Source organism: Flavobacterium sp. NLM, from assembly GCF_002210235.1.
GTDB classification, from domain to species: domain Bacteria; phylum Bacteroidota; class Bacteroidia; order Flavobacteriales; family Flavobacteriaceae; genus Flavobacterium; species Flavobacterium panici.
The window spans coordinates 230,687-288,357 of record NZ_LIAC01000005.1 but is presented as its reverse complement, the minus strand read 5'-3'; the positions used below and the strand labels follow the sequence as shown (position 1 = coordinate 288,357).

The following is a 57,671-nucleotide window of genomic DNA, read 5'->3' as shown; positions in this document are numbered from 1 at the left end:
ATTTAAAACACTAAAATTGCCCACTAAATAAGAATTGAAAGCATTGTTTTTTGAGCTTTTGTCTCTTGTCGTATCACTTGTAAAAAGCGTAATATTATTGCCGAATCTTTTTGAGATTAAGGTATTTTTCTTGATGTTATAAACAATTAACTCTTTTTGATCTGCGGTTTCTTGTTTGGTATAAATAAAAGAAACCTGCAATAAAATTATAGATGTGAATACAATGACAAGTTTATTATAAGTGGGTTTCTTTGAACAGATTATTGCACTGATTATTACTAAATAAAGCGTAACCAAATAATAAAAATTAAAACTGATATCCTGAATAACAAAAGATTCAAAAGATGCGACATAATGGATCATTTGGTTTAAAATGAAAATGCTTTTTTCAAAAATGTAAACCAAAATTTCGGGCGGACTTTTGAACATTGCAAAAAGCATCACAATAATTCCGGCTATCATGATGAAAGATAAAACAGGAAGAATTATAATATTGGTAACAAAAAACAATCCCGGAAATTGATGAAAATAATAAAGGCATAAAGGTAAAGTTCCAATTTGTGCAGCAAATGAAACCGTTAAGGAATCCCAGATATAAATTGCGATTTTGTTTTTTGGCGACCAGATTTTCTTTAATATCGGCTGAAGCCAAACTATAAAATACAACGCTAAATAACTTAATTGAAAACCAACATCAAATAAGAAATAAGGCTCAAAAAGTAAGATCAATAAAATGGAAACTAATAACGTATGATAAATGTTTCCACTTCTGCGAAGATGATTTCCAATGGCTACAAAAGAAAACATGACAACCGAACGCAAAACGGAAGGAGATAATCCAGATATAACAGCAAAACCCGCAAGCGAAATTAAAATCGAAACCAATTTAATTGCCGAACCTTTTCGGGTATTGGGAACTGGTTTTAAAATAAACATGATAAAAAGCATTATAAAGCCTACATGCAGCCCTGAAACTGAAAGAACATGCGTTGCTCCCGAATATTGATAATCTTTTATAATATCGGCTGAAATTTCCTGCTGCTGTCCCAAAATAAGAGCTAGGGCCACATTCATTTCATCTTTACTAAAATGAGCGCTTTCCAGATTTTTTAAAATAGTAGCGTGGAGTCGGCCGGAGTAATACCAAATATCTTTTTTGATGGTTTGGCTAATTTTGATTTCTGATTTTTTGCAATAAACCTGTGCATAAATCTGTTTGTCGGCTAAGTATTTGGCATAATCAAATTGATTCGGATTTTTACTCGAAGCTGTTTTTTGTAAAGTAGTTTTGACTTTGATTGTATTTCCAATTATTAAGGAATTTTGAGTGCTGTCTTTTTGAATATTGACAATAATTTTCCCTGAATAAGTTTTATTTTCAATCGTATTTATAAGCCCAATGTAGCGATCATTGTAATCGTTGCTTTTGAGTTTTTCACGTAATGTAAAAGTTATAAATTGAGGTTCTTCAAAAGCTGTTTTAGAATGTGTGTAATTCGATTTATCAAAAGTATCAGTATGGATAAGCAAAACGCAGATTCCTGTGCAGAACGAAATAAGAGCACTACTGATTCCGAAAAATAAATTTGTCTTTTTGTTTTTCTTCGAAAGAAAAAAACTAATACAAAATAAAGCAGAACAAATTCCAAGAGAAATAAATGAAACTTGAATGGAAGGCAGGCGATAATAAGAAACTAAAATGCCAAAAAGAAAGCTAATTGTAATTTTAGCTAAAGGAAAATCTAATACTTTCATGGCTTAAAAGTATTAAAAATTTGTAAGAAAATAGATATATTTTATTTATTCGATTACCCGGTTTACTTGTTCGAATGAATTTTTATAATACGCTTCTTTTGTAGAAGAAATGATTACGCCTTTTGAAGTAGAAGAATGTATAAATTTAATTTCATCTGAATTTACTTCTGTAATAAGACCAACATGATTGATCTGCTTACTTTTATTCGTTTTAAAGAAAATCAAATCGCCTTTTTTGGCATCGTTTAATGGAATTACTTTTCCGACTTTTGCCTGTTCAAAAGAACTTCTCGGCAATTTTATATTTTCAGATTCGAAAGTGGTGTAAACCAAACCTGAACAATCAAAACCACTTTTTGTAGTTCCGCCCGCTTTGTATTTAACGCCAATATTATCTGTCGCAGTTTCAATTAAATTTTTTACAATAGATCTGTTTTCTTTTTTCGGTTCGTTTTTGCTCACGGCAGTCGAAGTCGATTTACAAGAAACCAATACGATTGATAAAAGAAGGAAAACGAGTATTTTTTTCAAAACAAAAATGTTTAAGATTTTAAATCTGCAACAATAAGTTTAGCTGTTTTTTTGCTTGCGCCAACTCCGCCTAGTTTTTGCTCTAAAATATCATAGTTTTTTAGCAGTTTTTCGCGGTGAGAAGGTTCAAGTAATTTGTTCAGTTCTTCCTTGATTCTTTTTGTGTTGCATTCACTTTGAATCAGTTCCGTTACAACTTCCTGATCCATAATTAAATTGACAAGCGAAATATATTTTAAAGTAATAATTCGTTTTGCAATTTGGTATGAAATTGCACTTCCTTTATAACAAACCACTTCGGGAACTTTAAAAAGAGCCGTTTCTAAAGTTGCAGTTCCAGAGGTAACCAATGCCGCAGTTGAAGAACGCAATAAATCATAGGTTTTATTCGAAACAAAGGCGATGTTTTTGTTTTTAATAAACTGCTGGTAAAACTCATAATCCTGACTTGGTGCGCCGGCAATAACAAATTCATAATCCTGAAAATCATCTACAACACTCAGCATAACACTCAGCATTTTGGTAATTTCCTGTTTACGGCTTCCCGGTAAAACAGCAATAATTGGTTTTTCTCCCAATTTATATTCTTCTCTAAAAGCAGTTTCATTAAAAGCAGGCTGATTTTGAATCGCATCAATTAAAGGATGCCCAACAAAATCTACAGGAAAATGATGTTTGTCTTCGTAAAAACTTTTTTCAAAAGGCAAAATCACAAACATTCTGTCAACGTCTTGTTTTATGGCGTTAATTCTGTTTTCTTTCCAGGCCCAAATTTGAGGAGAAATATAATAATGTGTTTTGTAATTCAGTTCTTTAGCCCATTTTGCAATACGCATATTAAAGCCCGGATAATCAATAAAAATTAAAACATCGGGTTTGAATTCAGAGATATCTTTTTTGCAGAATTTGATGTTGTTTAAAATAGTTTTTAAGTTAAAAATTACTTCAACAAACCCCATAAAAGCCAATTCGCGATAATGTTTTACCAATGTTCCGCCGGCTTTTTGCATTAAATCACCGCCCCAAAATCTAATGTCAGCCTGAGGATCTTCCTCATATAATGCTTTCATTAAATTTGAACCGTGTAAATCTCCAGAAGCTTCGCCAGCTATTATGTAATATTTCATATCAACGAATTTTTATTGCAGCACAAAGATAGGATTTAAATAATTATGGTCGAAATTGCTAAAACAATCACGGCTAAAATCACGCCGCGAGCCATCATTTCTTTGTTTCTTTTTAAGAGAATTAAAAAAACAGGAAGATCTAAAACAGCCCCAATTGTAATTACTTTTCCTAAATATCCCATTTCTCTAATAGTTTTAATTCCGGCTGGAAGATCAAACTTTGTAAAAAATTTGATAAACAAATAACTTCCAAGAAGTGAAGTAAAAATTCCAACAATAAATCCGATTACAAGTTCTTTTTTATCCATTTAATTTCCAAGTATTAAGTTGCTGCATTGTATGATGTGCGGTTAAGTCAAACTGAACAGGAACTACCGAAATATATCCGTTTTCAAGCGCCCATTCATCTGTATCTTCGCCATTGTCTTCATTCGTAAATTTGCCTGTTAACCAGTAATAATCTTTACCGTAAGGCGTTTGTCTTTTGTCGAATTTCTGGGCGTAATACGCTTTCGCCTGACGGCAGATTTTTATTCCTTTAATTTCTTTTTCGCTCAATTTCGGAAAGTTTACATTTAAAACCACGCCGGGAGGAAGTTTATTTTTTAAGGTCTCCAACGCTATTTTTTTCACGAATGCTTTAGCAGGTTCAAAATCGGCATTCCAGTCAAAATCCAAAAGAGAAAAACCAATTGCCTGAATCCCCTCAATTCCGGCTTCGACAGCAGCGCTCATGGTTCCCGAATAAATCACATTTATAGAAGAATTTGATCCGTGATTAATTCCCGAAACACACAAGTCCGGTTTTCGTTTTAAAATTTCATTAACAGCAAGTTTTACACAGTCTACAGGCGTTCCGGAACAGCTGTATTCTGTAATCGAATCTCCATCTTTAGAAATTTTATCCAGAAATAAAGTATTATTTATCGTAATTGCGTGTCCCATTGCGCTCTGAGGCTTGTCTGGAGCGACTACAATTACATCGCCAATAGTTTCCATAACGCTTATTAAAGCTCTTATTCCGGGAGCCAGAATTCCGTCGTCATTCGTAACTAATATTAAAGGTTTTTCGTCTTTCATACTTCATTTTCCATTTTTGATTTATCAAAATAAAAGCTTGTTAAGGCAAATGTAGTAACAGATTTTGGTAGAATACTAACAAATAAATAAAAATTGTAAACTAAATTCCAGAAGACTTTTAAGCATCAAACATTTTTATATCTTTAACAAAAAATTATACTGATCTTGGCATGTTGGCATAGTTTTTACCGTAACTTAGATTAAAAAATTTGATGAATGCTATTATTAAGTTTATGAAAAGAAATTATAAAATACTTATAGCCGTATTATGCTTGTCTTTAACCCTGTTTGCTTTTAAAATAAATGCTGACAAGAATGATGATCCGGACCCAAATAAAGACAAGACATTATTAGAATTACTGGCTTTTGTTATTGAAAAAGGACACTACAGTCCGGCTGAAATAAATGACGAATTTTCAAAAGGTATTTTTAAAGATTACATCGAGGCATTAGACCCTTCGAAGCGATTTTTCCTGCAGTCTGATATTGATGAATTTAAACAATATGAGTTAATGCTGGACGATCAGTTTTTGAATAAAGATTTGACATTTTTCAACTTGACTTATACAAGGCTGATGAAGAGAATGGAAGAAAGCAAAAAACGTTACAAAACGATTTTAGCACAGCCATTTAACTACACAACAGATGAGACTTTTAATGCAGATTATGAGAAACTTCCGTATGCAAAAAACTTAACGGAAATCAATGAAAGATGGAGAAAACAAATTAAATTATCTACACTTTCATCTCTTGTAACAAAGCAAAAAATTGAAGAAGAGAAAAAGAAAAAAGATCCTTCTTATCAGGAAAAATCTTTTGATGCTTTAGAAAAAGATACACGCGAAAGTTCATTAAAATCTTTAGATGATAATTTTAGCGTAATTAAAGATTTGAATAAAGATTACTGGTTTTCAGTGTATTTGAATTCAATCATGGCTCGTTTTGACCCTCATACAAGTTATTTTGCCCCAGAAGAAAAAGATCGTTTTGATGTAAATATCAGCGGAAAATTAGAAGGAATTGGTGCAAGATTAACGAAGAAAAATGATTTTACTCAAATCGACGAATTAATTTCTGGCGGACCAGCTTGGAAAGGAAAACAACTTGAAGCGGGAGATTTAATCCTGAAAGTAGCTCAAGGAAACGAAGAACCTGTTGATGTGGTTGGAATGCGTCTTGATGATGTTGTGAAAAAAATCAAAGGTCATAAAGGAACTGAAGTTAAACTTACCGTTAAAAAAGTTGACGGAAGTATTAAAGTAATTTCAATTATCAGAGATGTTGTTGAAATTGAAGAAACTTACGCAAAATCAAGTATTGTTGAGAAAAACGGATTGAAATACGGCGTTATTTATCTGCCGAAATTTTATATCGATTTTGAAAACAAAGACGGTCGTGATGCCGGAAAAGATATTGCTCTTGAGGTAGAAAGACTGAAAAAAGAAAACATAAACGGAATCGTTCTTGACGTTCGTGATGACGGTGGAGGATCTCTTTCTACAGTTGTTGATATCGCAGGTTTATTTATTGAAGAAGGACCAATTGTTCAGGTAAAATCTGCTGGTAAAAAGAAAGAAGTTTTATACGATAAAGATAAAAAAATAGAGTGGGACGGACCATTAGTAATTATGGTGAACAGTTTCTCTGCTTCAGCTTCTGAAATTTTAGCAGCTGCAATTCAGGATTACAAACGTGGTGTTATCATCGGAAGTAAACAAACTTACGGTAAAGGAACAGTACAAAATGTATTGGATTTGAATCAATTTGTTCGTAATGCAAATTATGGAGATTTAGGAGCTTTGAAAATTACAGGTCAAAAATTCTACAGAATTAACGGAGGTTCAACTCAGTTAGAAGGTGTTCATAGTGACGTGGTTATGCCAGATCGTTATGCTTACTTAAAAATGGGAGAACGTGATATTGACAATGCAATGCCATGGGATAAAATTGACCCGGCAGATTACAGCACTTGGACTTCTAACGAAAACTTTACAAAAGCAATCGAGAAAAGTAGAAACAGAATTTTACAAAATCCTCAATTTAAATTAATTGAAGATAATGCAAAATGGATCGATGTTAAGAATAAAGAAAATATATACAGCCTGAACATTAATAGTTTTAAACAAACTCAGGAACAAGTTGAAAATGAAGGAAAAAAATACAAACCAATTTCTGATTATAAAAACAGTTTAGTGTTTAAATCATTGCCTTATGAAGAGGTTGAAATGAACAACGATGCTACATTAAAAGAAAAAAGAGAAGCTTGGCACCAGGCATTATCTAAAGATGTTTATGTTGAAGAAGCATTAAATGTTTTAGATGATTTACAATCTAAATCTTTAGTAAAAGCGGGCGTTTCTCCTAAAATGAAAAAAGATAAATTGGTAAAATCTTAAAGATTTTAAATGTTTAAATTGTTATTAAAAAACGCTTCTTAAAGTAATTTATGAAGCGTTTTTTAGTTTATAAGAAAAATAATATTTATGAAAAGTATTTTAGTCTGCGGGTTGATTGGTTTAGCATTGCTTTCCTGTAAAAAGGAAAATGAAACTGTTGTTGAAACAGAAATAGCAAAAACAGAAAATTCATTTGTTTCTGACCAAACTAATACGGGTTCTTTATATTCGATTGCTTATCAGCCAACTTCAACTACAAATCAAATTGTACAACATAAATATTATACACTTTCTTATAATGAAAAGTTTGAACAGGCCGAATGGGTGGCGTATGAATTAAAGAAAGAATATCTAAAAAACGGAAATTACAAACGTCCGTATTTTATTGAAGATCCAAAAGTAACAACGGGTTCTGCAGACTGGAGAAATTATAAAAAATCGGGTTATGATAAAGGACATCTTTGCCCAGCCGGCGATATGGAATTTAGCGAAGATGCTTATAATGACACTTTTTATACTTCGAATATTTCGCCGCAAAGACATGATTTTAACAGCGGAATCTGGAATAGAATTGAACAGAAAACACGTTATTGGGCAGGAAAATACAATGACATTTATGTAGTTACTGGCGGAATCCTGAAAGATTCAGATAAAAAAATAGGAACAGAGAAAGTTTCTGTTCCTAAATATTTTTATAAAATTGTTTTAGCTAAATCAGGAAAGGAACATAAAGCAATCGCTTTTTTGGTTCCAAATGAAGACAGCGATAAACCAATTTATGATTTCGTAGTTCCTATCGAAACTCTGGAAAAAATGACTGGAATTGATTTCTTCCCGAATTTAAAAAACTTAAAAAGCAGTAAGGACTTTTAAATCTGCAATTGTTTCGGTTGGGTTTTCGGCTTTAAAAACAAAACTTCCGGCAACTAAAACATCGGCTCCGGCTTCTACTAATTGTTTGGCATTTTTGTTGGTTACACCGCCGTCAATTTCGATAAGCGTTGATGCGTTTTTGTGTGTAATTAAAGCTTTTAGTTTTTTTACTTTATCATAAGTATTTTCAATAAACGACTGTCCGCCAAAACCTGGATTCACACTCATTACACAAACTAAATCAATATCATTAATAACATCTTCTAACAAGTCAATATTAGTATGCGGATTGATGGCAACTCCCGCTTTCATTCCTTCGGCTTTAATAGCTTGTAATGTTCTGTGTAAATGTGTACAAGCTTCATAATGTACCGTTAAACCGTTAGCGCCTAAATCAGCAAAAGTTTTAATATAACGATCCGGATCAATAATCATTAAATGTACATCAATATATTTTTTTGCATGTTTAGAAATAGCTTCTAAAACAGGCATTCCAAAAGAAATATTCGGAACAAAAACTCCATCCATAATATCAATATGAAACCAATCGGCCTGACTGATGTTAATCATTTCGATATCACGCTGCAGGTTCGCAAAATCGGCAGCAAGAACAGAAGGAGCAATAAGAGTATTTTTCATTTTGTAGTAGTGTGTTTTTTTACAAAGATAAAATTTTTTAACCGTAATCCCGACAGCTATCCGGGTCAAGGATTTATGTAAAATTCTTATAGGTTTAAGATGTTTATGTTTTGCTAAATTTATTTTTAATAGATTAAGATTTTGTCATTATTTTAATTAAAATAATAAGAAAGAAATATAGTAAATCTAAAAAAGGAAATAAATAATTCGTATGGGTTTTTTTGTAAATTGCGGCAAATAATCCTACTTGATGAAAATAACTCTACTTTCAATTATTACCTTTTTTTTGTCTGCCAATATGCTCTTTAGTCAAAAGGCATTAGACCCTACAGCAGAAGATGTTCAATTAGCAAAATCACTTCGAGAAAAATATTCTAAAGATGATGTCGCCGTTTTAGAAAGCAAAGAAAACATTACGTTTGAACTTAACAAAAGCGATGCTAAAGTTGTGGTTAAAAATTCTGTGAGAGAAGTTTTAATGAACATTAATCATAGAGCTGATATTAATAAATATGAGTTTTATGACAGTGAATCGTCGATTGAAAGTTTTATTCTGAAATACAGAAATCAAAAAAATACCAGTTTTACAATAAAAGATCAGTTTTACAAAGACAACGATTTGTTCTACAATGATGCTCGTGTAAAGTATATGGACGTAGATTTTCCGGTTCAGGGATATAGCTATATCTATGAGCTTGAAAAAAAGTACAATGATATTAAGTATTTTACTTCTTTGTATTTTAATGATGAGTTTCCGGTTATCAAAAAAGAGATTACAGTTACGGTTCCAGACTGGTTAAATTTAGAATTGAAGGAATTTAATTTTGATGGAAATACTATTTCTAAAACTAAAACACGTGACGATAGAAATGGTACTACAATTTATACTTATGTAATGGAAAATGTTGATGCTTTTTATAAAGAGAAAAAAGCACCGGGAAGAAGTTACATTTATCCGCATGTTCTGGTTATAGCAAAATCATTTAAACATAGAGATAAAGAGACTATGCTTTTTAATTCGACTGCAGATTTGTATAAATGGTATAAATCATTGGTAGATTCTATGAAGGACGATACGAGTCTGCTTGCCGCTAAAGTTAAAGAGTTGACAGCTACGGCAAAAACGGATGAAGAAAAAATCAAGAATATTTATTACTGGGTTCAGGATAATATTAGATATATAGCATTTGAAGACGGAATTGCGGGTTTTAAACCAGATGAAGCGCAAAACGTTTTTGAAAAAAGATATGGGGATTGTAAAGGAATGGCAAATCTTAGTAAACAAATGCTTAAGCTTGCAGGATTTGATGCCAGACTTACCTGGATAGGAACCAAACATATTTTGTATGATTATACGACGCCTTCTCTGGCGGTTGATAATCACATGATATGTACGCTGTTTTATAAAGGCAAAACCTATTTTATTGACGGTACAGAGAAGTATAATTCTTTTGGCGAAGATGCGGAAAGAATTCAAAATAAGGAAGTAATGATTGAAGACGGAGATAAATTCATCATTAAAAAAGTTCCTGCTTCGGGCAGTGAATTAAACAAAGAAATTTATAACGCCAAGTTAGTTGTTGACAATGATAAATTGAGCGGAAGCTGTTCTAAAACTTATTCAGGAGAAAGTAAAACGGAGTTTTTAAATATTTTTAATTCTTTTGAAAATAATAAAAAAGGTGAAACTTTGGAGAAATACCTTTCTGGAAATGATAAAAATATTACAGCTAAAAATATTAAAACCTCAGATTTAAAAAACAGAGATTTAAAACTTTCTCTGAATTATGATTTAGACGTTCAAAATAAGGTTTCAAAGTTTGATAATGATATTTTTATAGACTTAGCCTACATGGATGAATATAAAAATTTTGAGTTTAAAGACAGAAAAACAAATTACGAACTAAATTATAAAACAAATTACGAGTCGAATGTAGTTTTGGCGATTCCTGATGGATATAAACTGAGTAAATTACCTGAAAGCCTAAATGTAAATGAAGAAGATTTCAGTGTTCTGATTTCGTTTAAACAAGTTGGTAAAGAGATTGTTTACAAAAAGCAATTTGTGTTTAAAAATGCCGTGGTTAAAAAAACCGATATGGCAAAATGGAATGACTTCAATAAAAACCTTAAAACAATTTATAACCAACAAATAATTTTTACAAAATCATAAAACAGTATGAATAAAACATTACTCATTTTCTTTATTACAATTTGTTTCTCTTCTTATTCGCAGGATAAAACCGAAGTAAAAGATTTCTTCTGGGGAAAATCAGATACTTTTAAAACGGTAACTAAAACTCCGGACAAATGGAAAAATGAATCGGCAGTTATTATTTATAAATATGAACATTATGACTATCATAATTCTGGAGTAAAAGTAGTGTTTACAAGTGCTTACAGACAAAGACTAAAGCTTCAGGATGAGAATTCGGTTAAAGAATTTTCGGAATTCTCATTTAAAAATAAGTTTTATTCTTCAAGGGGATATAGCTATAAACAAGGAACAACATTTTTAGGAGTTAAAATTGTTAAACCAGACGGAAAAGAAATTGAGGTTGATGTAGATAAAGACGCAAAGAAGGTTGACGACCAGAAAAAAATAGCTATAAATGGTCTTGAAATAGGAGATATTATAGATTATTATTACTACTCTTATGAGCCATTTGCCAGCCTGACTCAGAATTTTGAGCCTGTTGAAAATACATTAGGAGATGTATATCCTATTATGAGCAGGAAAATGAAATTTTTAGTTGAAGAAGATTTCTATGTTAATTTTAATACTTACCATGGTGCACCTGAATTAAAAGAAGTTGAGTCTGGGAAAAAACATACTAAAGCATACGAATTAACGGCTCAAAATGTTGAAAAAGAAGAGTTTCCTAGATGGTTTTATCCGTTAGTTGAGCTGCCTTGTTATAAATTTCAGGTGTTTTTTGCAAAAAAATCAAGTGATGCTGTTCCGTATAATTCCCAGATATTTTTACCTAAAAAGAATGAATCTTTTAGAAAAACAGTCGATAAAGATGATATTTTCGATTATTATGAAAAGAAATTTCATGCTGTTTTTGATTTAGGAGAAACACTAAAGTTTTTGAAAGGAAAAACTTTTGAAAGTGAAGAAGAAAAAATAAAAGCAGTTTACTTATTTGCCAGACATCAGTATTACACACAATTTATTGAATCGGCAGTAATTAAAGAGGCAGATATTTTTAATTCGTATGCGATGTACAAGAATCCTGATTTCTTTTCAAACGAATGGTCTTTTATATCCTATTTTATGGCTTACATGAAAGAGTTTAAAATTGATTACAATATTGTATTGGCAACAGCCAGAAATAATGGTTCTCTGGATGAATTACTGATTCAAAAAAACCTGACTCCATTATTACGAATCAATACGCCAACTCCATTATATCTTGAATATTGTAACCCATTTACCACACCAGGAACGATTGATTACAATTTAGAAAATACCAAAGGTTACATAATGGATTTTGTCAGCAACAGGACTATTGCCAATGTAAAGGAAGTAGATTTGCCATCGACTACCGTTAAATATAATGTTACAAAAGTCGTTACGAATGTTTCTATGGATGCTGATTTGTCTAGTTTGAATGTTAAAAGAGCTTCAGAGTTTTACGGACATTTTAAAAGCGATGAACAAAAAGACAAATTGAAGTTTTATGATTACGTAGAAGAAGATTATCAAAAATACGGAACAGAAAGAGTTATAGATAAAGTAGGAAGTAAAAGCAAACGCGAACAATATAATAAAGAGTTTGATGCTTTGAAAAACAAACTAAAAGATATACAAAAAGAAGACGAGAAAAAATCTCTTTCGGGAGAGTTTGATTTTGAAATTGAAAATCCAACAATTAAAATTACAAATACCGGAAGATATGGCGATAATTCTCCAGTTTCATATGAGGAAGAATTTGTTATAAAGAATAATTTCATCAAAAAAGCAGGCGAAAATTATATTGTTGAAATTGGAAAAATGCTGACCAATCAACTTGAAATTGATAAAAAAGAAGCTGATAGAAAGAACAATGTATATATGCCATTTCCAAGAGCTTTTGAAAATGAAATTGTATTTGAAATTCCGGCAGGATATAAAATTTCAGGAATTGAAAAATTAAATAAAAATGTTCAAAATTCAACGGGAGAATTTAGCAGTACAGCTGTTTTAAAAGATAATAAGCTAGTAATTAAAACAGTGAAGAAATATAATAATTACTACGAGCCTAATGCAAATTGGAACAAAATAGTAGACTTTTTAGAAGCAGCTTACCAATTTACCCAAGAAAAAGTTTTGCTTAAAAAACAATAAGATTAACTTCTAAATCTTAAAATATTTGATGTTATAAATAAAAAACTCCGGTAATCAGCCGGAGTTTCAATCATCAATCAAAAAACGAACAGTCAATCAAACTGTTGTTTGCTTTAAAATTCCAAATCTAAAATTCCAAATTCCAATTGTTGGTTGGGATTTGGAATTTAAAAATATTGAAATTTAATATTGTTATCCTAGGTATGTTTTAAGGATTTTACTTCTTGAAGTATGTTTTAATCTACGGATTGCTTTTTCTTTAATCTGACGAACACGCTCACGAGTTAAGTCGAAAGTTTCTCCAATTTCCTCTAAAGTCATTGGGTGCTGATCGCCAAGACCAAAATACAAACGTACAACATCTGCCTCTCTTGGAGTCAATGTTTCTAACGAACGCTCGATTTCAGTACGTAATGATTCGTGAATTAACTCTCTGTCCGGGTTTGGAGATTCTCCAGAACGTAAAACGTCATAAAGGTTAGAATCTTCACCTTCAACAAGAGGTGCATCCATTGATAAGTGACGACCAGAGTTTTTCATAGACTCTTTTACGTCATTTACAGTCATGTCAAGTTCTTTTGCAATTTCTTCAGCAGAAGGCGGACGCTCATTAGACTGCTCTAATAACGCATACATTTTGTTGATTTTATTGATAGAACCAATTTTGTTTAATGGTAAACGAACAATACGTGATTGTTCTGCAAGAGCCTGAAGGATCGATTGACGAATCCACCATACGGCATAAGAAATGAATTTGAAACCACGAGTTTCATCAAAACGCTGTGCAGCTTTAATAAGACCTAAGTTTCCTTCATTAATTAAATCAGGAAGAGTTAATCCTTGATTTTGATATTGTTTAGCAACCGATACAACGAAACGTAGGTTGGCTTTTGTTAATTTTTCTAAAGCTCTTTGATCACCAGCCTTTATTCTTTGTGCTAATTCTACCTCTTCATCAGCGGTAATCAGGTCAACTTTTCCGATTTCTTGTAGATATTTATCTAACGATGCAGTTTCACGATTGGTTACCTGCTTGGTGATTTTAAGTTGTCTCATGTTATTTGTCTCCTCAATTTTTAAGTGTACAAGTGGTTATACGTAAGAAGTTTCAAAAAAGTTACAAATTGTATCAAAAATAATTTGTTTTTTTTCAAAAATCAAAAACCTGTCTGTAAATAGACAGGTTTTCAGTGAGTTATGATATTTTTTAAATTAAAAAAATCAATTAATTTGCTGTGGTATTTTGAACTTCAATAGTTTCTTTTACAGAAACCGGGATTCCGCTTTTAGTAAAACCTTCAAGTCTTATTTCAAAAGTACCCGAAAGATCAGAAGTGTAAAATGAAGTTTCAGAATCTTTATTTAACTGAACATCAGGATTCCAGAATAATTGATTTCTAAAATCAGGAATTCTTTGATTGTCAGCAGTGTTTTCGTATTTTACTTTATTGTATATCTTTTTTGGCTGTGGTCTTAAAATAGTTGGTTTTATGATTGAAGAACCTGTTTGTGTACTTTTGAAATCTCTGTCAAAAGTTGTAAAACTGATCAAACCATTAAATGATTTTGAACCAACATAATATCTTCCCACAATAACTTCAATCTTGTATACATTTTTCATATTATAGGTTACAAGATCAGTTTGGTTTTCTAAATATTGTCCGTCAACCAAAACAAGTGCTGATTCAGGAAACTGCGGAAAAACACTTGGGTCATTAACATGCAGATAAAGTTTGTCATCTTTTTGTTTAGAATAAATTTCGACTGCGACTTCGGTTATAGTTTCTTTTAAAGTTTTAAATCTTGTATAATCATCCAGAATATATTCTTTTGCTATTGGATAAAAGAAAGATTCTGATGTTGGCGCTTTCTCGATATTGTCTACTTTTTTATGATAATAAGCATTTTCAACCTGACTCGAAATGGATCTTTCTAAAAGACTTTCTTTAAATGTGTAAGATAATTTCGAATCCTTCTCAAAAGATACCTGAGCATAATCAATTTCAGGTGCATTATTTACAGCGACATCATAATTACCTGCTTTTTCATCAATAATTTGAATAACAATATTAGAGGTATAGAATGTTTTATTTACGTTAAAAATAAAGTTTCCGTTTTGGTCCGTTTTTACCACTTCAAAAGCAAATGATTTTCCCGGAATAGATAATCCTACTGAAATGTTATCGACTTTGTCACTATTATTTTTTGCAGAGATTTTTCCTGAAATAATTTCACCTCTAAGCTCTGGTAAAATTACTTTTTGATCCTGTTTTTGCGAGTCCAACACAACCGGATAAGATGGATTTGCTGCAAATTTTACAGCCGAAACCTGATTTTGAGTTGGAATGTTATCTAATTTTCGAACTGAAAGAGAATACGTTCCATCTTCAAAATTTTTATTTAAAGACTGAATCTTCAAATCAACAAATTCGCGGTTTGTAAATGTTTTTTTATTCAGTTTAATTGAAACATTTTCATTCGTTAAATTTTCGTCAGAAGTATTTGAACTATTAGCTAAAATATTTGCGGCAACAGTTTTCTCGTCAACTTTATACGGATTGACAATATTAATGTTTAATTGAAATAACTCAGAAAACGGTTTGTTCAGCATCCAGTTTGTGTAGCCAATTAGTTTATAACTTCCTGTTTTTAAAGTTGTCGGGATGAAATAATCGCCCTGACCGCTTGCGTTTTCTAAAGAAATTTTTGTTTTAAAAACAGACTTTTTACTATCGTCAACCAATTCTACATAAGCAACTTTACTAATATTGCCTGGCGTTTTATCAGATGATTTTAAACAGTAGATTTTGTACAGCAAAGTTTCACCAGAAACAAGTGTTGTTGCATTTGTATGAATGAAAACAGTTTCATCTACTGCGATAGTTTGTTGTGCGCTGCTTAATTGTGTATTAATTAATACAAACAATAAAAATATGTGTTTTAGTCTATCCAAAATGAAGGTTTTACGTTAGATGAAAATGATGTACAGTCTCCGCATACGACGTCGACTAAGGTGTAGTTTATTCCGGCATTGGCGAGATAGGTCATTAGGTTTTTTTCAACATTATAAATCATATCGTCTCCGTTGCAGCCTTCTTCTCCGCCAAAACAGAACTTAAAAGGAATGTTATCGCAGGGATTAAAATAGGGAGCTGGTTGTCCCGGGAACATATCATTATAATTAAAAAAAATTCTTTGTTCTGAAACAGAAGTTACATCAAAAAAACCAATAACTTTTGTGTTAGAATCGCTGATGCATTTTATGTTTCCAGAAAGTACTCCGGGTTGTTTAGGAGATAAAACAGTACCTGAGCCTGCTATATCTCTCATTGTTCTATGAAAATTGTAGGCTGCTAAATTTTCGACGTATTGTCTAACTAAAATACTGTATCGATGTCCGATGATATAGTTTTCTTCCTCAATAAAACGTATTGGTAAGTTTACGCGATCTTCGGTAAGGTCATTTGTGCTTAATAAAATAATATCGGTAGATTTTTTTGTTGAGTAACAAGTTTTGGTATTAGCCGAATTAGGAATAAGCGCTACAGATTCTGGACCGGTGACTGTTAATTTGGATAATGACCATTTTGGCGCTATAATTTTATAGCTTTCCTCATATTCAAAACGATAATATTTTGAAGTTCTGGCAGGATCATAACTATTAACGTTGATTTGAACACCAACTTGATTGTCTTTGTTTGTTATAACCGACGGAACTATACTTTCAATTTGATTTACTGCTGGAAGTATTTCAGGACTTGATTCATATACTTTTCCGTCTGTGGTTTTAATTTCTAAAGTATATTGTCTGTTTGGTAAAATCTGAAATGGGGTTTGCGAAACATAAACTCCAGCGTTTTCTTCAAATAAATAAGAATTGTTTTGATTGTCTTTAACGATTACTTCTGCACCTTTTTCTACCTGAATCGATTTGTCTTCAAATTTAGAAGTTTTCGTTATTTTAATTTCCTGATTTTTAAGTTCGTTGGTCAATGTAGCTTCTACTACAATAGCTTCTTCGTAAGTGTTTGTAAGTAACGGATAAGTTTCAGTACAGCCATTTGCGAAAAAGCAAATAAGTAATAGGATTAATATTTTATTAAAAGGTATATTCATGGCTTTGTTTAAAATAGTTTTTTCTTGTTTTGATTTTGAAGAATCTATTTTTGTTTTTTAAAATTTATATTTTTTAATCTACCCAAAACGTTGGTTTTACATTTGATGCAATTGTGGTACAATCTCCGCATGGTGAATATACCCAATAATAAAATCTACCGTTTAAGTAATAAGTGATGTTGTTCATCTCTAAGTCGTCAAAATAACCGCCAGAATGTGTACAGGGATCTGGACTAAAAGGATAATTGGCATAGCAAAATTCCTGACAATCGGTATAAAATGGAGGCGGTGGTTCACCAGGAAATAAATCATTATAATTAAAATAAATTCTTTCAATTGATACTGATGCCACATCAAAATATCCAACAATTTTATCGTTTGGATTTTTTGCAGATTTTAAATTGCCTAATACAATTCCGGGTTGTGTTGGAGATAAAAGGCTTGCACTTCCGGATATTTTTTTTAGTGTGCTGTAATAGTTAAATGCTGCTAAACTTTCGACATATTGTTTTACCAGTACGCTGTATCGGGTTGTGATTATATAATCCTGATCGCTTATAAAACGGAGAAGGTAATCAACACGATCTTCTTTTAAATCAGTGGTATTTAATAAAAGCAGATTTGTACTTTTTTTATTTCCGTAACAAGTTTTTGTGTTAGGATCATTTTGACCAAAAGTAAGTCCTCCGTTTTGATTGATAAAAGCCTTAGTCGGAACCCATTTTGGGGCTACAACTTTATAGGTTTCTTCATATTCATATCTGTAATAATGTGATTTACTGGTAGGATCAAAACTGTTGACTCTAATACCGACTCCTCTTTTATCGTCTTTATCTTTTTCTACAGCCGCTTGAACGCTTTGCATTGGAGTTACTGTCGAAAGTGTTTCCGGAGATGACTCAAAAGATCTGCCGTCTTTTGTATTAATGTGCAATTGATACTGCGTTCCGGGTACGGCCTGAAATGCAACTGTTGATACATATTTATCAGATTGATCTTCAAAATCATATCTGTTTCCTGAGTTGTCTGTTATGTAAACCTCCGCGCCGCTCTCTGTCAGATAGTTTTCATCTTCAAATTTGGCACTTTTAGTAAGTTTAATTTCCTGATTTTTCAATTCATTTGTTATCGTTGCTTCTACCACTAAAGCTTCTTCATAAGTATTCGTTAATAACGGATACGTTTCTGTACAGCTATTCAAAATAAAAGCTGAACAGAGAAAAAGAACACTATATAGTTTATAATTTTTCATTATTAAAATTTAAAATTATAAGTAATACTAGGAACAGGAATTGAGAAAATAGACGTTTTATATCCTTTTACTTTTCCGTTTTGATCTGTTACAAAATAAATTGAATATGGATTATTTCTTCCTAAAACATTGTAAACTGAAATGTTCCAGAAACTATGGGCTAACTTTTTAATTTTATGATTTCCTTCAATATTAAGACCGATGTCTAAACGGATATAATCCGGAATTCTGTAAGCATTTCTGTCGCTATACAGTGTATATTGTGAATTTCCATATTGAAATGTTCCAATTGGATATGTAATTGGTCTTCCGGTTTGATATAAGAAATTAGAAGATATACTATAACGTTTTGTAAATCTATAATTTAAAATCGCACTTAAATCATGAGGTTTGTCAAAATTTGCAGGGAAAAAGTTGCCGTTGTTTACAATTTCTGAACTAAACTGACTGTCAAGCTTTATTAAAGTACGAGAATAAGTATAACCAATCCATCCGTTTAATCTTCCGGTTGATTTCTTCAATAATAATTCAACTCCATAAGCTTTTCCTTCACCCTGTAATAATTCAGTTTCAACATTTTGATTCAATAAAAGCTGCGCTCCAACTTTATAATCTAAAATATTTTTAGATTTTTTGTAGTATCCTTCAAGACTTACTTCGTATTCTTCGTCATTTAATGTTTTAAAAAGACCTAACGAAACTTGTTGTGCCGTTTGAGGTTTTACATTAGAATCAGATAATTTCCAGGTATCTGTTGGAGATTGTGTAACGTTACTTGATAAAAGGTGAATGTACTGGCGTGTAACATCATAACCTGCCTTTATAGATAAATCTTCAGTAATAAAATAACGTGCGGCTAAACGAGGTTCAAATCCGCCATAGGTTTTTATCACTTCATTTTTTTTATAATGAGTTGTTCCCGTTACTGTTTCGTCACTCAAGGGCAAACCAGGCTGATAGCTATTTACATTAGCTTCCCCTAAAGAAGCATAATAAGAATATCTTAATCCTAAATCAACTAATAATTTATCATTAACCTTATAACTATCGGCTAAATAAAGAGCAGATTCCAGCGCCCTTTCTTTTTCGATATCTGTCGAAATTAAAGTAGCCTCAGGCTTTTTCGGATGCTGATACCCTGGCGAAATATTGTATAATTTACTGGCGATACCGTAAGATAAAGTATGTTTTGGATTAAGCTGGTAATTCAATTTTAACTGCAATTGAGATTCGTTCACTTTATATCCAAAATCAAATGCATTAATATCACTTGAATCGTAGTCAATATTGAATTTATATTCACTGTTTGTAAAAATTAAAGCCCCTTTGCTCTTTTTACTGAAAGTGTGATCCCATTTTAAAGAAGCAAGTCTGTTGCTGTATTTATAAATAGAATCTGAACTTAAACTAAAGCGGTCATGGCTGTAATAAGCAGTTGCTTCAATGTTATTATTAGCATTGATTTGATTGTTGTATTTAAGAATTCCATCATAAAATCCGGCCTGACTATTCTTTAAATTTTCATCATCAAGAGATTTTAAAATCCAATCTGAGTATGTTGCTCGTCCTCCAAAAATAATACTTGATTTATTTTTCTCGATTGGCATACTTAGCGTAAGATTCGAAGTAATTGGACCAATGGCTCCTTCACCTGAAAATTTCTCAGGGTTTCCATTTTTTGTTGTAATATCAAATACAGATGATAATCTTCCTCCAAAATCTGCCGGAATGCTTCCTTTATAAATATCTGCTTTCTTTGCTGTATAAGGGTTTATGGCCGAGAAAAAACCTAAAAAGTGCTGCGGATTATATAAAACAGCATTATCTAAAAGAATAAGGTTTTGGTCGTCTTTTCCGCCTCGAACATTAAATCCTGCAGATCCTTCTCCGGTAGTTTTAATACCAGGAAATGTTGTAGCAACTTTTAATATATCTCTTTCTCCAAGAATCAAAGGAACGTTTTTAATTCCTTCAATGTCAATAGAAACTAATCCTGAAACAGTTGTTTCTGTTTGTTTTTGACCTTTCTTTTTAATTACAACTTCATCTAATTGATTTGATCTTTCATTGATGCCAATGTCAAATTTTCCGTCATCATAAACCATTAAAGTTCTCACAACCTCTTTATGGCTAAGAGATTTTACTTCAATAACGTTTATTCCGCGTGGAAGGATTAAACTATAATTTCCGTCAAGATCAGTAGAAGTATTGATGTTTTTTCCTCTTACTTTAATGTAAATATTAGGTTCAGCTTTTCCGGTTTCGTCATTTCTTACGGTACCAGAAACGGTAAAATTTCTTTTAACAGAATCTTTATTTTCTTTTCCGATGAAAACTATTGAAGCTTTTTTAGTTACGCTGTAGCTGTTTAAAGAATCATACTGCTGATGAAATACTGGATTGTCTGAATTATCATTTCCATTATTTTGATTCGTTTCGACTGGAGCATCGCTAAAATAATTCGACGGTAAGGTATCGTGAATTGTACTGTTAAGTGTTAGAATTACTTTGTTTTTAAGAACAATATAATTCAAATCAGTTTTGCTTAAAATCGAATTAAGTACATCGTCGATTTTTGCATCAGTATAAACTCCCGAAATTAATTCTTTGTTAGCATTAACCCAGGTTGGATCAAAATAGAATTTATAAGATGTTGCTACTTCAATACGTTTGATTGCATTTTCTAAAGTTTCATCTTTAAAAGTAATCGAGAATTTCTCATTAGAATTTTGTGCAACAGACAACTGAAATGAGAATAAAATAATAAAGGCGAGTAAAATTTTTTTCATTGTCTTATTTGGTTTGAATTGAAAGAGAATTAGAAATGTATTTCATCAAATTTTTCATGAATTGATTTAAATCAGATTTTTGAAGTTCTCTATTCATTAAATAAAACCCATTAATTTGTTTTTTTTGATCTGGAAACAGCTTTATAATATCGCTCTTTCCCTTTATTGAATAAATATTGTTTTTAAGATCAACAAAAAATAAATTATTTTCTTTAAAACTATAGGATATTCCATTCTCAGAAACTGTTTTTTGAATGTCTTTATGATGTTTGATATATAATGTAAAAGCCTCGGCAACTTTACTTTCTTCATAATAACCAGAAGTAAATTCCGGAACAGTCTGGACTTTTTTGTCTATTTTGACAAAATTTTTATCCAAAATTGAAAAAGCTTCAACTTTACTTTGGTTAAGGTTTATTCCAATGTTTTCAGATTCTCCATATGGATTTAAAACTAAAATATCTCTGTAAATGTCATATTTAAGTTTTACTTCAAAGTATTTTTGACCATCATAGTCAATTTTTCCAATTTCATATTTGTTGATTAAATATAAATGGTTGTCTCCAATAGATCTGTATGGATTAATGTGTGGTACCCCGTTGTTTAGGTCAAGATTATCTTTGCCAACCGTCTTGTCAAACCAGTTGTATACATTCACGTCGTTATTTGTTTGACTGTGAATGCTATAAATATTTAAGAATAATCCAAATAAAATGAGGAAAGCGGACTTTTTTTGATAATTTTTCAAAGGATTCAGTGGATTTTAGTGATTTGTTTTGGGGGTTTTCAAATTTATTAAAAAAAGGTTATAAACAAAACGTATATCTGTTAAAATGTGATAAAATCTTATTTTTTAAACAACAAAAACCCTAAATCATAATAACGATTTAGGGTTTTTTAACGAATAATTTGATTGAGTTAGAATTATGTATTTAAGTTTAATCGTAGAAATCATCAGTGTTATCAAGGATTTCGTCGAATATTTTTTTTAATGATCTTATATAAACTGGAAACGCAATGGCCAGTAAGATATATTCTAATCTTAAAACGGTAACATCGTCTAAAATTCTATATAAGCAGGGAATAATTACAGCCAAGGATACAACAACCCCAACCCACGGATTGTTTTTTATTTTTTTTATAGTTGGCAAAAGTTTCATTTCAGGTTGTCTCGTTAATGCTATCTTCATCTATCTCTATTTTGATTTAGGTGGGATAAAAGTAATTTTGATCTCAATTTATAAGTGTGAAAATGTCACGAAATGCTTTTTCTATGTCATGAACGCCATGAAATGTTTATTATGTAGGAATCTTTTCTTTGAAATAAGCATAAAAAAATCCTCAATTAAAGAGGATTGGTTTTGAATTTGAGATATTTACTAAGATAAAATATTCATTTTTTTTATAAAATCTTTGTAGGTGTCACTCAGGTTTATTTTATGATTTCCTTTTAAAATAATAAGGTTATCTGCCAGGATAATTTCTTCTATTTTATCCGTATTTACAATTGTATTGCGATGCGTTTTTATAAATTTATTTTTGTCTAATAAATCGCTGATTTTAGTCAATGAAATTAGAATTACAAATTTTTCTTTTTCGGTTATAATATTGCAGTAACGCTCTTCAACTTCAATGTAAAGAATGTCTTCAAGAGATACTTTTTTTAAGGAATTTTTCTTTTTAATAAATAAAGAATCATTACTGATTACGGTATTTTGTTCTTCGCTAAAAAAGACATTTGTCTGCTCATAAAATTTCTCGACAGCCATTTCTAAGGCATACAAAATTTCAAGTTCATTAAACGGTTTCATTAAAAAACTGAAAGGCCTTGTGAGTTTTGCCCTTTCAAAAACCTGACGATCCTGAGAGCTTGTTAAAAACACAAATGGTTTCGATGCGTGCGGAATTATATTGATAGATTCTGCAAAAGTTATTCCGTCTGGTTTTCCATCCAGGAAAACATCAATTATAATTATATCAACGGGTTTTTCATAAAAAAGTTTTAGTGCTTCTGTGTAATTTACGGCAACTCCGGCAACATTATAATTGTTTTTCTCTAATACTTTTACAAGTTCATCACTCTGCTCTAAAGTATCTTCTATAATTAAAACATTAATATTATCCATTTCATTTAGTTTTTGGGAATGTTAATATCATTTTAGTCCCTTTATTGAGTTCGCTTTCTATTTCAAACGTTCCCGAATTTTTCTTGATCATTTGCTTACATAATTGTAAACCCAAACCAGTTCCTATAATTTCTGAATTGCCTTTTTTAGCTAATAATTCTCCTTCATAAAGCAATTCTTTAATAGTGTTTTCATTCATTCCAATTCCGGTATCCTGAATTATAACCTGACAAAAATCAGAATCTGGTTCATTTGCCGAAAATGTAATTTGTCCATTCTCATTAGAAAATTTAATAGCATTGTCCAGTAAATTTCTAAATACAATTTTTAGAGAATCAAGATCAACAAACAGGAATATATTTTTTGAAACCGAATTCTCGAACGTTATTGATTTCTCTAATAATAAGGGCTTATAATTATATTCGATTTGCTGTATTACGGAGTATAAATGAATTGATTCTTTATTAAAATACAATTGTTTAGTCTGTAATAATGCCCAGTGTAATAAATTATCTAACAAGCTGTAAGTACCGTTTGCAATACTGCTGTTTTGAATAATTAAATGATTTAATTCGTCGTAATTTTTAGTTTCAAGCGTGGCAGATAATTTAGAATTACTGTTTTTTAAAGCATTTACAGATGAACGCAGATCATGGCTTACAATAGAGAAAAGTTGATCTTTTGTGGCATTGAGTTCGTCGAGTTTGTTTTTTTGACGTAAAATGGTTTTGCCATTTTTTACTTTTTGTGCATATAAATAAACACCGCCCGTTAAAATCAATAATAAACCAATTGAGGAGAAAAATAAGGTATTACGCTGTGTGTTTTTTAATTTATTTTCGACCTCAAGAACTTTTATTTGTTTTTGTTTTTGAGCCACAGCGAATTTTTTCTCAAAATCAGCAACTGCCCAAATTTTATTTTGGTTGTTTAAGGAATCTTTCCATTGTTCAGATTCTTTTCTATAAACTAATGCTTCTTTGAAATTGCCTCTGTTTTCTTCTACAATGGCCATATTTCTTGAAGCAATTTCTTTTTTATTATAATTTTTTATTTTTTTTGATAAGTCATATGCCTTTTTAAAATAAGGAATGGCTAAATTATCCTTGTATTGTTCATAATATAAATTGGCCAAATTAATGTAAGAAGAACAAATTCTATCATTATTCTGAGTTTTTGCAGTTAAACTTAAGTTTTTTAGTAAATAATCTTCTGCTTCATCTAACTGTTTCAGGTATATATATGAAGAACCAATTCCTGTATAAATATCTGCTAAGTAGTTGTCTTCGTTTAATTTAATAAATTGCTTTTCAGATAATCTGAAGTAAAAAAGAGCTCTTTGAAATTGCTTAGATTCTAGAAACGAAGCGCCTAAAGTAAAGTTTTTGATTGGCGTAAGTACAAATTTTTCTGAAACCAGGAAAAATTCTTTTTGTGCTTCTTTATAAAGTTTTTTATGAAAAAAACTAACACCTCTAAAATAATGACAATAATCAGACATTACTTTATGATTATTGTTATTCAATTGTTTCATTGAATATACTAATGTAGAGTCCCAATCTTCTTTAAGATAAAAAGATTGGGCCTTTACAAAATTTATTTTTCCTTTATATGTTATTGCTCCTTGTTGAATTTCTTTTTTTTCAAATTCGAAAAACTTTTTTTCCTGAGAAAATAGAAAATTTAAGTTTGTTACAAATAATAGTATTACAATATAAAAGATTTTACTTTTCATATTTAAGGAATAACAGTAGATGTACCTCTAGAAGTTTCAGGGTCAAGATCTCTTAAATAAGATATGATTTTTGTAACATTTTGAACGGTGTCTGAAGTATATTCTATCTCTACGTACCAAACATCATAAGTTTCTGGTGATTTATCATCATAATCATAGTCAAAATAGATTTCGATCAATCCATCATTCTCTGTAAATATTCCTACACTAGGATTTTGCGAATCCTTAGAATTAATGTATAAAGTAGCGTTAATTTTTAATTTTCGTACCCCATGTTGTACAAAAAGTCTTGCAGAAACTAAGGGAGGAACTGGGTATGTAAGGCTTTCAGGATCTAAAAATCTAAAATCTACGGTATTAATCTTCGTGTTTTGAATCACAAAATATTCTGTGGTTTCCATAATTAGGTTTTAAGGGTTAATAATTTTATTTTTGGTGGGTTAAAGATATTTTATTTCTTTAAGAAAATATAAGCATTGTCGTGTTTTTTTTGTTAAATTATTTATTTATTGCCGTTCGTCGATAATAAATATTATAATTTGCTTTAGAAAGAAAAAAAAGCAGCCGAAAAAAAATGAATTGGGTTTGTTGCGGAAAAGGCTTATTATTTTAGAAAAGTAAGTCAACCTGCGAATTAATTTTTTCGAGATAATAATCTATTTTTCGAATGGCACGATTAAAGAAAAGGTTTTGCTCTTTAATACCAGATTGCCCTAAAGCTATTGAGTTGCTAATTTGCTGTTTAAAAAACTGATGCACATTTTTACAGCTGTCTTCATTGTCTGTAATAAAATAACCTAAGAGAGTGTAAGGAACAAACATAGTTAGTTTTTCTTCCGTTTCTATGAGCATGTTATTGTTTAATAATATCAGTTCATTATAATAAAGGGCAAAGTTGTTATTTGAGTCATTGCATTTTGCCTGTATTAAACTTATTATTCTCTTTAAGTCCTTACAAAGAGCATTAGCATTTTTTAAATTTAGCAAGCCGGCTTCATAAAAATAGAGAATCTGCTGCAAACTGCTGTTTATAGTGGTATCGTTCCAAATTTCATTTACCGTCGTATTCTCATATGCTTTTTTTAAGGTCTGCATATATTCAGTAAAAGATTCTTCAATCACAAAATTTTCAAAAGATACTTTTTTCTGGTTTGTATTTAAAAGATTCAGCCAAACAAAAGCCTTGAATTTTGACAAAATCGTTCCGTCCATAAAATAGAATAACGGAATATCCTTGGCCGAATAATAAAGTTTTGTTTTTGGGTTTTTTGTCAGTATTTCAACCTGTTGTGCTGATGCTTTAAAATATTGGAGCATATCTTTTAAGGATTCGATCTCAATAGTTTTTTCTACAATGACTTTTTCTTTTTGTGAAAATAAATTATCCAATGAAATATTAAAATGATTCGCCAGTTTGATGGTTTCGTCAATAGAAAATTTACTTTTTTGAGATATCCTTCGATGCGACGCATCATAACTGATTTCCAAGATAGAAGCAATCTCATCTATCAAAGAATTTGACTTGGAAATTTTACTTCTAATAGCTTTTAAAAATGATTCCTGATGTTTCATAATTTGCGATAATCACAAATATACTAAAATATTTTATTGTTTTACGCAAACCGATATGTGATAAATGCAATAGGTTTGTCCTGTAATTTTAAAAAGAAATAGTATGAAAATTATAAATCAAATTATGAGCGCCAATTCTTTTGGCCGTTTTCACAGAATACAATTTATAGGTCTTTTCTTGTTCACTGGCTTTTGTTTTGGACAAGATGCTTCGTCAAAAGTCATGGATACCTTAGTTAATAATATTTCAGAAAGTCCTTCTCTAGAATTTGATGGAAAAGATATTGATCTGCATTATTTCAGATGGAAATCTAATAATAATTTAAGGAATGACAGTATAAAGATTTTTAGTCTGTCTCCAATATCCAGAAGAGTAAATAAAGTAAATGGTTTTGCTCTTGGAGTAGGTCATTATGAGAATGAAAAAATTAAACTTCAAACAATTAATGGATTAAATATTGAAGCCAGTCCGCTGTCAGTGGCTTTATTTACAATTTCAATTAATGTTCCTTTTGAGTCTTTTTTAGTTGGAATTAATGATAATGTTATAAGTAACGTAGCTTTTTTTGATGATCATAAAGATACTTATATTAAGGTAAATGGTTTGAATATTAGTTCGGGAGGATTTACGGGAGGTGCAGAATTAAGAGGAATAAATATTTCGATAATTTCTGGAATGAATAAAATGAATGGATTCTCTGTTGGAGGAATATTAAATACAAAGAGCTTTTCTGGTGTAAGTATTTCGGGTTTAGCTAATATTTCTGATTCAGGAAATGGAATTCAAATTGGGTCGTCAAATGTTTCCAGACGACATAACGGAATTCAGATTGGATTATTTAATAATTCGAAAGAATTGAGAGGAATGCAATTTGGTCTTTGGAACACAAACGGAAAACGTAAGCTTCCTTTTTTTAACTGGCAGTTTAAGAAATAAAAAATAAAACAAATGAAAAATATACCAATTTCGCTTATTGCTTTCAGGCTTTTATTAGGGCCAATTTTAATAATGCTGACTTATAATTTTGGAACCGAAATTAGAAAGGAACTTGTTGTTTTAATCTTTTTAGGACTATTGTCTGATATTTTTGATGGCATTATTGCACGCCGGCTAGGAACTTCCTCAGAAAAACTCCGAAGAATGGACAGTCAGACAGATTTAGTTTTTTGGTTATGCGTTGCCTGGTGTTCATGGATATTAAACCCCGAAATAATAATAGAAAATGCATTCCCTATTGCTTTGATTTTTATAATGGAAGCATTGACGTATGTTTTCAGCTTTATGAAATTTGGCAAAGAAACCTGTACACATGCGTTTCTTTCTAAATTATGGGGAATAACGTTGTTACTTGCTTTTGTTGGAATGATTGGTTTTGGATATTCCGGAATTACTTTTTCTTTAGCAATTATTTTTGGAATTGTCGGTCATATAGATGTTTTGCTTATCATCTTAATTCTTCCAAAATGGACATTTGATGTTCCTAGCTGTTATCATGCCTATTTGATTCGGAATAATATTCCTTTTAAAAAGAATAAGCTTTTTAATTAAAAACGAAAAACCCCAATTCAATTAATGAATTGGGGTTTTAGCTAATAATTTTTGCTAAGCCAAATATTCTATTTTAAGAAATTTGATTTATTTATTCAATTTTGAATGTTTTATAAAAATGAATATAATTCCCTGTTTCGTTTACTCCTTCCAGCAGGATTTCATAATCCCCGGCAATATCAGACGTGTAAAAAGAGATCGCCATTTCGCTATTTTTAAATGCTATATTAGGTTTCCAGAGTAATTGATATCTATAATCAGGAACTCGGTTTAGGGTATTAGATATTTCATATTTTGGCTCAAAATAAACTTTTGAAGGTTCAGGTCTCAAAATTATCGTTTTCAAAATATTTTTATCCGTATAAATACTCGCAAAATCGTTATTTTTTGTAATGATACTAACAATTCCGTTGAATATTTTGGGGCCATAACAATATGGTCTGTCCACAACGCTAATACTTTGAATTTGATAAGCATTGTAATTAAGTAGTGCATTTATGTCCTGAATTTGCAGCCCATCAACCAAAACCAGACACGGTTCAGGAGATTGAGTTATATTAAATCTGGAATTTCTTAAATACAGTGAAGGAACTTGATTATAATCTTTAAAATTAAGTTCGGTAACAATTTCTATTATGGTTTCTTTAAATGTTCTAAATCTTTCAAAACTATCCAGATTATAATTTTTCTCGGTAGGCTCAAAAAATAAATCGGTATTAACAGCATCAATAAGGCTGTCTTTTTTTTGTGAAAAATAAACGTTTTCTACCTGAGTTGCCAATGAGCGCTCTTGAATCGCTTTTAAATTTTTAGGAGAAATAGCTGTTTTATTAGAAAAAATTAAATTTGATAAATCCGGACTAGGTGTTTTATCTACTGTAATAGCATAATTTTCTCTATCAGATTCAGATAATTGCAAATAACAGTTTGATGCACTGGTTTGTTTATCTATTAAAAAAGTAAATTTTCCGCTGCTGTCTGTTTTAGTTGTTTTGAAAATGAAATTTTTTCCCGGAATCGATAGCGTAACTATTTTAGAGTTTAAGTTAGCGTTTGCAGCTTTTGAAGTTATATACCCCGTTATAATTTCGCCTCTTGTTTCTGGAAGTGCTTTTATATCTTGTTTTAAATGAATATCAGTATTAATAATTTCATTATTTGAGTTTGTAGGTATAAAATCTTTTTTTCTGATATTTAAAAAATAATTTCCTTTATCCAGTGTTTTTGGTATTACAAGTGTGGCTTTTTCTCTTTTAAAATATTTCTCTTTGTCAAGGTTTAAAACAATTCCCTCAGATGTGTTTTTATAAACTTCAGGTTTTTTAGATGTACTATCAATAATCATATTGATATGTTCTTCAAACGGATTTATAACGGTAAAATCCTTTTCAAAAAAGTTATTTTGGCTATTGTTCAACATCCAGCTCGTATAAGCAATAAGTTTATAATTTCCTGTTGTTAATGTTGTTGGAATAAAATAATCACCAGATCCAGTTCCGTTTTTTAAACTAATTTTAGTTTTAAATATGCTTTCTTTACGATTGTTAATTACTTCTAAATACGCCACTTCACTTATATCAGAAAATACGGTTGTTTTGTTTAAACAGTATAATTGGTAATATAGTGTTTCGCCGGTTAAGACTACCGAGGTATTGGTTTTAACTAATAATGATTCTGTACCCAAAACAGTATTATTTTGAGCACTACCTTTATAAGTGAAATTTACTAATAACAGCAGAAAAGCTAATTTTATATTTAATTTTCCCAAAATGAAGGTATTACGTTAGAAGAAAATGATGTACAATCTCCGCATTCTTTTTCAACCATATAAAATCCCGAAGGACCAAACCCAGGACCATCGCCAATATAATCATGTGTTTTAATCAAGTCATAATTGTCCTTTTCGATCTCATAAAAATAGAAGAGTCTGGCATTGCAGGTTGTAAAATACTCGGTTGGTTTTTCGGAAGGAAAAAAATCTTTGAAGCTAAAAAAGATTCTTTTTTTGGTCACGGATGCAACTTCAAAATAGCCCACAACTTTTTCATGTGAATCTGTTGTTGATTTTATGTTTCCAACAACATATCCGGGCTGATTTGGAGATAATATTTCTCCTGAATCAATCATTTTTTTAGATGTATAATAATAATCATAAGCACCTTGACTTTGCGTGTATTGAGAAACTATTATGCTATAACGATTTGTTAGCATATAATCTGTGTCGGCAATAAAACGAAGAGGATATTTTACGCGATCTTCACTCAAATCTGTCGTATTGGTTTGTTTGATTCCTGTAGAGTGTTTGGTAGTATAACAAACCTGGATATTTTCTTGAACAGGAACTTTTACGTAGCTGTAATGGCCGTTTTGCTGTACTAATTTAATACGAGTTTCAATAGGATGCGGAGTTATTATTTTATAAGTTTCTTCATATTCATAGCGATAATATTTAGATGTATTTGTTGGGTCAAAACTCTTAACATTTACCTGAACACCTCTAACGCCATCTTTTTCTGCAGTTGTTGCTTCAAGATCAATAGTATTTGGCGTAGTTAAAACTTCTGGTGAAGAAACATATGATTTTCCAGATTTAGTTGTTATTTTTAATTGATAGTTTTTATTTGGTTCTACTTTAAATTCATTTTCAGAAATGTATTTTCCATTTTTTTCGCTAAACTGAAATACATTGTTATCGCTGTCAACAACAGTAACATTAGCTCCAGCTTCGGGAATTTTTATGGTGTCGTTAAGAAGTCTCGTTCTTGAAATGTTTATTTCCTGATATTTTAATTCGTTTGTCAATGTGGCTTCAACAGTCATTGCATCTTCAAAATCTTGATTTTGATATACATATTGTTCCGTGCAGCCTGCCAGGATAACAGATGCAAAAAGGATCAATGTTGTTTTTTTGATTATTGATAAATTCATATTGCTGTAATAAATGAATTAAAATTTAATGTTATAAGTTATTGTTGGAATTGGAACAGAAAAAATCGATGTTTTATAAGCCTTGATTTTTCTGTCTTCGGTAACAAAATAAACATTATAAGGATTGTTTCTGCCCAGAACATTATAAACAGAAAGATTCCAGAAACTATGAGCGAGTTTTTTTATTTTGTGATTTCCTTCAAAATTAAGACCAATATCCAATCTATAATAATCTGGAATTCTATATTGATTGCTATTACTATATAACGTAAAACTCTCTCCGGCAAAATCATAAGATCCAATTGGAAAAGTAACCGGTCTGCCGGTTTGATAAACAAAATTAGTTGATAAACTATATCTCTTGGTGAATTTATAATTTAAAATGGCACTAAAATCATGTGGTTTATCATAATTTGTGGGGAAATAATCTCCGCTATTTATTTTTTCAGCATCAAATTTACTGTCCAGTTTTATTAAAGCTCTGGAGTAAGTATAGCTTAACCAGCCATTAAAATTTCCTTTTTCTTTCTTGATCAAAAATTCAACTCCATACGCTTTTCCTTCACCTTGAAGAAGTTCAGTTTCTATGTTTTCGTTCAAAAACAATTCGGCGCCAACTTTATAATCCAGAATATTTTTCGAACGCTTATAATAACCTTCTATACTTAGTTCTAATGAATTTTGAATTATATTTTTGAAAATCCCTAGCGAAAATTGATTAGAAGATTGTGGTTTAGTATTTAAATCTGAAAGCTTCCATACATCCATTGGTGATTGAGTCGTATTTGTGGACAGTAAATGCATGTATTGGTACGTTCTGTCAAAACTTGCTTTTATGGATAGATCCGGAAGTATAAAATAACGAGCTGAAATTCTGGGTTCAAAACCTCCATACGTTTTTATGGACTCATTATTAGTGTAGGTCTTACTGTCAATAACAGTTCTTTCAGATTTAGGAAGATCATCCTGATAGATGTTTTGGGTAGAAGGACCAAGTGCCGAATAAAGAGAATAACGTAAACCTAAATCAATTAAAAGTTTGTCATTGACTTTATAATTTTCGGTAAAAAACAAAGCCGACTCTAAAGCTTTTTCTTTTTCAAGTGTTTTGTTTTTAATTTGAGAGTCGTTGCTTATTGGTTTTAAGAAACCAGGGTTAATATTGTATATTTTGCTGGTAACGCCATAATTAAAGGAGTGCTTTTCATTGAGATTGTACTTCATTTTTAAAACAAACTGAGTTTCATTGATTTTATAACCGTAATCAAATGATTTTTCAGGCTGAGAATCGTAATCAATATTAAATTTATATTGGCTGTTAGTAACAATAAATGAAGATTTATTTTTTGTGTTAAAATCATGATCCCATTTTACGGTTGCTAATAAATTGCTGTATTTATAAATAGAGTCTGAATTGATGCTGTATTTATCATGACTATAATATAAAGAAGTTTCGAGATTATCTTTTGCAGTAATTTGATGATTGTATTTTAAAAGCAAATCATAAAAGGAGGCTTGACTATTATCTAATTCAGGATCTTTAATAGCCTTTAAAATCCAGTCAGAATAACTTGCTCTGCCGCCAAACAATAAGCTTGATTTTCCTTTTACTATCGGAATTTCGAGAGTAACATTACTCATTACGGGGCCAATTCCTGCTTCACCAGAAACTTTTTCGGTATTTCCACTTTTAGATTTAATATCAAAAACAGAAGAAAGACGTCCTCCAAATTCAGCAGGAATGCTTCCTTTATAGATATCGGCTTTTTTTGTTGTAAAAGGATTTACAGAAGAAAAGAAACCTAAAAAGTGAGATGGATTGTATAAAGAAGCATTGTCTAATAAAAACAAGTTTTGATCGTCTTTTCCTCCGCGTACATTAAACCCTGCAGAGCCTTCTCCGGGTGTTTTTATACCCGGGAGAGTTGTAGCGACTTTAAAAATGTCTCTTTCGCCTAAAATTAAAGGTACGTTTTTGATGTTTTCGATATCAATGCTTGTGAGACCTGTAACTGTAGAAGTTGTATTTCTTGTTCTTTTATTTTCGATGACAACTTCTTTAAGCGCATTCACATTTTCGTTTAAATTAAAATCAACTTTTCCGTTATTGTAAAGTACAATCTTCTTAGTCTTTGATTCATGTTTAATAGATTGTGTTTCAATTATATTAATGCCGGCAGGAACTCTAAAGCTATAATAACCATTTTCATCAGTTGTTGTACTTATATCTTTGCCTTTTACTTTAATAGTAATATTATATTCTGGTTTTCCTGAAACTCTGTCTTTAATATAGCCGGAAAGTGTATAGGATTGAGATTCGTTTATTAACGACTGTCTTCCAAGAGAAATAATTGAATCTGAATCTTTCTTAGAATCATTCAGATATTGCTTATTGTAAATAGGAACAATTTGTAAATTTGGCTTTTTACTAACATTTGAGTTATCAGTATTTTTAAAATAATCCTCTGTTATCGTGTTTGATATTAAAAGGCCATTGCTTAAAATAATATTGTTTTTGTCAATAATATAATTTATGGTAGTGTTATTAAAAATAGCATCTAAAATTACTGAAATAGAGGTATCCTTGAATTCTCCTGATATAAGTTCATTATTAGATAACCATTGATCCTCAAAATAAAAGTGGAAAGAAGTGTTTTTTTCGACTATTTCAAGAGCTTTTTTTCGTGTAACATTTGAATATTCTATAGAAATATTCTTTTCTTGAGAAAAGAGAACAATTGGCAGCAAGAAAAATAAACAGAAGATAAAGTACTTTTTCATTTAGATTTGGGAATAGAGCTTATAAATTGTTATCAATAAATTTTATCAAATCTGCTTTGAACTGGTATGGATTTGTCTCTTCTTGAATTTTATTTTTTTTGTAAAACTCTTTTATCTCTTTTTTTAGCGGAGGAAATATTGCGAGGATTTCTTTTTGTGTATTTACAGATGTAAATTTTGAATTATAAAGAAGCTGGTAATTATTATATTCTTTAAACTCAGTATATAAAGTAGTTTCAATAATGGTTTCTTTGGCAGTTTTAATGTGTTTAATGTATAAGGAAATATTTTTACCTAAATATTTTTCTTCAAAAAAACCGGTGATTGCTTTCGGGTATTTATATTTATTGTCAATATTTACAAATCTCTTATCATCAATTAAAAAATAATCTGTTTTTTCATTTATAAGAGTTATGCCAAATGTGTTATTGTTTTCAAATGATTTAACAAGTTCATCTTTGTATATGTCATACTTTACAAGAATGTTTTCATATAATTGATTATCGTAAAAAACAGATCCGTTAACGAAGTTTTTATTTAAATAATAGTTGTTAGTATTTTTTAAATTATAAGGATCAATATGAATTTTGCCATTATTGATGTTTAAAATTTCTTCGCCAATTGTTTTATCTAAGTAATTAGAAACGTCTTTTTTCACATTAGTCTGACAAAAACTGTTGATTGAAAGTAATAGCAGGATGAAAATTAGTGTTGAGTAATTTGTAATTTTCAATGACAGGTTTTTACAATATAGTTTGAGTTTAAAAGAGATAATAAATAATATTGTTTTAATTTTTGATCTTCCAATATCCTTTCTCATCAATATTTTTAGTTTTGTGTAGCTGTTTTCTATATAAAACTATGTTAATGAAGGTTGAAAAAAAAATAAATTAAACGAACAACATTGATTTTTAAACCAACAACATTATTCAATCTATAATGTGTTTCCTGAAAACGTTGTATTCTAGTCTTTTAGCCGTGTATTTTTAGTTGGAAAGTAGATTTAAAAACTTAAAAACCCCAATTCAACTAAATGAATTGGGGTTTTCTATGAATAAACCTTTAGTAAACTAAGATCTGATTACTCTTTTTTGTCCTCACGTGGAGGTCTTGGAACAAGTGCTTTTTTAGACACTTTTTCTTTTTTAGTTTTAGGGTCAACTCCTAAGTATTTCACTTGGAACACATCTCCCATATTAACTACATCGGCAACGTTTTCAGTACGCTCCCAAGCAAGTTCAGATACGTGAAGTAATACCTCGTTTCCTGGCGCAGCAGTATATTCTACAACAGCTCCAAAATCAAGCATTTTGATTACTTTCACTTCGTAAGCTTCTCCTAATACTGGTTTGAAAGTGATAGAAGCAATTTTTGCTAATACCGCTTCAATTCCGGCAGGATCTGTACCTAAGATTTCGATAACACCTTGCTCATCAACTTCGTTGATTACGATAGTAGTTCCAGTAGCTTTTTGTAATTCCTGAATTACTTTTCCACCAGGTCCAATTAATGCTCCAATAAAGTTTCCAGGAATAGTTCTGGTAATAATTTTTGGTGCATGAGCTTTTACGTCAGCTCTTGGAGCAGCGATAGTCTCAGTCAATTTTCCTAAAATGTGTAAACGTCCTTCACGCGCTTGCCCTAAAGCTTGCTCCATAATGTCGTAACGTAAACCATCAATTTTAATATCCATTTGACAAGCTGTAATACCATCAGCAGTTCCGGTTACTTTAAAGTCCATATCTCCTAAGTGATCTTCATCACCTAAAATATCAGACAATACAGCAAATTTCTCTCCGTCAGTAATCAATCCCATAGCAATTCCAGAAACTGGTTTTACCATTTGAACTCCAGCATCCATTAAAGCCATTGTTCCGGCACAAACTGTTGCCATAGAAGAAGAACCGTTAGATTCTAAAACTTCAGAAACAACACGAATTGTATAAGGACAATCAGCAGGAATCATATTTTTTAAAGCTCTTTGAGCTAAGTTACCGTGACCAACTTCTCTTCTTGAAGTTCCTCTTAATGGTTTTGCTTCACCAGTTGAGAAAGGAGGGAAGTTATAGTGTAAGTAGAATTTCTCTTCACCTTGTTCTGATGGAGAATCGATTTGGTTTGCTTCTCTGGATGTTCCTAAAGTTACAGTAGCCAAAGCCTGAGTTTCTCCACGAGTAAATAAAGACGAACCGTGAACTCTTGGTAAATAATCAGTTTCACACCAAATTGGTCTGATATCTGTAGTTTTTCTACCATCTAAACGAACACCTAATTCTAATACTACATTACGAACAGCTTCTTTGTTTGTTTTGTAGAAATATTTAGAAACTAAATCGCCGTCAGCAGCTAATTCTTCTTCAGTAAATAAAGCTTTAACTTCTTCTTTTACTTCAGCAAATGCAGCACCTCTTTCGTGTTTAGCCGAACCAACTTTTGCAATAGCATAAATTTTATCGTATGCAGCAACTTTTACTTTTTTATAGATTTCTTCGTTTTCTTTCTCACCTTCGTAAGTACGAATTTCTTTTTTACCAAAAGCAGCCTGTAAACGTAATTGTGCCTGAATTTGAACTTTAATAGCCTCGTGAGCAAATTTAATTGCTTCAACCATTTCAGCTTCTGAAATTTCTTTCATCTCACCTTCAACCATGGCAACAGAATCCATAGAAGCTCCAATCATCATATCGATGTCAGATTTTTCTAAATCTACTCTGCTTGGGTTGATCACAAATTTTCCGTCGATACGTGCAACACGTACTTCAGAAATTAAGTTGTAAAATGGAATGTCTGAAACTGCTAATGCTGCAGATGCAGCTAAACCAGCTAAAGCGTCTGGCATAACTTCTTCGTCATGAGACATTAACTGAATCATAACTTGTGTTTCAGCATGGTAATCATCTGGGAAAAGCGGACGTAAAACACGGTCAACTAATCTCATTGTTAATACTTCGCTGTCGCTTGGACGTGCTTCTCTTTTAAAGAAACCTCCCGGGAAACGACCTGCTGCTGCGAATTTTTCGCGGTAATCTACCGTTAACGGTAAAAAATCAACGCCTGGGTTTGATGTGCGAGCTGAAACTGCTGTTGCAAGAATCATTGTGTCGCCCATTCTTACTACTACAGAACCATCTGCTTGTTTAGCTAGACGTCCTGTCTCGATTGTGATGCTTCTGCCATCACCTAAATCGATCTTTTCTACAAATAATTGTGGAATCATAAATTTTTTCCTTATTGATTATACAATGGGTTTTAGTTGTGTTGTAGTGTTGTTGTGTGTAGTTGTTGTTGTCTAAAACCCAATGAAAAACCAAACTTTTTTTCTTGTAATATGCTTGTAATTAAATACAATATGTAAAAACAAAAAGAGGCACTTTCGCACCTCTTTTCTATATTGATTATTTTCTGATATTCAATACTTTGATAATCTCACGATATCTGTTGATCTCTTTCTTTTTCAAGTAATCCAACAAAGCTCTTCTTTTACCTACTAATAGTACAAGAGAACGCTCAGTGTTGTAATCGTGACGATTTTTTTTCAAGTGTTCAGTTAAGTGAGAAATTCTGTAAGTGAACAATGCAATTTGACCTTCTGCGCTTCCAGTGTTTGTTGCACCACCGTGTTGTGCGAAAATCTCTTCTTTCTTTTCTTTAGTTAAATACATTCCAATATTATTTAATGATTTTTATGTATGTCATACATCCTTTGTAAGACGGGTGCAAAATTACATCTTTTTTCCGAAAAAATAAATTTAAACTTTGAAAATTTTAATAATTAATCAAATTCAGGTAAAAATAATCCTTTTTTGTTGATTTTGAACTAGTTTGATTTTAAATTCAGCTATTTGTCATTCGTTTGAAGACTAATTAACAAACTAAAACCTATTTTGATTTTGCAACTTTTTTACCCGTTTGTTTCTCGTTTAAAGAGGAATAAGAAAGTTTTACATTGTTTTCGTCTATGCTTGTTCCTGAAATTAAAACTCCCTGATCGTAATTGTCTGTAAATGAAATTTTACGTAAAGCATCATTTCCAACCCAGACACCTTGTTTTAAACCGTTTTTGATAATTCCTTTTTGAGTTACAAACTTATCGGTTTCTTCATATTCTCCATTTCCATCAACTACGGTTTGATTTTTATTTTCATCCCAAAAATTAAGAATTAAAGTTTGAGCTGTTTTGGTTTTAGCATTCCACGAATTCTGTTTCTCGGATTTTTTACTTTGATTTTCGTACCAATTAATCTCTTTGCCTACTTTATGATCGTCAGAATAATTTACAACAGATTCTTTAGATCCATTTTTGAAATAACAAATAAACTCGCCATCCTTTTTTAAAATGTCTCTGTCTAAAGTACAGCCCGTCATTTTCTTTCTTCCGTTTTTGTAAAAATCGGTTACAACGTAACGTGCGCTTTTTTGAGAATAATTAGTAATTACTCTGGTATAGACATAGTTTTCGGGAGTAGCTTCACGATTTAATGAGTCAAGGAAAATTTTCTTTGAAACAACATTAATCTGCCCAAATAGATTGACTGAACTTATAAGAAGAAATATGATGAATACATTTTTTTTCATTCAGCACTATTTTTTATACATTAAAAATAGCTCTTCTAAAATAACTTAGCAACTTCTTGATTAACAAACTCCAAAAATCTTTCGTCAGCTTCTGTAAAAGGATCAATTACGTGGCTGTCAATATCAATTTGACCAATGTTTATTCCATTTACAAAAAGTGGAACAACGATTTCTGATTTCACAGTTAAACTGCAGGCAATATAATTGTCTTGTGCTTTTACATCTGGCACAACAAAATTTGCATTGCTTTCGGCAACTTGTCCGCAAATTCCTTTTCCAAAAGGAATAACAGTATGATCAGTTTCTGCACCTACATAAGGGCCTAAATGAAGTGTTTTGTTTTCGTGATTTGCAAAATAAAAACCAACCCAGTTGTAATATTCTACATTTTCGTTTAATAATTGGCAGACAGCTAATAGTTTTTCGTCTCTAACTTTATTATTATCAGATACTATAGCGCTTATTTTTGGTTGTAATTCTTGAAATGTCATGATTTGAAAATTTTATACAAAAGTATTTAAAGCTGAACTCAAAAAATACATAAATTTGAAAAAAAAATCTGTTGAAAAAATATCTAGCCCAATTCAAGCCGTTTTTAATTTTTATAGGTACTTTTTTTGCAGCTTATATTGCATTAACGCTATTATATAAATTTTATTTGAACAGTTTTAAAGCTGATGAAGTCGACGGAATTACAAATTTGGTTGGCCGCAATGTTGAGCAGTTGCTTCATGCTTTTAATTTTGATATAAAAGTTCAAAAAAGCCTTTCCGGTTCCTGGTTAGAAGTTTTATATAACAATCATTATATCGTTCGAATTATAGAAGGCTGCAATGCTGTAAGCGTTATTATCTTATTTATTGCTTTCGTGCTCGCTTTTTCGGGGAAATTTAAAGTTACCTTATATTATATCCTTTTCGGGATTGTGTTTATTTACCTTTTAAATATTGCCCGAATTGCCTTATTGACAATCTTGTTATTTCATTTTCCTGAAAAAAATCATCTTTTGCACGGCGTTCTTTTTCCGTTAATTATTTACGGAACCGTTTTTATTCTATGGATTATCTGGGTTAATAAATTTTCGAAGTATGCTAAATAAAATAAGAGAAGAAAAAACGAAAATTTTCATTTCGATACTTGTTGTTTTTTGTTTTGGAATTATTCGGGCTTTTGAAATTATGCTCTTTTATGATCCCTTCTTAGATTATTTTGAAAAGGATTTTAATAATATAAAATTGCCAGAATTCGATTCGCTAAAACTATTCCTGAACCTTTTACTTCGGTTTGTTTTAAACACTGTGCTATCACTTATTCTAATTTATACCCTTTTTAGAGACAAAGGAATTTTAATTTTCAGTTCCATTTTATACGCATTTTTTTCAGTCGTTCTTTTCGCAATGTTTTTTATAATTGTCGAATATTTTCCGGAGAAAAGCTGGCTCTTGTTTTATGTTCGAAGATTTATCATTCAGCCTATATTTGTACTTTTGTTTATTCCGGCATTTTACTATCAGCTTCAAAATCTAAAAAAATAACATTTCATTTAAATTTTATCTGACTCTTTTTAAATACTTTTGCATTATGAGAAAAAAGTGCACAGTTTTATTTTTAGCGTTCCTATTTTTGGTTTCCAACATTGGGTTTGCTTTTGATGTGCATTACTGCGGAGGAAAAATAGCTTCCGTTTCTTTAAATACTTCAGCTTCGGCATCACCAGAGAAAAAATGCTGTGGTGAAAAAGAAAAAAAATCATCTTGTTGCAAGGACAAAGTTGTAAAATTTGAAAAAAAATCAAGCGATGCAACTTTTAAGGTTTTCTTTTTCCAGCTTGCTTTTCCGGCTGTAATTCAGGAATACAAACCAATTGCGTTTTTATCTATTCCAAACTTCAAAAACAATCAGGTTATTTCGTATTATTCTGATGCGAATGCGCCTCCCTTATTCAAATTATACAATCAATACATTTTTTATTCCTGATTTTAATGTTTAGAATCAAGCCTTCTTTCTATGGCTTGCAATGAATGTTTTAGTGTTTCTTATTCTAGAGAAACTTAAAAACAGAATTTCTAAATAACATTAAAATCTTTTTTTATGCCAAAAAATATCATGCTTTTTGCGATGTTTTTACTTTCGGTTTCTGTGTTCTCACAAGAAAATTTAGAGGAAGTAAAAGTCAAAAAAAAGCAAAAAGGAATTACAAAATCCTATACCGTTACCGCAAACACATCTTTAATTACGAGTAAAGAACTCTTAAAAGCTGCATGTTGTAATCTTGCCGAAAGTTTTGAGACAAATCCATCAATTGATGTCAATTTTTCTGATGCTTTAACAGGAACGAAACAAATCAAAATGCTGGGTTTAACAAGTCCGTATTTAATGATTACCGAAGAAAATATTCCTTCGGTTCGCGGAGCGTCACAAGCTTACGGTTTATCTTTTACGCCCGGAACCTGGATCGAAAGTGTTCAAATTACCAAAGGTGCCGGAAGCGTTATTAATGGTTACGAGAGTATTTCGGGGCAAATAAATACCGAACTTTTAAAGCCATTAAGTGACATTCCGTTTTTCCTGAATGCCTACGGTTCAACCGATTCAAGATTTGAATTGAATACCCATTTTAATAAAAAGCTTTCTGATAAATGGGCAACAAGTTTATTTGTTCACGGAAATACTCGTGTGGCTAAAAATGACATGAACGATGACGGTTTTTTAGATAATCCGTTAGGAAAACAAATCAATGTTTTAAATCGTTATCAATATTATGATCCCGAAAGTGGTTTGGTAAGTTTTATCAATTTCAGATATATGAATGATAAAAAGCAAACTGGAGAAGTTGATTTTGATAAAGACCGCGATCGCGGAACTACAAATCATTGGGGTTCAGAAATCAATACAGAACGTTTTGATGTGTCTACAAAAATAGGTTATGTTTTTAAAGATATGCCTTATCAAAGCATCGGATTTCAAAATGCTTTCAACAGCCATAAACAGGATTCGTATTTTGGTTTAAATCAATATGATATTAAACAGAATAGTTTTTATTCGAATTTAATTTTCAATTCGATTATTAATAATACGAAGCATAAATTTACAACTGGTTTAAATTTTTCATACGATCAATATCAGGAATTTGTAAATGTTACAGATTACAGCCGAATCGATAATTCGGTCGGAGCATTTTTTGAATATACGTATGATAACACCGATAACTTCAGCATAATTTTAGGAGGTAGAGTGGACAATCATAACCGTTTAGGCTTTTTTGCTACACCAAGACTTCATGTTAGATACAATCCTTGGAAAAATGGAGTAATTCGTTTTTCTGCCGGAAGAGGAAAGCGATCGGCGAATATTTTTGCAGAGAATCAGCAGCTTTTTGCAAGTTCAAGAACCTTTTCAATTTTAGACAACAGCGGAAAAATTTATGGTTTAAATCCCGAAATTGCATGGAATTACGGAGTTAGTTTTTCGCAGAAATTTAAACTTTTCGGTAAAAATGCCGATGCCGGATTTGATATCTACAGAACCGATTTTCAAAATCAGGCCGTTGTAGATTTAATGCAGAGTCCGCAAGAGGTTTTGTTTTATAATTTAAAAGGAAATTCTTTTGCGAATAGTATTCAGGTAGAATTCAATTACGAGTTAATTCACAACTTAAATTTAAGAACAGCTTATAAATACTATGACATTCAAACCGATTATTTAAGAGGGACTTTTCAACGTCCGCTGCAGGCGAAACATCGTTTTCTTGGAAATTTAGAATACGAAACAACGTTGAACAATGATAAACAATGGAAGTTTGATTATACTTTTAATTGGTCTGGAAAACAACAGCTTCCGTACACAGCTACGAATCCTGCTGAAGACCAGTTTCCTGATTTCTCGCCTTCGTATGCTGTTATGAATGCTCAGGTTACAAGGGTTTTCTCGTCAGTTTTTGAGGTATATATAGGAGGTGAAAATATTGGAAATTACAAACAGCAAAAAGCGATTTTAGGAGCAAATGATCCTTTCGGACCAAATTTTGATGCTTCGGTTGCGTATGCGCCAATTTTTGGGCAAATGTATTATGCCGGATTACGATTTAAAATAAAATAATAAATTTATAACATTAAATAATAGACAATGAAAAATTTGATTTTAATAGCAATGATAACTTTTTTAGGATTTTCGGCTCAGGCGCAGACTAAAAAAAATAAGAATTTAAAATATACTGTAGAAGTTAACGGAAACTGTGAACAATGCAAAAAACGAATTGAAAAAGCTGCATTTGGAGTTCCGGGTGTAAAAACGGCTTCCTGGGATATTAGTACGCATCAGCTTACTGTGATTTTAAACGAAGAAAAATCTTCTCCACAGGATTTGAATGCCGCAATTGCAAAAGTAGGACATGATACAAAAGAAGTAAAAGCCGCAGATGCTGATTATGAAAATCTCCATTCTTGCTGTAAGTACGAGAGAGAAAAATAATTTTAAAAGCCCGAGTTAATCTTCGGGCTTTTTTATATAGTTAATTTATCTTTAAAATATGGCTTTTAATTGTGGTTAAGGTAAATAATTGTTAATTTCACAAACTTATAAGTATAACCAAATTCGTTTTATGAATAATTTTGAGTGGACCCAGTTACTAAACCCTGAATTCTATATAACTTTAAGTATCGGAGGTTTTGAGATTGGGTTATTTATTGTTCTGTTTATAGTTTTTGCTGAAACAGGACTTTTTGCAGGTTTTTTTCTTCCAGGAGACAGTTTGCTTTTTCTAGCTGGAATTTATAGCCGCGACTTAATTCAAAATGTTGTTTATATTCCGGGAGATTTTATCAATGTATTTTTGCTTTCGACAGCTGTAGCCGTAATGGGCGTTTTTGGAAATATGACTGGTTATTGGTTTGGAGCAAAAAGCGGTTATTATTTATTCAAAAAAGAAGATACATTTTGGTTTAAGAAAAAATACCTTTTGCAGTCAAAAGATTTCTTTGAAAAATACGGTGGAAAAGCAATCATTTACGCACGTTTCCTGCCAATCTTTAGAACTTTCGCGCCAATCATTGCCGGAATAGTTTCTATGGATAAAAAGAAATTTATGTTTTATAACATCTTAAGTTCTTTCTTGTGGTCCTTCATTTTAATCTTTGCCGGACATTATTTGTATGGTGTCTTTTTGAAAAAAGGAATTGATTTAAAAGAACACATCGAATACATCATTATAATCATCGTTATAATTTCTACATTCCCTGTTCTATTGAAACTTTTAAAAAAGAGACCAAGCGAAGAAATATAATTAAAGAATAAAATAAAAAAAGTCCGAAGTTTTAAAAATCTTCGGACTTTTTTATTTTCTATTGTTTAGATGATTCATTCAAATAGCAAATTAATTATACTGCATTTTAAATATAGCCCGCGGTTTCAACCGTGGGACGCAATATATGTAATCGCATGTTATGATTTGTATTCCATTCTTTTCCCACGGTTGAAACCGTGGGCTGGGCTATGTTTACAGAATGTTTTTATGTTGTTATCCAATGCAAAGGTAAAAATCTCTACAATTGGAATTTGGAATTTAAAAATTAGAATTTAAAATTTAAAACCCTACCACTCATTAACCTTATTGGCATCCATTTTTAAGAAGATAAACAATAAAATAGTGAATCCCCAAAGTCCCGAACCTCCATAAGAAAAGAAGGGCAGAGGTACTCCAATTGTTGGGAAAATACCAATAACCATGGCAATGTTTACAAAGAAGTGTATAAACAAAATTCCGGCGACGCAATAACCGTAAACCCGACTGAATTTAGTTTTTTGCCTTTCTGCCAAATAAATTACTCTCAGGAATAAACCTGTAAAAAGTAAAATAACAACCAGAGAACCTGTAAATCCCCATTCTTCGCCAACAGTTGTAAAAATATAATCCGTATGTTGTTCTGGAACGAATCCGCCTTTAGTTTGAGTTCCTTCTAAAAAGCCTTTTCCAAGCCATCCACCAGATCCAATAGCAATTTCAGATTGATTAGTATTATAACCAATACCTTTCATGTCAACGCTTTTTCCTAAAAGAATATTAAAACGATCTCTATGGTGCTGTTTAAATACATTATCGAATACATAATCAACAGAAAGAACAAATCCAGAAATCAGTACCAATAAAATGGCACTTAAAAGGAGATTTCTATCAACGGCTCTTCCTTTAAAATGTATAATAATTAGAACACCCAGTGCAATTAAAATAACAACATAAGGTTCTAAAATAAGCGTTAATACAAATAATAAAATGGTAATAAAACCAGTCCAAACGTACCAAGAGGGTAATCCTTCTCTAAATAAAACAAGAATAAAAACGCTGTAGATTAATGCACTTCCCGGATCGGGCTGTGGTAAAATAAGCATTACGGGCAAAAATACAATTGCCAAAGCCTGTAATTGCCTGTTTGTTTCTTTAAGGTTAATTTGCGTATCACTTAAATATTTGGCTAATGCCAATGATGTAGCGGCTTTTGCAAACTCTGACGGCTGAAGCGTGAAACTTCCTATAGCGTACCAGCATCGCTGACCAGCAATCGTTTTTCCAAAGAGAAACAATCCGGCTAAAGACAATAATGCCACACCAAAAATAATACTGGCGTATTTTTCGTAAAATTTTCCATCAACAAATAACACAACAAAAATTAGTGGAATTGTACATCCAATAAAAATTAATTGTTTTTGATATGTTCCATCGGTTGATAATAATGAAGAGGAATAAATATTCAGCCACCCCAATGTTACCAGCGCAATGTAGATAAAGACACTTATCCAGTCAATGTTATTTTTTACACTTTGATTTCTCATCTGAAATAATCTTAATTCTCTTTAGTGGTGTCTATTATTGTTTTTTTAGCTTCTGTTTTTGGAGTAGTTACCGTTTTAGGAACTACAATCTTAGCTTTTAAAACAGAATCTTTTGGTGTAGACTCAATTGCGCTAGCCTCGTTCATTCCGCCTAGTTTAGCATATTCAGCCGCTAAACTTTTATTTAAAACACGAACTTCCAAATCAGTTCTTGTGATTTTCTTTCTTAGATATTTTTCGATCATCAAACTGGCAATCGGTCCCGCAACAGTTGCTCCAAAACCTCCATTTTCAATCATAACCGCAATTGCAATTTTCGGATTGTCTTTTGGTGCAAAAGCAACAAAAATAGAGTGATCTTTAAGCTTTTCTCTTTTGCCGTTTATTTTGGCATAATTCTCAGCTGTTCCTGTTTTTCCGCAAATATCAATTCCGTTTACTCTAAGAGCGTAAGCGGTACCTTTGTTGTAAACATCAAATAACCCGCTGATAACCGGTGGAAAATATTTTTGATCAATAGTTGTGGTATGCCTTTCTGTAAATTTAGGATCAATTTTTCTGCCCTCAATCTTTTTAATGATATGAGGCGTATAATAATATCCCTGATTCGCAACCGTTGCCATCATATTTGCTAACTGAATAGGGGTCATTAAAACCTCTCCCTGTCCAATAGCATTTGACACAATAGTTGAGCTTCGCCATCCTCCGTTAGGATAAATTCTTTTATATGTTTTTGATGTTGGAATATTACCTTTTTTACCTGTTGGTAAATCATATCCCATAAATTGACCTAAACCAAAACTTTTTACGTGACCGCTCCAAACATCAACAGCTTTACCAGGATCTGAATATTTGTTAATCGTTAACATATAAGCCTGTCCAAAGTAAGTGTTGCAGGAATTATAAATACCATTATGCAATTGATGAGGTCCAAAACCGTGGCATTTCATAAAACGTCCGCCGCCATAACTAAATCCATGATGACACATAAAAGTAGTCTGTTCGTTGATAACACCTTCTTGCAGCGCCACTAAACCTGTTAGAATTTTAAACGGAGAACCCGGAGGATACTCGGCTAAAAGTCCGCGGTCATATAAAGGTTTTGCGATAGAATCATGATATAACAGGGTATAGTTTTTAGATCTTTGTCTTCCAACCAAAATACCGGGATCATAAGAAGGAGCTGTAACTAATGCTAATATTTCACCAGATTTTGGTTCAATAGCAACAATTCCGCCTCGTTTGTTAATCATTAACTCTTCTCCGTACTTTTGAAGTTCAGCATCAATACTTAAATTGATATCTTCTCCGGCAACGGCAATAGTATCGTATTTTCCTTCTTTGTAGGCACCAATTTCTCGGTTGTATTTATCTTTTTGAATGTATTTTACACCTTTAATTCCGCGCAAAATATCTTCGTAACTTTCTTCAACACCTTGTTTTCCAATTAAATCTCCACTATTGTAATATGGATTTTTGGCAATCAGTTTTTCGTTTACCTGTGTGATAAACCCAAATATATTGGCACCATAATCTACTTCGTAATCGCGAAGAGAACGCTTTTGAAAATAGAAACCTTCATACTTTCTGATTTTCTCCTGAAAAGCAGCAAATTCGGTTTTGTTTAATTGAGATAAAAATACAGATGGAAGCCTAGGGCTGTAAACTTTGGCCTTTGCAATTCTTTTTTCGTAATCTTCTCGTGTAATATTTAAAAGGGCACAGAATTCAGCAACATTAAGGTTTTCTTTAATATCTCTTGGAATTACCATGATATCATAAGAAGCCTGATTGGCAACTAATAGTTTACCATTTCTATCATAAATATAGCCGCGTTCCGGATAGTCATAGACTTTCTTAATCGCATTATTTTCTGATTTCAATTTGAATGAATCATCTACAATTTGCAGATAAAATATCCGAATCACTAGCAAAGATGCTGCAATAATAATTAAAGAGGGCAGCAGAACTTTTCTCATCGTTTATTGGGCTTAATAATGTAAATTATTATAATTGAAGTGATTATTGTAAAAATTGAGCTAAATAGTGTTCGCAGTAAAATGTCGAATATAAACTTAAACTCAAAAGCAGTTAATGTAAATAGAACAATATGATGTAATAAAACAGAAACTAATATAAATGAAAACCGTTCTGGGGTTAAAGATTCGTTCAGTTTAATAGTTTGGTATTCATAGCTTAATCCGAACGAAAACTTAAAAATATACGGTCGATAGTAAGCAAGAATAACACAAGCAGTAGCGTGAATTCCGCCAGAATTACAAAACATATCCATTACTAATCCCAATAAAAAGCTGGAAATAATTAACCCTGCTCTGTTACTGTTTACCGGATATAAAATAATGTATAGAATATATGGAAAAGGACTTATGTATCCTAGAAAATTCATATTGTTAAAAATAACAACCTGAATTGCCAGCAACATAATAAATCGAAAAATATTTACTAACAAAGCGCTACTCATTTTTTTCCTTGCTTTTGTTTTCTAGATTAATAAGTTCTTCTCTGTCTTTACTCTTGATAATATATACGTGGCCTAAGTTTGTCATATCGTTAAAAAGTTTAACTTTTATAACATAAAAACTTGAGTTTTCTTTTTTGTATATATTTTCAACAGTACCAATATTGATTCCTTCCGGGAAAATAACAGATTGTCCTCCGGTAACGATAGTATCTCCTTTTCTTACAGAGGCTAATCTTGGAACATCTTCAAGCTGAACAAATCCAGTACTTTTTCCGTCCCACGTTAAAGAACCAAAGTGATTTGTCTTTTTTAGTTTAGCATTTATCTGTGATTTCATATTCAAAATACTCACTACAGTTGAGTAATTTGTTGAAGTATTGTCGATAACTCCAATAATTCCTAAGCTGTTGATAACACCCATATCTTGTTTAACTCCTTCTTTACTTCCAGAGTTAAGTGTAATATAGTTTTCGTGCGTATTGTAAGAGTTGTGAATTACTTTTGAAACGATAATATCAGCAGGTTTAACTCCTTTAATGCTATCTGGTAATGGTGCTTTTGTTGTGTCTTCTTTATTGAATAAAAGACTTTTTAACCTTGCGTTTTCAAGTACAAGTTCGTCGTTTTCAGTTCTTAAATTCAAATATTCGTTTACATGATTGATTCTTTCATAAACACCTCCGCTCAAAAAATTTGCGGAACTGATTACTCTGCTTCTGTGGTACGAGTGCGATTGAATTGTGAGAGTCAACGAAATACCTAAAAGCAGCAAAAACAGCAATCGATTACTGTTTCTTATAATGAAATTAAAAATTTGCTGCATTTCGTGTCTGGTTATTTTGTTTCAGGTATGCTTTAGGGTTTCAAATTTTATTAAGGTCAAATATTAGAAATTTGACCCTAATAAAAGTATATTGATTGTTATTTTTGAATCTTATTTGATTAAGATACTTTTAAATTTTGCGATATTTTTAAGCGCCATTCCTGTACCGCGAACAACTGCTCTTAACGGATCTTCAGCAATGTAAACTGGTAAATCTGTTTTTTGAGAAATACGTTTGTCAAGACCTCTTAACATAGATCCTCCACCAGCTAAATAAATACCAGTGTTGTAAATATCGGCAGCTAACTCAGGAGGAGTTTGAGATAATGTTTCCATTACGGCATCCTCAATACGCTGAATAGATTTATCTAATGCTTTTGCAATTTCACGGTAAGAAACATCAACTTGTTTTGGTTTCCCTGTAAGTAAGTCTCTACCCTGAACTGACATATCTTCTGGCGGTCCGTCTAAATCTTCGATAGCCGCTCCAATTTGAATTTTAATTTTTTCAGCAGTACTTTCTCCAACAAATAAGTTGTGCTGTGTACGCATGTAATAAACGATATCGTTTGTGAAAACGTCCCCTGCAATTTTTACAGATTTGTCGCAAACAATTCCGCCTAATGCGATAACTGCAATTTCTGTTGTACCACCCCCAATATCAACAATCATGTTTCCTTTTGGCTGCATGATATCGATACCAATACCAATTGCGGCTGCCATAGGCTCGTGAATCAAATAAACTTCTTTTCCGTTTACTCTTTCACAAGATTCTTTTACCGCTCTCATCTCCACCTCAGTAATACCAGAAGGAATACAAACTACCATGCGTAATGCAGGAGTAAACATTCTCTTTTTTAATGCAGGAATACTTTTAATGAACATATTGATCATTTTTTCCGAAGCATCAAAATCGGCAATTACACCATCTTTCAAAGGCCTTATGGTCTTGATGTTTTCATGCGTTTTACCTTGCATCATGTTGGCTTCCTTACCAACAGCAATGATTTTGCCTGATATTCTATCACGTGCAACGATTGACGGACTATCAATAACAACTTTATCATTATGAATGATTAAAGTGTTTGCGGTACCAAGGTCTATCGCAATATCCTCGGTCATGAAATCAAAAAATCCCATAAGTTTTTTAGGGGTTTAAAATGTTATAAAATAATTTATCGAACAAAGTTAAACAAATTAATGTTTAAAATGACGTGTTCCTGTAAATACCATTGCAAGATTATTTTCATTGCAATAATTTATGCTTAATTCATCTTTTATCGAACCTCCCGGCTGAATTACTGCGGTTATTCCTGCTTTTTTAGCTAATTCTACACAATCCGGAAATGGGAAAAATGCATCACTTGCCATTGAAGCTCCAGTTAAATCAAATCCAAAAGCTTTTGCTTTGTCAACTGCTTGGACTAAAGCATCAACTCTTGAGGTCTGACCTGTACCAGATGAAATTAATGTTCCGTTTTTTGCAAAAACAATGGTATTTGATTTTGTATTCTTGCAAATTTTTGATGCAAAGATCAAATCTTCGATCTCCTGAGCAGTAGGTTCTGTTATTGTAACGGTTTTTAAATGCTCTTTATTATCTGTAATATTATTTCTGTCCTGAATTAACAAACCATTAAGACAAGTTCTTACTTGACGAGATGGTAATTCAACTTCATTTTGAACTAAAATAATTCTATTTTTCTTTTCTTGTAAAACAGTAATTGCTTCATCATCATAACTTGGAGCAATTACAACTTCGCAGAATAATTTATTGATTTCCTGTGCTGTAGCTAAGTCAATTTTAGTATTTGAAATCAAAACACCTCCAAAAGCAGATGTAGGATCACAAGCCAAAGCCGCTAAATAAGCTTCGCTGATTGTTTTTCTTGAAGCTAAACCACAAGCATTGTTATGTTTTAAAATAGCAAATGTTGGTCCGTCAGTTTTAAATTCAGCAATTAAATTAACTGCAGCGTCAACATCTAATAAGTTGTTGTAAGATAACTCTTTTCCGTGAACTTTTTTGAACATAGCATCAAAATCTCCAAAGAAAAATCCTTTTTGATGTGGATTTTCACCATATCTTAAAACTTGTCCGTTATCAATACTTTCTTTGTAGATCGTTTCATCTGTGTTGAAATAGTTAAAAATAGCGCCATCATAGTGAGAAGAAACGTGGAACGCTTTAGTAGCTAACAATCTTCTGTTTTCAAGAGTTGTTGAACCATTTTGTTCCGTAATCAAATCTAAAAGCAAGCTGTATTCGTTAACAGAAGCAACAATTACAGTGTCTTTGAAGTTTTTTGCACCGGCACGGATTAAAGAAATTCCGCCAATGTCAATTTTTTCAATAATATCTTGTTCGCTTGCACCAGAAGCAACTGTTTTTTCAAAAGGATACAAATCAACAATTACTAAATCAATCTGAGGAATATCAAATTCTTTCATTTGCTGAACATCACTTTCATTATCCTGACGATTTAAAATTCCGCCAAAAATTTTAGGATGTAAAGTTTTTACCCTTCCGCCAAGAATTTCAGGAAAAGAAGTAATGTCTTCAACTGGAACTACCGGAATACCAAGGTTTTTAATGAAATCTTCTGTTCCTCCTGTAGAGTAAAGTGTTACGTTTTGTTCGTGTAATTTTCTAACGATTGGTTCTAATCCATCTTTCGAAAAAACAGATATTAACGCTGATTGTATTTTTTTAGTTGTGCTCATTGTGTAGTTATGATTTTCAGACTGCAAAAGTAGTTTTTTATATATTATTTTAAAAGAAATTAATGTAACATTCTCTTAAAAAAATCTACTGATGAGTAAGTTAACTTTTATTAGGTTTTTGTTTTTAAATTATTGAATTTTACTTTATTGAAAAATACTATTATATGCTTCTTTATCTAAGATTGTTAAAAGAAAGTCTCAGCTTTGCAATAAACGCTTTACGAAATAATAAACTGCGTACTTTATTATCATTGTTAGGTGTTACAATTGGTATATTTTCAATAATTGCCGTTCTGGCTGCTGTTGATTCATTAGACAAAAAAATCACCAAAGATTTGAGTAGCTTAGATAAAAATACGATTTATTTAATGAAATTCAACTTCGGGCCTTCTGAAATTCCACAATGGAAGAGAGAACAGTTTCCAAATGTAAAATATGATGAATACATAGGTTTGAAAAATTCAATGAATAATACAGACCAAGTAGGTTATCAGCTTTTTGTAAATCATGAAACTTTAAAATACGATTCGAAAACAGTTGCTGATGTCAATATAGTTCCATCTTCATTTGAAATGGTAGATATCGACGGGTTGAGTTTTGATAAAGGAAGATTTTACAATGAATCTGAATCAAATTCGGGAACTGCTGTTATTGTTTTAGGATATGAAATTGCCCAAGGTCTTTTTGGAAATATGGATCCAATAGGAAAAAATATTCGTCTTTACGGACAGCGTTTTATCGTTATTGGTGTAATGGCCAAGCAAGGTGCCGGTTTTTTTGGAGACAGTAATGATACATCAGTTTATTTGCCGGCAAACTTTTTACGCCGAATGTATGGTGACAGCGACGCGATGACTCCGGTTATTGTTTTAAAACCAACAAAAGGTGTCGATATGGATGCTTACAAAGCAGAAGTCGCACAAAAGCTAAGAGCAATTCGTGGAATGAAAGCAGGAGAAATGGATAATTTCTTTATAAATGTACTTTCTGGTTTTACTGATTTCATCGACGGAATTTTAGGTCAAATGAATGTTGTTGGATGGATTATCAGCGGTTTTTCTCTTTTAGTAGGCGGTTTTGGGATTGCTAATATTATGTTCGTTTCTGTAAAAGAAAGAACGAATTTAATTGGAATTCAAAAATCTTTAGGGGCGAAGAATCGTTTTATATTATTTCAGTTTTTATTTGAAGCCATAATTCTTTCTGTTATTGGCGGAATTATTGGTTTACTGATGGTTTGGGGAATTGCCGTTATTTTGACAAAAGCCCTGGATTTTGATTTTGTTTTAAGCATTGGAAATATTCTTTTAGGAACAGGATTAGCTGCGCTTATTGGATTGATTTCGGGAATACTTCCGGCAATTTCTGCTGCAAATTTAGATCCTGTTGAAGCGATTAGAACCGGGATGTAAAATATTGTTTTTTGTTTCTATATGATTTTTGAAGATTAGAATCAGTTAGGTTTTTCTCAATAAACAATTTAAATCACTAAACGAATGAGCTTTATTTTAAAACATGTTGATACCGTTGAATCTATTTCTAGGAGTGATTTTAAAAAGAACTATTTAGATAAAAGGAAACCCTTAATTATAAAAGGACTAACAAAAGACTGGCCTGCAAGAGATAAATGGTCAACGGATTATTTTAAGCAGATTGCAGGAGATATTGAAGTAAAGTTGGTTGACAACTCTAAAGCAGATCCAGCCAAAATAATTAATGCTTCAATCGCCAGTATGAAATTTGGCGATTATCTCGATTTAATAAAAAGAGAGCCAACACAGCTGCGTATTTTTTTCTTCAATCTTTTCAAACACAGACCCGAATTAGTTAATGATGTAAAAGTACCCAAAGAATTAATGGGTGGTTTTATAGAAAGCATGCCTGCCATGTTTTTTGGAGGCTCAGAAGCTATCACATTTTTACATTATGATATCGATTTACCGCATCTTTTTCATACTCATTTTGGAGGCCGAAAACATATTATACTATTTGATAACAGGTGGAAAAAAAGACTTTATTGCGTTCCAAATACCACCTACGCTTTAGAAGATTATGATGTTGCCAATCCCGATTTTGAAAAATTCCCTGCCCTAAAAGGTATTGAAGGTTACGAAGTTTTTCTCGAACATGGAGATACTTTATTTATGCCAACAGGAATGTGGCACTGGATGCGCTATATTGATGGTTCATTTTCCTTAAGTCTTCGCGCTTGGGATTCATCCATTACTCGGAAAATGGCCAGCGTTTGGAGTTTATTTATGCACGGAGCAGTTGATAGTGCGGTGAAAATAGTTTTTAGAGAACGTTATGCAAAATGGCGTGAAAAACTAGCTTTTAAAATTGCTGAGAAAGAATTGAAAAAGGATTTGAAAAAAGCGAGCTAATTTAGTTTTTTACCGGAAGCTTGATTTTAGTTCGATCCCATTTGATTGAATCAGGATAATAGTAAATATGTTTGTTGGCATTGTTTTTATATTTTAAAACAGTATCTTCTTCTTGAGTAGTTCTTCGGATAATATAAGTGCCGATATTTTTCTTGTTTAAAAACTCAAAAAAGGAAGTGTTTTTTATAGTGTCTTTTTGAGAAGCAATAATTAAAATTGGTCTGTTTTTTTCTTTAGTCAATATGTTTTCAGAAAGAAAATCAGTTAAGTTTTTTTGAGGGATTCTAACAATGTCTTTCGGTTCTAAACCTAAAAATGTGGAAGAGTATCATTTTTACTACCATAACTGCAAAGTCCTATAAAGTATTCTTTCTGATAAAAGTAAAGATTGCCATTTTCATCAATAATCAATTGATGTTCACTATAAAAACCTTTTCTCGGGAATGCAACAAAATCGCTTCTGTTTTTCTTTAAAGAATCGATGTAATTTTGAAGTTTTTTATCTTCATACGAAATGATGTAATCTTTACTTTTTATATCCTTATTTTCTTTTTTCTTTTCACAATTCAAAAAGAGAATACATAAAATAAAACCAATTAGAATTCTTGTCATGCCGATAGGATTTCAAATAAAGATATAAAAAATCCCAAGAAATTGTTTCTTGGGATTTTTTATGTAGAATTCAATAGGTTTTTGGAAACCTTATTTATCTTTTAATAATTTTTCTAAGTACTCAACTTTTTCTTTTTCAGCGTGAAGCATACGCTCATAAAGTTCAATTACTTTATCTAGCGGATTGAATGTGCAATGAGTTGGATTGAACATTCCATTTATTCCAGTACTGGTGCTGTTGTCATAAAAACTATTAAAATAATTAATCATATTTTCTTCGGTAAAGTTTTTTATTGCTTCAACACTAACGCCAAGTGCTTTTGCTACTTCTGCAAGTTTTGTATCTTCTATAGTTTCGCTGTTTTCTATTGCAGAAACAGTTTGTTGTGATATTCCTAAAGCTTGAGCGAGAGCTTCCTGCTTCATATCTTTAAGTTCACGAATACGGCTTATTTTTCGTCCTATATGATTTGGTTTTGTTGCTGTGCTCATTGTTCAAAGATATTTATAATGCTTTAATAAAAATTGGTTTTGGTAAAAAACAAGTCTGTTTCTGTAAGATACATTTTTTAATAGTTCGCTTGGGATAAAACTATTATTGCAAAACAAAAATACAATTTTTCAGACAAGTATTAATTAGTTGAGATTAAAATCGCAAGTCAGGAAAATTCCGTAGGAATTAAATATCGGTAGCAACGAAATTAAACGGTACATTTAGATGTTCCGTAGGAACTGTATATGTTATTTAGGTTTTTTTACAAATTTGACAAATTCGGGAAATTTAATTTTTGTTTTATCCCATTTTATGTGTTCCGAGGGATAATAAGATTCGTTACCTCTCTTATATTTTAAAACAGTATCTTCTTCTTGAGTTGTTCTTCTGATGGCAATAAAATCTCGATCTCTTTTGAAATAATTTAAAGATTTAAATAAATCAAAAAACATCTTCGATTTCAATGTATCAGATTCTGATGCAATAAAAGTTGCATTTCGAAAGTTGTCTTTATAATTCAATTTTATAAATTCATAGAGATTTTTATTTGAAATTTGAATTAAATCTTTGGGTTGTAAATTTATAAAATAAGGAATCGTATCAGCATTTGGTGTTCCGCATATAAATCCTATTCCTTTATTTTGAAAGTAGTATGCTGTAGAATCAGTATTGATAATAAATGTATTTGTTCCGTACACTAGCCAGCCGGGAATAGGAGGGGTTGGAGGAATGGTATCATTGCCAGTAATTTTTCCTTTACTTTCTTTAGAAATTATATACGGAATATTTTTTTCTATATCTTGTTTCTTACTGCAATTTAAAAGAAGAAAACAAATCATAAAACCAACAAAAATTCTAGCCATAAAGAATGAGATTTGAATTAAATATATAAAAAAATCCCATCAGCCGAAGCGAATGGGATTTTATATGTTTTAGAAGTTCGAAAACTATCTAATATCATTATTCTGAATCAAATCGATATATAAATTGATCTTATCTTTTAATTCTTTTCTAGGCGTGATAAAGTCTAGGAAACCGTGCTCTAAAAGAAACTCAGCAGTTTGGAAACCTTCTGGTAAATCTTTTCCTGTAGTATCACGAACAACACGAGGACCAGCAAAACCAATCAAAGCGCCCGGCTCAGAGATATTGATATCTCCTAACATTGCGTAAGATGCAGTTGTTCCACCCGTTGTTGGGTCTGTACAAAGAGAGATATAAGGTAATTTAGCTTCTGCTAATTGAGCTAGTTTTACAGAAGTTTTTGCTAATTGCATTAAAGAATAAGCAGCTTCCATCATACGAGCTCCACCAGATTTAGAAATCATAACAAAAGGCAGTTTGTTTTTGATCGCGTGATCAATACCTCTTGCAATTTTTTCACCTACAACAGCTCCCATAGATCCGCCAATAAAGGCAAAATCCATACAGCAAATTACAAGTTCTCTTCCTTTAGATTTTCCTACTCCCGTACGTACAGCGTCTTTAAGATGAGTTTTTTCCATTACATCTTTTAATCTTTCTGCATATTTTTTTGTATCCACAAAATGCAGAGGATCTTTTGATGTCATGTTTTTATCTAACTCAACAAATTCGTTGTTGTCGAATAAAATTTCAAAATAGGTTGCGCTTCCAATTCGAACGTGAAAATCATCTTCAGGGCTTACGAATAAGTTTCTTGCTAATTCGTCTGCATCAATAATTTTTCCTGTTGGAGATTTGTACCACAATCCTTTCGGAACGTCCATCTTATCTTCTGTCGCGGTCGTAATCCCTTTTTCCTGTCTTTTAAACCAAGCCATTTTTTAAAATTTAAGATTTAAGATTTTAGACTTTAGATTTTAGATTCCAAAAAAGAAATCTAAAATCTAAAATCAGATATCTAAAATTATAGTGTATTCACATTGTTTAAATCTGCAAAAGCTTGTTCAAGTCTTGCGTTGAATGTCACTTCGCTTTCACGAACCCATCTTCTTGGATCGTAATATTTTTTGTTTGGAGCATCAGCACCTTCTGGGTTACCAATTTGTGATTTTAAATAGTCAAGATTTTTAACCATATAATCACGGATTCCTTCAGTGTATGCAAACTGTAAATCTGTATCAATGTTCATTTTGATAACTCCGTAGCTAATTCCTTCTCTGATTTCTTCAAGTGTAGAACCTGAACCTCCGTGGAAAACGAAATCAACTGGATTGTGTCCTGTGTTGAATTTATTTTGAACGAAATCCTGAGAATTTTTTAAGATTTTTGGAGTTAATTTTACGTTTCCTGGTTTGTAAACACCGTGAACGTTTCCAAAAGCAGCAGCAATTGTAAATTTAGGACTTACTTTAGATAATTCTTCGTAAGCATAAGCTACTTCTTCTGGCTGAGTGTATAATTTTGAGCTGTCTACGTCTGAGTTGTCAACACCATCTTCTTCACCACCTGTAATACCAAGTTCGATTTCTAATGTCATTCCCATTTTGCTCATTCTAGCCAAATATTCTTTACAGATTTCAATGTTCTCTTCGATTGGCTCCTCAGACAAATCGATCATGTGAGAACTAAATAATGGTTTTCCTGTTTCTGCAAAATGTTTTTCAGAAGCATCTAATAAACCATCAATCCAAGGTAATAATTTTTTTGCACAGTGGTCAGTATGTAAAATTACAGTTGCTCCGTAAGCCTCTGCCAAAGTGTGAATATGTTTTGCTCCGGCGATACCACCAGCGATAGCTGCTTTTTCACCTGCGTTAGATAAACCTTTTCCAGCGTTAAATTGTGCTCCTCCGTTTGAAAATTGAATGATAACTGGCGCATTTAGTTTTGCTGCAGTTTCAAGAACTCCATTGATTGTGCTTGACCCAGTTACGTTAACTGCTGGTAAAGCAAAACCTTTTTCTTTTGCATAATTAAAAATCTCCTGAACCTGATCTCCTGTAGCTACTCCTGGTTTAATGTTGTGTGCCATTGTAATTTTTTTTATAGTTGTTTTTAGTTTTTAGGTTGCAAAAATAAGAATTAATTAGCATTAGAAAGGATAATTTATTCCAAAATTTAAAACCGAGTGCCCAAAATTGTATTCTTTAAACCATCTGTCGCCCTCGTCATGCGCCGGATTATAGGTCTTGAAGCCTAAATCTAAACGAATAACAAAAAAGCTTAAATCGTATCGTAAACCAAATC

52 protein-coding genes (2 of these 52 running past the window's edge) are annotated in these 57,671 nt (G+C 31.6%); 14 read left to right on the top strand and 38 right to left on the bottom strand.

Going from position 1 to position 57,671, the window contains the following annotated elements; genetic code table 11:
* The 5 genes in view from APR43_RS08320 to surE are tightly spaced (at most 45 nt apart) and all read right to left on the bottom strand, a layout consistent with a single transcriptional unit that may run on beyond the window.
* Positions 1–1,755 carry the 5' portion of a ComEC/Rec2 family competence protein gene (locus tag APR43_RS08320; RefSeq protein ID WP_053470017.1) on the bottom strand. 282 nt of this gene lie to the left of the window's left edge, so the window shows 1,755 of its 2,037 coding nt (coding positions 1–1,755); the start codon lies at positions 1,753–1,755; its stop codon lies off the left edge, out of view.
* Between the two features lie 45 nt (positions 1,756–1,800).
* A complete protein-coding gene (locus tag APR43_RS08315) occupies positions 1,801–2,286 on the bottom strand; it encodes a C40 family peptidase (protein ID WP_053470018.1) in 486 nt (161 codons plus the stop codon).
* A gap of 11 nt (positions 2,287–2,297) precedes the next feature.
* Positions 2,298–3,413, bottom strand: a complete 1,116-nt coding sequence (lpxB, locus tag APR43_RS08310; protein WP_053470019.1) for a lipid-A-disaccharide synthase — start codon at positions 3,411–3,413, stop codon at positions 2,298–2,300.
* Between the two features lie 35 nt (positions 3,414–3,448).
* On the bottom strand, positions 3,449–3,721 hold the full coding sequence (locus APR43_RS08305; protein ID WP_053470020.1) for a hypothetical protein: 273 nt from the start codon (positions 3,719–3,721) through the stop codon (positions 3,449–3,451).
* On the bottom strand, positions 3,714–4,493 hold the full coding sequence (gene surE, locus APR43_RS08300; protein WP_053470021.1) for a 5'/3'-nucleotidase SurE: 780 nt from the start codon (positions 4,491–4,493) through the stop codon (positions 3,714–3,716). The genes APR43_RS08305 and surE overlap by 8 nt, the downstream gene beginning before the upstream one ends.
* 212 nt (positions 4,494–4,705) lie before the next feature.
* Between surE and APR43_RS08295 the strand changes: the two genes are divergently transcribed.
* Entirely contained in the window at positions 4,706–6,889 is a 2,184-nt protein-coding gene (locus APR43_RS08295) for a carboxy terminal-processing peptidase (protein ID WP_053470022.1), read from the top strand.
* Between the two features lie 87 nt (positions 6,890–6,976).
* Positions 6,977–7,762 carry a DNA/RNA non-specific endonuclease gene (locus tag APR43_RS08290; protein ID WP_053470023.1) on the top strand — a complete coding sequence of 262 codons (786 nt, stop codon included), beginning with the start codon at positions 6,977–6,979 and terminating at the stop codon, positions 7,760–7,762.
* Here APR43_RS08290 and rpe read toward each other — a convergent pair.
* Complete coding sequence (rpe, locus tag APR43_RS08285; RefSeq protein WP_053470024.1) at positions 7,739–8,401, bottom strand: ribulose-phosphate 3-epimerase; 663 nt, start codon at positions 8,399–8,401, stop codon at positions 7,739–7,741. The two genes, APR43_RS08290 and rpe, sit on opposite strands and share 24 nt — an antisense overlap.
* Positions 8,402–8,651: 250 nt before the next feature.
* On the opposite strand from rpe, the gene APR43_RS08280 reads away from it, so the two are divergent.
* Both APR43_RS08280 and APR43_RS08275 read left to right on the top strand, forming a co-directional pair.
* Positions 8,652–10,574: a transglutaminase-like domain-containing protein gene (locus APR43_RS08280; RefSeq protein WP_053470025.1), complete on the top strand. Its 1,923-nt coding sequence runs from the start codon at positions 8,652–8,654 to the stop codon at positions 10,572–10,574.
* A gap of 6 nt (positions 10,575–10,580) precedes the next feature.
* Positions 10,581–12,734 (top strand): DUF3857 domain-containing protein, encoded by a 2,154-nt coding sequence (locus APR43_RS08275; protein WP_053470026.1) that lies wholly within the window; start codon positions 10,581–10,583, stop codon positions 12,732–12,734.
* 192 nt (positions 12,735–12,926) lie between these two features.
* On the opposite strand, the gene APR43_RS08270 is transcribed toward APR43_RS08275, so the two are convergent.
* From APR43_RS08270 to APR43_RS08220, 11 genes are all read right to left on the bottom strand, one after another.
* A complete protein-coding gene (locus APR43_RS08270; RefSeq protein ID WP_007804760.1) occupies positions 12,927–13,790 on the bottom strand; it encodes an RNA polymerase sigma factor RpoD/SigA in 864 nt (287 codons plus the stop codon).
* 169 nt (positions 13,791–13,959) lie between these two features.
* Positions 13,960–15,660: a hypothetical protein gene (locus APR43_RS08265; RefSeq protein ID WP_240514940.1), complete on the bottom strand. Its 1,701-nt coding sequence runs from the start codon at positions 15,658–15,660 to the stop codon at positions 13,960–13,962.
* A gap of 14 nt (positions 15,661–15,674) precedes the next feature.
* A complete protein-coding gene (locus APR43_RS08260) occupies positions 15,675–16,850 on the bottom strand; it encodes a DUF4249 domain-containing protein (protein ID WP_053470028.1) in 1,176 nt (391 codons plus the stop codon).
* 73 nt (positions 16,851–16,923) lie between these two features.
* On the bottom strand, positions 16,924–18,102 hold the full coding sequence (locus APR43_RS08255) for a DUF4249 domain-containing protein (protein ID WP_053470029.1): 1,179 nt from the start codon (positions 18,100–18,102) through the stop codon (positions 16,924–16,926).
* A gap of 2 nt (positions 18,103–18,104) precedes the next feature.
* Positions 18,105–20,891 (bottom strand): TonB-dependent receptor domain-containing protein, encoded by a 2,787-nt coding sequence (locus tag APR43_RS08250; protein ID WP_053470030.1) that lies wholly within the window; start codon positions 20,889–20,891, stop codon positions 18,105–18,107.
* A 4-nt stretch (positions 20,892–20,895) separates the two neighbouring features.
* Complete coding sequence (locus APR43_RS08245) at positions 20,896–21,549, bottom strand: hypothetical protein (RefSeq protein WP_240514939.1); 654 nt, start codon at positions 21,547–21,549, stop codon at positions 20,896–20,898.
* A 280-nt stretch (positions 21,550–21,829) separates the two neighbouring features.
* Positions 21,830–22,081 carry a hypothetical protein gene (locus APR43_RS08240; RefSeq protein ID WP_053470032.1) on the bottom strand — a complete coding sequence of 84 codons (252 nt, stop codon included), beginning with the start codon at positions 22,079–22,081 and terminating at the stop codon, positions 21,830–21,832.
* Positions 22,082–22,270: 189 nt separating this feature from the next.
* Positions 22,271–23,017 (bottom strand): LytR/AlgR family response regulator transcription factor, encoded by a 747-nt coding sequence (locus APR43_RS08235; RefSeq protein WP_053470033.1) that lies wholly within the window; start codon positions 23,015–23,017, stop codon positions 22,271–22,273.
* Position 23,018: 1 nt separating this feature from the next.
* On the bottom strand, positions 23,019–24,752 hold the full coding sequence (locus tag APR43_RS08230; protein WP_053470034.1) for a tetratricopeptide repeat-containing sensor histidine kinase: 1,734 nt from the start codon (positions 24,750–24,752) through the stop codon (positions 23,019–23,021).
* A gap of 2 nt (positions 24,753–24,754) precedes the next feature.
* A complete protein-coding gene (locus tag APR43_RS08225; RefSeq protein ID WP_053470035.1) occupies positions 24,755–25,153 on the bottom strand; it encodes a hypothetical protein in 399 nt (132 codons plus the stop codon).
* A 208-nt stretch (positions 25,154–25,361) separates the two neighbouring features.
* Positions 25,362–26,324, bottom strand: a complete 963-nt coding sequence (locus tag APR43_RS08220) for a hypothetical protein (protein ID WP_053470036.1) — start codon at positions 26,322–26,324, stop codon at positions 25,362–25,364.
* Positions 26,325–26,427: 103 nt separating this feature from the next.
* On the opposite strand from APR43_RS08220, the gene APR43_RS08215 reads away from it, so the two are divergent.
* On the top strand, positions 26,428–27,261 hold the full coding sequence (locus APR43_RS08215) for an LA_2272 family surface repeat-containing protein (RefSeq protein WP_053470037.1): 834 nt from the start codon (positions 26,428–26,430) through the stop codon (positions 27,259–27,261).
* A 12-nt stretch (positions 27,262–27,273) separates the two neighbouring features.
* Positions 27,274–27,873 (top strand): CDP-alcohol phosphatidyltransferase family protein, encoded by a 600-nt coding sequence (locus APR43_RS08210; protein ID WP_053470038.1) that lies wholly within the window; start codon positions 27,274–27,276, stop codon positions 27,871–27,873.
* A 91-nt stretch (positions 27,874–27,964) separates the two neighbouring features.
* On the opposite strand, the gene APR43_RS08205 is transcribed toward APR43_RS08210, so the two are convergent.
* The 8 genes from APR43_RS08205 to APR43_RS08170 form a co-directional block, all read right to left on the bottom strand.
* Positions 27,965–29,641 carry a hypothetical protein gene (locus APR43_RS08205; RefSeq protein ID WP_053470039.1) on the bottom strand — a complete coding sequence of 559 codons (1,677 nt, stop codon included), beginning with the start codon at positions 29,639–29,641 and terminating at the stop codon, positions 27,965–27,967.
* Positions 29,629–30,801, bottom strand: a complete 1,173-nt coding sequence (locus tag APR43_RS08200; RefSeq protein WP_053470040.1) for a DUF4249 domain-containing protein — start codon at positions 30,799–30,801, stop codon at positions 29,629–29,631. The genes APR43_RS08205 and APR43_RS08200 overlap by 13 nt, the downstream gene beginning before the upstream one ends.
* Before the next feature lie 18 nt (positions 30,802–30,819).
* The gene (locus APR43_RS08195) at positions 30,820–33,582 is read right to left on the bottom strand and encodes a TonB-dependent receptor domain-containing protein (protein WP_053470041.1); all 2,763 of its coding nucleotides are present in this window, start codon (positions 33,580–33,582) and stop codon (positions 30,820–30,822) included.
* 19 nt (positions 33,583–33,601) lie between these two features.
* Positions 33,602–34,402, bottom strand: coding sequence for a hypothetical protein (locus APR43_RS08190; RefSeq protein WP_053470042.1), 801 nt, complete (start codon positions 34,400–34,402; stop codon positions 33,602–33,604).
* A gap of 261 nt (positions 34,403–34,663) precedes the next feature.
* A complete protein-coding gene (locus tag APR43_RS08185; protein ID WP_053470043.1) occupies positions 34,664–36,799 on the bottom strand; it encodes a polyribonucleotide nucleotidyltransferase in 2,136 nt (711 codons plus the stop codon).
* Between the two features lie 178 nt (positions 36,800–36,977).
* Positions 36,978–37,244 (bottom strand): 30S ribosomal protein S15, encoded by a 267-nt coding sequence (gene rpsO / locus APR43_RS08180; RefSeq protein WP_007804772.1) that lies wholly within the window; start codon positions 37,242–37,244, stop codon positions 36,978–36,980.
* 217 nt (positions 37,245–37,461) lie between these two features.
* A complete protein-coding gene (locus APR43_RS08175; protein ID WP_053470044.1) occupies positions 37,462–38,157 on the bottom strand; it encodes a hypothetical protein in 696 nt (231 codons plus the stop codon).
* A 35-nt stretch (positions 38,158–38,192) separates the two neighbouring features.
* A complete protein-coding gene (locus APR43_RS08170) occupies positions 38,193–38,648 on the bottom strand; it encodes a GAF domain-containing protein (protein WP_053470045.1) in 456 nt (151 codons plus the stop codon).
* A 71-nt stretch (positions 38,649–38,719) separates the two neighbouring features.
* On the opposite strand from APR43_RS08170, the gene xrtF reads away from it, so the two are divergent.
* The 6 genes from xrtF to APR43_RS08140 all read left to right on the top strand — a co-directional run bounded on the left by xrtF (position 38,720) and on the right by APR43_RS08140 (position 43,438).
* Entirely contained in the window at positions 38,720–39,256 is a 537-nt protein-coding gene (gene xrtF / locus APR43_RS08165) for an exosortase family protein XrtF (RefSeq protein ID WP_053470046.1), read from the top strand.
* Positions 39,246–39,692, top strand: coding sequence for an exosortase F system-associated membrane protein (locus APR43_RS08160; RefSeq protein WP_053470047.1), 447 nt, complete (start codon positions 39,246–39,248; stop codon positions 39,690–39,692). The genes xrtF and APR43_RS08160 overlap by 11 nt, the downstream gene beginning before the upstream one ends.
* A gap of 43 nt (positions 39,693–39,735) precedes the next feature.
* Positions 39,736–40,134, top strand: a complete 399-nt coding sequence (locus APR43_RS08155; protein WP_088636398.1) for an HYC_CC_PP family protein — start codon at positions 39,736–39,738, stop codon at positions 40,132–40,134.
* Positions 40,135–40,248: 114 nt separating this feature from the next.
* On the top strand, positions 40,249–42,255 hold the full coding sequence (locus tag APR43_RS08150; RefSeq protein ID WP_053470049.1) for a TonB-dependent receptor plug domain-containing protein: 2,007 nt from the start codon (positions 40,249–40,251) through the stop codon (positions 42,253–42,255).
* A 27-nt stretch (positions 42,256–42,282) separates the two neighbouring features.
* The gene (locus APR43_RS08145) at positions 42,283–42,627 is read left to right on the top strand and encodes a heavy-metal-associated domain-containing protein (protein WP_053470050.1); all 345 of its coding nucleotides are present in this window, start codon (positions 42,283–42,285) and stop codon (positions 42,625–42,627) included.
* 130 nt (positions 42,628–42,757) lie between these two features.
* The gene (locus tag APR43_RS08140) at positions 42,758–43,438 is read left to right on the top strand and encodes a DedA family protein (RefSeq protein WP_053470051.1); all 681 of its coding nucleotides are present in this window, start codon (positions 42,758–42,760) and stop codon (positions 43,436–43,438) included.
* Positions 43,439–43,746: 308 nt separating this feature from the next.
* Here APR43_RS08140 and rodA read toward each other — a convergent pair whose 3' ends face one another.
* From rodA to purH, 6 genes are all read right to left on the bottom strand, one after another.
* Positions 43,747–44,982 carry a rod shape-determining protein RodA gene (gene rodA / locus APR43_RS08135; RefSeq protein WP_053470052.1) on the bottom strand — a complete coding sequence of 412 codons (1,236 nt, stop codon included), beginning with the start codon at positions 44,980–44,982 and terminating at the stop codon, positions 43,747–43,749.
* Between the two features lie 11 nt (positions 44,983–44,993).
* Complete coding sequence (gene mrdA, locus APR43_RS08130; RefSeq protein ID WP_053470053.1) at positions 44,994–46,961, bottom strand: penicillin-binding protein 2; 1,968 nt, start codon at positions 46,959–46,961, stop codon at positions 44,994–44,996.
* A complete protein-coding gene (locus APR43_RS08125) occupies positions 46,958–47,464 on the bottom strand; it encodes a hypothetical protein (RefSeq protein ID WP_053470054.1) in 507 nt (168 codons plus the stop codon). Before APR43_RS08125 ends, mrdA begins: the two co-directional genes overlap by 4 nt.
* Complete coding sequence (mreC, locus tag APR43_RS08120; RefSeq protein ID WP_053470055.1) at positions 47,457–48,287, bottom strand: rod shape-determining protein MreC; 831 nt, start codon at positions 48,285–48,287, stop codon at positions 47,457–47,459. Before mreC ends, APR43_RS08125 begins: the two co-directional genes overlap by 8 nt.
* A gap of 111 nt (positions 48,288–48,398) precedes the next feature.
* Complete coding sequence (locus APR43_RS08115) at positions 48,399–49,427, bottom strand: rod shape-determining protein (protein ID WP_007804822.1); 1,029 nt, start codon at positions 49,425–49,427, stop codon at positions 48,399–48,401.
* Between the two features lie 57 nt (positions 49,428–49,484).
* Positions 49,485–51,011, bottom strand: coding sequence for a bifunctional phosphoribosylaminoimidazolecarboxamide formyltransferase/IMP cyclohydrolase (gene purH / locus APR43_RS08110; RefSeq protein WP_053470056.1), 1,527 nt, complete (start codon positions 51,009–51,011; stop codon positions 49,485–49,487).
* A 164-nt stretch (positions 51,012–51,175) separates the two neighbouring features.
* Here purH and APR43_RS08105 point away from each other — a divergent pair, with 164 nt between their 5' ends.
* Together APR43_RS08105 and APR43_RS08100 are read left to right on the top strand one after the other, a co-directional pair.
* On the top strand, positions 51,176–52,423 hold the full coding sequence (locus APR43_RS08105; protein ID WP_053470057.1) for an ABC transporter permease: 1,248 nt from the start codon (positions 51,176–51,178) through the stop codon (positions 52,421–52,423).
* Positions 52,424–52,507: 84 nt separating this feature from the next.
* The gene (locus tag APR43_RS08100; protein WP_053470058.1) at positions 52,508–53,395 is read left to right on the top strand and encodes a cupin-like domain-containing protein; all 888 of its coding nucleotides are present in this window, start codon (positions 52,508–52,510) and stop codon (positions 53,393–53,395) included.
* Position 53,396: 1 nt separating this feature from the next.
* Here the strand turns inward: APR43_RS08100 and APR43_RS08095 are convergent, their stop codons facing one another.
* The 7 genes from APR43_RS08095 to APR43_RS08065 form a co-directional block, all read right to left on the bottom strand.
* Positions 53,397–53,636 (bottom strand): hypothetical protein, encoded by a 240-nt coding sequence (locus tag APR43_RS08095; RefSeq protein WP_053470059.1) that lies wholly within the window; start codon positions 53,634–53,636, stop codon positions 53,397–53,399.
* Positions 53,637–53,704: 68 nt separating this feature from the next.
* The gene (locus APR43_RS08090) at positions 53,705–54,007 is read right to left on the bottom strand and encodes a hypothetical protein (protein ID WP_053470060.1); all 303 of its coding nucleotides are present in this window, start codon (positions 54,005–54,007) and stop codon (positions 53,705–53,707) included.
* Positions 54,008–54,097: 90 nt separating this feature from the next.
* Positions 54,098–54,499, bottom strand: a complete 402-nt coding sequence (locus tag APR43_RS08085) for a helix-turn-helix transcriptional regulator (RefSeq protein WP_053470061.1) — start codon at positions 54,497–54,499, stop codon at positions 54,098–54,100.
* Between the two features lie 249 nt (positions 54,500–54,748).
* Positions 54,749–55,363, bottom strand: coding sequence for a hypothetical protein (locus APR43_RS08080; RefSeq protein WP_053470062.1), 615 nt, complete (start codon positions 55,361–55,363; stop codon positions 54,749–54,751).
* A gap of 84 nt (positions 55,364–55,447) precedes the next feature.
* Positions 55,448–56,302 (bottom strand): acetyl-CoA carboxylase, carboxyltransferase subunit beta, encoded by an 855-nt coding sequence (gene accD, locus APR43_RS08075; protein WP_026728501.1) that lies wholly within the window; start codon positions 56,300–56,302, stop codon positions 55,448–55,450.
* 86 nt (positions 56,303–56,388) lie between these two features.
* Positions 56,389–57,456: a class II fructose-bisphosphate aldolase gene (gene fbaA, locus APR43_RS08070; protein ID WP_035645669.1), complete on the bottom strand. Its 1,068-nt coding sequence runs from the start codon at positions 57,454–57,456 to the stop codon at positions 56,389–56,391.
* Between the two features lie 60 nt (positions 57,457–57,516).
* Positions 57,517–57,671: the final stretch of a BamA/TamA family outer membrane protein gene (locus tag APR43_RS08065; RefSeq protein WP_082356339.1), read on the bottom strand. It continues 2,419 nt past the right edge of the window; only the last 155 of its 2,574 coding nucleotides appear in the window; its start codon lies beyond the right edge, outside the window — the gene reads right to left on this strand; the stop codon is at positions 57,517–57,519.

Bases quoted from the DNA above. Each gene is read 5' to 3' on its own strand.
- lpxB (WP_053470019.1), bottom strand. From the start codon at position 3,413: ATGAAATATTACATAATAGCTGGCGAAGCTTCTGGAGATTTACACGGT.
- APR43_RS08305 (WP_053470020.1), bottom strand. From the start codon at position 3,721: ATGGATAAAAAAGAACTTGTAATCGGATTTATTGTTGGAATTTTTACT.
- surE (WP_053470021.1), bottom strand. From the start codon at position 4,493: ATGAAAGACGAAAAACCTTTAATATTAGTTACGAATGACGACGGAATT.
- APR43_RS08295 (WP_053470022.1), top strand. From the start codon at position 4,706: ATGAATGCTATTATTAAGTTTATGAAAAGAAATTATAAAATACTTATA.
- APR43_RS08290 (WP_053470023.1), top strand. From the start codon at position 6,977: ATGAAAAGTATTTTAGTCTGCGGGTTGATTGGTTTAGCATTGCTTTCC.
- rpe (WP_053470024.1), bottom strand. From the start codon at position 8,401: ATGAAAAATACTCTTATTGCTCCTTCTGTTCTTGCTGCCGATTTTGCG.
- APR43_RS08280 (WP_053470025.1), top strand. From the start codon at position 8,652: ATGAAAATAACTCTACTTTCAATTATTACCTTTTTTTTGTCTGCCAAT.
- APR43_RS08275 (WP_053470026.1), top strand. From the start codon at position 10,581: ATGAATAAAACATTACTCATTTTCTTTATTACAATTTGTTTCTCTTCT.
- APR43_RS08270 (WP_007804760.1), bottom strand. From the start codon at position 13,790: ATGAGACAACTTAAAATCACCAAGCAGGTAACCAATCGTGAAACTGCA.
- APR43_RS08260 (WP_053470028.1), bottom strand. From the start codon at position 16,850: ATGAATATACCTTTTAATAAAATATTAATCCTATTACTTATTTGCTTT.
- APR43_RS08255 (WP_053470029.1), bottom strand. From the start codon at position 18,102: ATGAAAAATTATAAACTATATAGTGTTCTTTTTCTCTGTTCAGCTTTT.
- APR43_RS08250 (WP_053470030.1), bottom strand. From the start codon at position 20,891: ATGAAAAAAATTTTACTCGCCTTTATTATTTTATTCTCATTTCAGTTG.
- APR43_RS08240 (WP_053470032.1), bottom strand. From the start codon at position 22,081: ATGAAGATAGCATTAACGAGACAACCTGAAATGAAACTTTTGCCAACT.
- APR43_RS08235 (WP_053470033.1), bottom strand. From the start codon at position 23,017: ATGGATAATATTAATGTTTTAATTATAGAAGATACTTTAGAGCAGAGT.
- APR43_RS08230 (WP_053470034.1), bottom strand. From the start codon at position 24,752: ATGAAAAGTAAAATCTTTTATATTGTAATACTATTATTTGTAACAAAC.
- APR43_RS08225 (WP_053470035.1), bottom strand. From the start codon at position 25,153: ATGGAAACCACAGAATATTTTGTGATTCAAAACACGAAGATTAATACC.
- APR43_RS08220 (WP_053470036.1), bottom strand. From the start codon at position 26,324: ATGAAACATCAGGAATCATTTTTAAAAGCTATTAGAAGTAAAATTTCC.
- APR43_RS08215 (WP_053470037.1), top strand. From the start codon at position 26,428: ATGAAAATTATAAATCAAATTATGAGCGCCAATTCTTTTGGCCGTTTT.
- APR43_RS08210 (WP_053470038.1), top strand. From the start codon at position 27,274: ATGAAAAATATACCAATTTCGCTTATTGCTTTCAGGCTTTTATTAGGG.
- APR43_RS08200 (WP_053470040.1), bottom strand. From the start codon at position 30,801: ATGAATTTATCAATAATCAAAAAAACAACATTGATCCTTTTTGCATCT.
- APR43_RS08195 (WP_053470041.1), bottom strand. From the start codon at position 33,582: ATGAAAAAGTACTTTATCTTCTGTTTATTTTTCTTGCTGCCAATTGTT.
- APR43_RS08190 (WP_053470042.1), bottom strand. From the start codon at position 34,402: ATGAGAAAGGATATTGGAAGATCAAAAATTAAAACAATATTATTTATT.
- APR43_RS08185 (WP_053470043.1), bottom strand. From the start codon at position 36,799: ATGATTCCACAATTATTTGTAGAAAAGATCGATTTAGGTGATGGCAGA.
- rpsO (WP_007804772.1), bottom strand. From the start codon at position 37,244: ATGTATTTAACTAAAGAAAAGAAAGAAGAGATTTTCGCACAACACGGT.
- APR43_RS08175 (WP_053470044.1), bottom strand. From the start codon at position 38,157: ATGAAAAAAAATGTATTCATCATATTTCTTCTTATAAGTTCAGTCAAT.
- APR43_RS08170 (WP_053470045.1), bottom strand. From the start codon at position 38,648: ATGACATTTCAAGAATTACAACCAAAAATAAGCGCTATAGTATCTGAT.
- APR43_RS08160 (WP_053470047.1), top strand. From the start codon at position 39,246: ATGCTAAATAAAATAAGAGAAGAAAAAACGAAAATTTTCATTTCGATA.
- APR43_RS08150 (WP_053470049.1), top strand. From the start codon at position 40,249: ATGCCAAAAAATATCATGCTTTTTGCGATGTTTTTACTTTCGGTTTCT.
- APR43_RS08145 (WP_053470050.1), top strand. From the start codon at position 42,283: ATGAAAAATTTGATTTTAATAGCAATGATAACTTTTTTAGGATTTTCG.
- APR43_RS08140 (WP_053470051.1), top strand. From the start codon at position 42,758: ATGAATAATTTTGAGTGGACCCAGTTACTAAACCCTGAATTCTATATA.
- rodA (WP_053470052.1), bottom strand. From the start codon at position 44,982: ATGAGAAATCAAAGTGTAAAAAATAACATTGACTGGATAAGTGTCTTT.
- mrdA (WP_053470053.1), bottom strand. From the start codon at position 46,961: ATGAGAAAAGTTCTGCTGCCCTCTTTAATTATTATTGCAGCATCTTTG.
- APR43_RS08125 (WP_053470054.1), bottom strand. From the start codon at position 47,464: ATGAGTAGCGCTTTGTTAGTAAATATTTTTCGATTTATTATGTTGCTG.
- mreC (WP_053470055.1), bottom strand. From the start codon at position 48,287: ATGCAGCAAATTTTTAATTTCATTATAAGAAACAGTAATCGATTGCTG.
- APR43_RS08115 (WP_007804822.1), bottom strand. From the start codon at position 49,427: ATGGGATTTTTTGATTTCATGACCGAGGATATTGCGATAGACCTTGGT.
- purH (WP_053470056.1), bottom strand. From the start codon at position 51,011: ATGAGCACAACTAAAAAAATACAATCAGCGTTAATATCTGTTTTTTCG.
- APR43_RS08105 (WP_053470057.1), top strand. From the start codon at position 51,176: ATGCTTCTTTATCTAAGATTGTTAAAAGAAAGTCTCAGCTTTGCAATA.
- APR43_RS08100 (WP_053470058.1), top strand. From the start codon at position 52,508: ATGAGCTTTATTTTAAAACATGTTGATACCGTTGAATCTATTTCTAGG.
- APR43_RS08090 (WP_053470060.1), bottom strand. From the start codon at position 54,007: ATGACAAGAATTCTAATTGGTTTTATTTTATGTATTCTCTTTTTGAAT.
- APR43_RS08085 (WP_053470061.1), bottom strand. From the start codon at position 54,499: ATGAGCACAGCAACAAAACCAAATCATATAGGACGAAAAATAAGCCGT.
- APR43_RS08080 (WP_053470062.1), bottom strand. From the start codon at position 55,363: ATGGCTAGAATTTTTGTTGGTTTTATGATTTGTTTTCTTCTTTTAAAT.
- accD (WP_026728501.1), bottom strand. From the start codon at position 56,302: ATGGCTTGGTTTAAAAGACAGGAAAAAGGGATTACGACCGCGACAGAA.
- fbaA (WP_035645669.1), bottom strand. From the start codon at position 57,456: ATGGCACACAACATTAAACCAGGAGTAGCTACAGGAGATCAGGTTCAG.